Raw genomic sequence first — 55243 nt, 5'->3', positions numbered from 1 at the left:
TGCACGGTGATGTTGGGCAGCATGGACACCTCCAGCAGGTGCTGCAGCTGCTCCCGCATGATCCCGTCACCACCGATGGGACGTTTGAGGGCGGCTTCGTCGATGATCGCCCACAGCTTCGGCCCGTCCTTCTGCCGCAGTCGCTCCTGGCGCTGCATGCGCAGATGCACGCGGTGCTCGATCGACTCCTCCGGATCGTCCGGATAGCCGAGCCGGATCACCGCGCGGGCGTACGCCGCCGTCTGGAGCAGGCCGGGCACGAACTGCACCTCATAGGTGCGGATCACGCTCGCCGCCTCCTCCAGCCCGATGAAGGTGACGAACCAGCCGGGCAGCACGTCGCCGTACTTGTGCCACCAGCCGGGCGTGTTGGCCTCACGGACCATCTCCAGCAGGCCGCGACGTTCGGCGTCGTCGTGCACGCCGTACAACGTGAGCAGGTCTTCGACATCACGTGTCTTGAATCCGACCCTGCCGAGCTCCATCCGGCTGATCTTGGACTCTGAGGCGCGGATATGGAATCCCGCCACCTCCCGGGTCAGCCCCCGGTCCTCGCGCAGCTTGCGAAGGCTCGCACCAAGCATGATTCGCCGAACGGTGGAGCCGGATCCAGGCGGATCTATCGACACGTGCTATTCCTCCGGTATGTGGACTGGTTCACAGTCTGTCAAAGATCGCCCCCTTCGTCCCAGAGGTGTTTTGGGGGTAACCGTAGCGCGTGCATTCTCCAAATGCACGTGCATCCGCTCTTGCACATGCACGGGACCTTCGACCATCATGATCTCGTGCAGTCCGCGAACCTGACTCGTGGCCAAACCCAGTGGTCGGCGCTCGATTGGTGGCCTCCTCTCGGCTGGTGGCCGGAGCCCGCCCGCGATCTCATCGCCCCTGGATCCACCGTCGCCAGCGCCACATTCGTGCTCCTCCCCCGAGCGGAATCCATCCATTCGGCCCGCAGTTTCGCCACGGGCACGCTGACCGGATGGAACATGGGCGACCTGGCCGAGAGCATGGAGCTCATCGTCTCCGAGCTCGCCACAAATGCTCTGAGGCACGGCCTCATGCTCGGCACCGCACCGTGCCGCCGCGAACGCGAGGTCGTCCGGCTGTCGCTGATCCGCCGAGGGGCACTGGTCACCTGCGCGATCACCGACCCCGGCTCCGCCGTACCGATGCTCCGCGACCCGTCGCCCTTCGAGCCCGGCGGGCTGGGGCTGCACATCGTCGAATCCATGAGCGTCTGCTGGGGCTGGTCCCCTCTCGCTCCGACGGGCAAAGCCGTCTGGGCGGTCCTCTCCGCCTGACCCGCAGGACCCGACCTGTCCGGCCGGCCCTCCCAGACTGATCCGGGCCGGCCCGGCCTCCCACCCCGCTTCGGCCGTATGCCTCGAACCTCCGGCGTGTGCGCGGACGTGGGCTGTTCCGCCGGGTGCGGCGGTCGTCTTCTCGCGGTGCCGCCGGATGCGTACCGACCCGGATGCGGATGAACGCCGGCTCATATTTCTGCCGCCCGGCCCCCTACGGCGCGTGATCTGGATTACGGTGGCCTCCCGAGACTCCCGAGAGATCTGTGATGGACGATCACCTGACCGGCTGGCTGGCCACTCTCGACGAAGAACGACTCACGCGCGTACTGAGGAACCGCCCAGACGCCCTCGCCCCGCCATGGCCCCGCAGGCTCGACGCGCTCGCCGAGCGGCTGGCCGGCGACTTCGCCGTCATGGAGGTCATGCGCACGCTGCCCCTCCCGGCCCTGGAGATCGTCCAGGCGTGCCTCGCGCTCGGCGGCCGTGCGGGCGAGGACGAGCTCGCCCGGTTTCTCGGCGTCAGCGTCTCCGAGACGATCCCCTGGCTGGACCGGCTGTACGATCACGCGCTGACCTGGCCGGAACCGGACGGCAGGATCGGCCTGGCCGGGGCGCTCGCGCGATGGTGGACGGCGCCGTGCGGCCTCGGCGAGCCGTTGCCGGCGTACCTCGAATCGTGGACGTTGAACACCGAGGGTCTGCGACGGATGTGCCGCAACCTGGGCATCGCCGCTCAGGGCACGAAGCGCCAGATGATGGCCCGGGTGTCGGCGACGCTCAGTGACACCGAACTGCTCTCCTCCCTGGTCGCCGACGCGCCGGAGGGGACGATCGGCATGCTCGACGACTTCGCCTGGGACGGGCCGATCCGCAGCGTGAACGGGGACCTCTTCATCACGCCGGGCACACCCGAGAAATGGGCGCTCGACCGCGGCCTGCTCTTCCGCACCCAATGGGGCGTCGCGGGAATGCCCCGCGAGGTGGCGCTGGCCCTGCGCGGGCCCGACTACCACGCGCCGTTCACGCCCTACCCGCCCGACCTCGCCACCGTTCCGGTCGATGGAGCCGCCGTCGAGCACGAGATGTGCCTGGCCGCGCCGCACCTGCTCGACCGCGCCACCGCGTTGCTGGAGAACATCGGCAAAGCGCCGCTCCCCCTGCTGAAAGGCGGCGGCGTCGGCGTGCGCGAGGTGAAGCGCGTCGCCAAGGAGACCGGGTGCACCGAGGAGGAGGTCCGCCTCCTGGTCGAGGTGTCCGCGGTGGCCCGGCTGATCATTCTGGATGAGGACGCGGGCGGGCTGGTCCCCACGGACAGGTTCGACGCCTGGCGGCTGTCTGAGGGCCCGGCCCGGCTCCGCGTCCTGCTGGCCGCGTGGTGGCGGATGGAGCGATCGTCACTGCGCCGCCTCCAGGAGCGGTACGCGACCGTGCTCGGCGACGACCCCGAAGGCGAGACCATCGCCCGGATCCGCCGCGCACTGCTCGGCACCCTCGCCGAGATCCCCGAGGGCCGGGGCTTCGCGACGTTCCCCGAGCTCGTGCAGTCCGTCCACTGGCAGGCGCCGCTGCTCGACCGGGAGCTGCTCGCCGAGTGCGCCCCGGCCGTCCTGGAGGAGGCGCGGCTGCTCGGGTTGTTCGCGAGCGGGGCGACGACCTCTCTGGGCCGGGCGCTGGCCGCGCTCGGCTCGGTGGCGGGCGCCGAGAACGACGGCACCGCGCCCGAGGTCGAGCACGACCCCGCGCTGACGGAGCGCTCGGCCAAGGCGCTGGCGAGCGCGCAACGCACCGCGCTCTTCGGGGCGGACCTGACCGCCGTGGTCACCGGCCCGCCGTCGGCCGAGCTGGCGTCTCTGCTCGACCGCGCGGCCGACCGCGAGTCCCGAGGCGCGGCCTCCGTCTGGCGGTTCGGTCCGGCCAGCGTACGGCGTGCCCTGGACGGCGGGGACACCGCCGACACGCTGCTCGACGGGCTCGCCGAAGTGGGCACGCTTCCGCAGCCCCTCGTGTACCTGGTCCGCGACGTGGCGCGCAGGCACGGCGAGGTCACGGTGGCCACCGTCGGTTGCGTCGTCCTGGGCACCGACCCCGCGCTACTGGCCGAGATCCGCGCGCATCGGAAGCTCGGCCGGCTCGGCCTTCGCCTGCTGGCTCCGACCGTTCTGGCGAGCGACGCGCCCGCCGACCGGACGCTCACCACGCTGCGCGAGGCCGGGTACGCCCCCGTTCCCGACGGCTTCGGCGGGATCGCCGTCCGCCGGAGCGGCTCCGCGCGCGGTGCGGAACGGGACGGCGGCGCGGATCGGGAGCAGAGCGCGGATCGGGAGCGGAGCGCGGAGCAGGGCGGCGGCCGATTGATCGTGCTTCCCGGTGGGCGGACGTCCGAACCCGCGCCTTCTTCCCTTGCGCGTCACGCGCCGAACGGATCGCCACCCCCGCCACGCCTCGCGGACGAACCCGCGGACCGGTTCCCCGGTCCCCTGCCGGACCCGGCGCCGGACCCGCGCGAACACGCGCGACGGCTCCTCGCCGCTGGCCGCTCCGGACAGCCCGGACAACCAGGCCAACCCGAACAACCAGGCCAGCCCGGACAGCCCGGACAGCCGGGCGACAGGTCCGGCCCGGGCGACAGGTCCGGCCGGGCGCCGGGCCGTACCTGGGCGGTCATCGGACGCCTGGCGACCCGGCTGCCGATCGCGCAGCAGACGCTGCTCGGCTTCGTCGTCGACCGTGGCGTGCGTGCCCTGATCACGCTGTCGGACGGCGTGACCGCGACGGTCAGCCACGGCGAGCTGCGCGGCGGCGGCATCCTGGACGCCTGGTGTGAGGAGGCGGGGGACTACCTCGACTTCCCGTTGAGCGAGATCACCTCGGTCGTCGCCGCCTATTAGAACCGTCGTCGATCACGCGCTCGCCCGAGCGGCGTCACCGCCGGTTCACGGGGTCAACGTGAGGGTGTCCACCGCCTCCCGGCGTACGCCCTGCTCCGAGAAGGGCCAGACGGTCGTCCGGCCATCGGCCCACAGCTCGGACTGGTCGTTGTAGTTGGCGTGGAAGGCGTGACCCGAAGCCCCGGTCAGGTTGATCCAGCGCGAACGGTCGAAATCGGCGAGATCGACGACCATCCGCATCGAGGGGACCCAGTCGACCTCGTATCCCCTGTCGCTGTCCCATCCGGTGGCGTCGACCGCGTCCTTGCTGCCTCCGAGGTGGAGCGGACCGCGGTTGAAGAGCCACTCGATCGGGGCGATGCCGGAGGTGCCGAACGTCTCGTTGGTCAGCTCCAGGGTGTGCAGGTCGCCCCAGCGCCAGTCCTCGGGCGTGTCGCCGAGCTTCTCCCGGAGGTCGGTGCCGGCGTCCTTGATCGCCGCCGCCAGGATGTCGTCGCGGGTCTCCGCCGTGTCCTCGGTACGGACGTCGTCCCACCACGGGGAGTCGGGCTCGTCGAGCAACGTCCTGACGATCTCGAACCATCGATCGCCGCCGCCCGGCCGTCCGCTTTCCGGCAGTTCGTCATCGAACGTGCGCTTGAGCAGGTGCCGCCAGACCGCGTTGAAGTAGGCGGCGCCGGCCGAGTCCCTGGTCTGGGCGAAGTCCCATCCCTTGAGCAGCGCCGTGTCGCCTCCTCCCACCCGCAGCAAATGCGGGACGAGAACCTCCGCGAGGCCGTTGCGGGAGTCCATCTGGATGTCCCGCATCGTGTCGGTCGTGATCTTGCCCGCGCCGATGGCCTGCGTGATCCGGTCGACGATGCGCTGCGAGCGGTACCCGTACGACCAGTCGGATGTGAGGAGCGGGCCGTAGTCGGGCCGGATCGCGGCGTTGTTGGCGGTGACGATGAACCCCTCGGGCGGGTTGTACAGGTGCGGAAGCTGCTCGAACGGGATGTATCCCGTCCACTCCTGCTCTCCCGACCACCCGGCGGCGGGCCACTGGCCGTCACCGCCGGACCGGATCGGGATCTTGCCCGGCGCCTGGTAGCCGATGTTGCCGTCGAGGTCGGCGTAGATCATGTTCTGGGCGGGGGCCTCGAACTTCGCGGCCGCCTCGCGGAACTGCTCCCAGTTCTCCGCCTGGTTCAGCAGGAAGATCGCGTCACCGGTCCTGCCGGGATCGAGCGCGGTCCAGCGCAACGCCACGGCCATGCCCTTGTCGATCTTTCCGAGCTTCGCCGCGGCGCCCGGCAGCGCCTCCCGGGCGCTGCCGAGGACCTCCGAGATGATCGGCCCGTGGGCGGTCGAGCGCACGGTCAGTTCGACCGGCTTCCCGCCCGCGACCTTGATCTCCTCGACCCTGGTCTGGAGCGGCGCCCATGACCCCTTGACCTCGTAGGTCTCGCCCTGCACCCGCTCGACGTACAGGTCGGTGACATCGGGGCCGAGGTTGGTGAACCCCCATGCGATCTTGTGGTTGTGCCCGATCACCACGCCGGGCACGCCGGAGAAGGTGTATCCGGCGACGTCATAGGGGCAGGCCGGTCCACGTGAACGGCAGTGCAGCCCGGCCTGGTACCAGATCGAGGGCATCCGGGGACCGAGATGGGGGTCGTTGGCGAGCAACGGCTTCCCGCTCTCGGTGTGCTTCCCGCCCACCACCCAGGAGTTCGAGCCGATGCCCGCCTGGTCGCTGCCGGCCGTGCCGAGCAGGCTCGGGACGGCGTCGAGCACCTGCGCGACACGGGCGAGCGCCTCGGCCGAGGGCGCGTCCACGGGCGAGGCGCCGGATCCGGCGGCGGGGCCCCTCTCCCCCTTGGCGCTGAACTTGCCGTCCCGTACGGCTCCACGGGTCACGATCGGCTGGTGGCGGTCGAACGGGTAGTCGGGGAAGAGTTCCTTCACCCGGTCCAGAGGAAGCACCGACGCGTCGACGGCGCGTTCGATCTCCGCGCTCATGTTGGACCGCAGGTCCCACGCGAGGGCCTTGAGCCACGAGAGCGAGTCGGCCGGGGTCCACGGCTCCGGTTCGTACGAGCGGTTGGTCAGCGCGAGCACGCCGTATTCGAGGCTGCGCGCCGCGAAGCCCTGGTGCTGCTCCATCCACGCGTTCACGCCGGACGCGTAGTCCTCGAGCGACTTCCGCGCCTCGGGGGCGAGCAGCTCGAACTCCTTCTCGGCCGTACGTCGCCACCCGAGCGTGCGGACGACCTTGTCGATGTCCAGGGTCGATGTCCCGAAAAGCTCCGACAGGCGGCCCGCCGTGGTCTTGCGGCGGAAGTCCATCTCCCAGAACCGGTCCTGGGCGTGCACGTATCCCTGTGCCTTGAACAGGTCGGCGGAGGTGTCGGCGTAGATCTGCGGCACGCCGTACCGGTCGCGCAGGACGCTGACGTTCGCCGACAGGCCGGGCAGCTTGATCTCGCCGTCGACCTGCGGGAACGACCTCCGGACGGTCCACGTGACCACCCCCGCGAGGACGAGCGCGAGAACCAGCAGAACGGTCAAGAAGCGGAGCAGCCATCGGATCGGCCAAGGGAAACGAGCGTACGGGGCGAGCCTGACCATCAACCGACCTTTCCTCTGGAACGCGCATCACAGTATGAAGGTCAGGCACATCAGATCAATCCCCACCCTTTGCCACCGCTGGTTCAGGCGCCTCAAGTGACAAAGGCGCTCGGGCGCGGCGGTCGCCTCGCGTCATGTGAGACGTACCGCGTGACTCCTCCGCTCCCTGAAGGGAGCGGCTTCTCGCTAAGCCGCTTCCGCAGCGTCGCGAAGGACAAGCCCTGCCCTGAGGATGTTGACAGCCGCGTTCACGTCGGCGTGCGCGGTATGCCCACACGCCATACAGATGAACTCGGCCTGGGTGACGCGGTTCTCCTTCGCGCAGTGCCCGCAGCGGGCGCACGTGCGAGAAGTGTTGGCGGGGTTCACCGCGATCAGCTCTCGACCGGCGCTTTCAGCCTTGTGCGCGAGGACCGTCAGGAACACCCCCCAACCCGCATCCAAGATGCTCCGGTTCAACCCGGACTTTTGTGCGACATTCCGACCAGGGGCTTGGATCGTGCCGGCGGCCGAGCGGGTCATGTTCGCGATCCGCAGATCCTCATGCACGATCACGCCGTAGTCACGGACCAACGCGAGCGCGACCTTGTGCGCGCCATCCAGGCGCTGGCGGCGGACCTTCGCATGCACCACCGCGACACGGGCCACGGCCTTGCGTCGCCGCTTGGAGCCCCGCTTCTTGCGGGCGAGATCCCGCTGTGCCGCCGCAAGACGTCCGGCGGACGCCTGCAGGTGGCGCGGGTTGGCCAGGTGTTCCCCGTCGCTGGTCGTGACCAGCGACGCAACGCCCACGTCCAGCCCGACGACCGCGCCGGTCGCAGGCAGGGCTTGCGCGGGCACGTCATCGCAGGACAGGATCACGTACCAGCGGTTGCCTTCCCGCTTGATACCGATCGTCTTCACCCTGCCGAGCACAGGGCGGTGCTGATGCACACGGACATGCCCGACCCCTTGAAGGCGGACGAACGTCGCGGTGGGGTGCTCCGGTTGGGAGTCCCACCGGCAGCCGTCACCGTCCTTCGGCCACTCCACAGTGTCGAACCAGCCCCGCCCCTTGAAGCGGGGGAACCCCGGCTTCTGCCCGGCCTTGACGCGGCGGAAGAACGCGGCGAACGCCTTCTCCAACCGGCGGAGCGTGGCCTGCTGGGAGGAGAACGACCACCGGCCCTGCCCGGCGGGGTCATCGGAGCGGATGTGCTTCAACTCCCCGGACTGGTCGCCGTAGTGCACGGTCACGCCCGCCTTGTGGTAGGCGGTACGGCGGTGCTCCAACGCCGCGTTGTACAACACCCGGTGATCTTCCAAGCACTGCGCGAGCGTGGCGGCCTGCTTGCCGGTGGGGCGCAGCAGGAACTTGTACGACCTGCGCACCCCCACCTCCCACGTTCAGTAACGAGATCACCACGCTATCGGCAGCCACCGACAAAATCCGAAGGGAGGGAGCGCGGATTCCCCCGCCGGCTGAAGCAGGCAGTCCCCTCCGCGCGAATCTGATGGCGTTGCCGCCGCCGGCATGAACGGGTTCCGGCGTCGGCGGCAAGTACCGATAGAGCAGCAGCAAGTACCAACAGGCCGGCTTATCGCTCCACACCACCGCGGCCCGTGCCGACGGAGCGTTCCCCGCGCTTCGGTGGTCACCGTTCGTCATCCGCTCAGAACAGGTAGAGAGCCCACACCATGGATGAACTCGCACACACCGACGCCGCCCTGCCGAAGGAATCGGCGGCTACGGCAGGTCCTGCGGAAAAGCGAGCACGGCGGGGCTGGGTCAGCGTCCTGGTGTGGGCGTCGATCGTGCCGTTAGCCGCATGGGCCGCACTCCGGCTGGTCCCCGGAGACGTGCACTTCCAGTGGATACGCGCGGTGGCGTTCACGCCCTATGTCGCTCTCGCCTCCGTGGCCGTGCCGCTGCTCGCGTTGTTGTCGCGCCGATGGGCGGCCCTGGTGGTGAGCCTGGTGGTGGCCGGGACGCTCGCCGCCTGCGTGCTGCCCCGGGCCGTGCCGGGCGGCAACCCGACGGCCGCGGGCCCGCCGCTGAGGGTCCTGTCCGCCAACCTCCTGATGGGCGGGGTGCCGCCGGGCACGCTGATCCGGCTCGTACGGGATCTCCGTGCCGACGTGCTGACCCTGCAGGAACTCACCCCGTCGGCCGTCGCGGGCCTGCGCGACGTCGGGCTCGGCGAGCTCCTGCCGTACCACGTGGAGGTGCCTGGGGAGGGCGCGCACGGGTCCGGGATCTACAGCCGTTTCCCGCTCACTCCTGGACAGCTCATCCGGTTCGGTGTATTCCGGCAGGCGACGGCGACGGTGGACGTTCCCGGCGCGCCGCGGGTCTCGATCGTCTCCGTTCACCCGTGCGCGCCGCGGTACGCCGACCGGAGGCGGTGCTGGGCGGAGGGGCTGGCGGCCCTGCCCCTGCCGGACGGGCCGGTGCGGATCCTCGCCGGTGACTTCAACGCGACGCTGGATCACGCCCGGATGCGGCGCCTGTTGGACGCCGGATACCACGACGCCGCGGCGACGACGGGAGAGGGTCTCGCGACCACGTGGCCGTACCGGCCGTGGCACTTCAACGGATGGAGCATCCCTCCGGTCACGCTGGACCACATCCTGGTCGACCCACGCGTGGCGGTCGGGTCCTTCGCCGTCCACCGGCTCGCCCTCACGGATCATCTGGCGGTGTTCGCCGAGCTCACGCTCCCCGCGCGCTGACCCGGCCGGACGCCGTCTCCGAGCGGAAGGTGTGCCCGCTGGATCCGGGCGGCACGCGCTTGACGCTCCCGGGCCGGTCAGGTGAGAGACACGTCGTGGAACCGGGTTTCGAAGCCCTTGCCCACGGGGGCCGCGCACATCACCCCCGCCAGGGCGGGAACGGACGGCGGGAAGTAGGCCAGCCGCAGCATGTGCTCCGGCTCGGCGCCGTCGAGCCCATAGCGGATGGTGGCCGCGTCGCCGGACCGTTCGAGGTCGATGGTGACCGAGCGGAGGTCGCCGGGCGCGGAGATCACCGACCAGTCCGACCAGCCGCGTGTGACGACCGCGCTGATGTACGGCCTGCCGTCCACGAACTCGGCCCCCGCCTTGATCCAGTTCTCCTCGTCGATCCTGAGGACGACCCCGGCCTGGTCGTACTGCTCGGCCCAGTCGATCTCGAAGGTCGCGGTGATCCGCAAGTCACCGGGCATGATCCGCCCGAACATGTGGGCGTTGTCGTGCGTGAACCCGTAGTGGGTCTTCTGCCAGAGATCGGTGGACGGGTCCGCGACGACCCGCAGGCCCTCTCCGGCCGCCCATTCGCGCGGCTCGTTGACCCATTCCCAGTCCGTGTACGGCATCGCGTCTCCTTCGTTCGGCATCCGGCCCGGCTTTCTCGATCATGTTATGAGAGCGCTCTCAGAGGCTGGTCCGACAAAAGAAGATCTACCTCCGATTTGTACGCGTTTGTCCGCTTTACCTCACGATTGCCTATACTCGTGCCACGCAAAGCCCATTTGCGAACTTAATCCCCATATATCGCAATGCCGTCGCAAACCTCCCGAGACGACATGTCCCTCCCTCCCCCGGGAGTCCCCCCAGTTCACACAGTGCCGGGCCTGTGCCTTCACCTGCCCGGAACCAGGTCGCCATCGATCCCCCGCTGGCGGCCGAACGTCCTCTCGCGACGGCGCTCACCCCGGCTCCCCTCCGGGGTGATCTGCGAGCCAGCGAAAGGATGCTCATGCAGAAGCGTGCCCGCCAGGCGATCGTCACCGTGACCGCAGGACTCACCCTCATCGGAGGCGTGACGACCGCGGCCATGGCGATGTCGTCGGGCCAGGGCGGCGACGCCGCGCTCTTCGCGCAGCTGCCGCCCGCCGCCGAGGCCTCCTCGACCCCCCAGTCCGGTTTGTCCCCCGAGAGCCAGAGCACCACCACCCCCGACACTTCCGGCACCTCCGGTGCCGACGACGGCACTGACGACAGCACCGTCTCCGCCGCCCAGGCCGCCCCTCCCGTCAAGGTCACCACCACAGAGACGAGCGAGAAGAGCGCGGCCGCGGAGACCGCCGAGGCGAAGAGCGCCAAGAGCGCGAAGACCGCCAAGGAGAAGGCGAAGCTGCCCACCGGCAGGGCCACCGCGACCTCCTTCTGGGACGCCCAGACCGCGTCGGGCAAGCCGATGCGCTACGCGACCATCGCCAGCCCGTACTGGCCGCTCGGCACCAAGGTCAAGGTCAGCTACAAGGGCAAGAGCGTCATCGGCGTTGTCGAGGACTTCGGTCCCGCGGAGTGGGCCGTCGCCCAGCACGACATCCCCGCGATCGTGGACCTGTCCGAGAAGATGATGGCCGACCTGACCGGCGTCCGTTCCAACACCGTCCACGTGAACTTCGAGGTCCTGAAGTGGGGCAGCGGAGGGGTGTACCGCACCTCCGGCACCGGTTACAACCTGGCGATGGGCCGGTAGGAGCACTTCACCCCAGATGCTCGGTCGCGCGTAAACTGCGAGAGTGGCTGACCCAAAATTCGAGATACAGATGCTCCACGACCGCGTCATGGTCAAGGCTGAGCAGGACGCCGAGGAGCGGCGGAGCAGCGCGGGCATCGTCATCCCGGCCACCGTCAAGATGGCCAACCGGCTCGTCTGGGGCGAGGTCTGCGGTGTCGGAGCCAACGCCCGGGCGGTGAAGGTCGGCGACAAGGTGCTCTTCAACCCCGAGGATCAATACGAGGTCGACGTCCAGGGCCAGGTCTACCTCGTGATGCGCGAGCGGGACTTGCACGCCGTCGCCACTCAGCAGACCGACCACGGCACGGGTCTCTACCTCTGAACACCTCCGGACATCCCTGACGCGTCCGCGCGGATCCGAAGGAACATCCGAAGGCACGTCAGAAGGTGCGCACAACCGAAGGCGGGGCACATCGTGCCCCGCCTTCCATGCTCTTCAGGGGCGTGCCGAGCCCGCCTCCACGCTCGGCTGAGCTGCCCAAGCCGGCCTTACGCCCCGGACCGCCCTTCTCCGCACCCTGGCGGCTGCGGCCCCCTACAGAGTCCCGCCCGCGGCCTCGGCGCGGGCCCTCCGGGCGTCCCTGCGCTCCTCGAACCGGGCGGCGGCCGTCTCGAGCTGGGCGAGGAAGGCGGCCAGTTCCTCGCGCGCCCGCTCGCCCTCGGCATCGAGCCCTTCGATGTCGAAGACCTTCCACTGCCGCAGGACCGGCAGGAGGACCTCGTCGCGGTGCTGCCGGATGTCGTAGATCCCGGCCATGGCGATCGTGATGGACTTGCGGGCGAAACCCTCGATGCCGTGCCCCGGCATCTGGAACGACGTGACGACGTCGGTCACCGCACGCATGGTCTGGGACGGAGCCAGCTCGAAGGCGGCGGCGAGCAGGTTGCGGTAGAAGAGCATGTGCAGGTTCTCGTCGGCCGCGATCCTGCTCAGCAGCCGCTCGCAGAGCGGGTCGTTCGACGCCTTGCCGGTGTTGCGGTGGGCGATGCGGGTCGCGAGCTCCTGGAAGGAGACGTAGGCGAGCTGCCGCAGCATCCCCTCGTGCTCCGTGGCGAAGCCGGCCTCCATGTGGGTCATCCTGGCCCGTTCGAGCGCCACCGGATCGACGGCCCGGCTCACCGTGAGGTAGTCGCGGATCGCGATGCCGTGCCGACCCTCCTCGGCCGTCCAGCGGTGCACCCAGGTGCCCCAGGCGCCGTCCCTGCCGAACGTCGTCGCGATCTCGTGGTGGTAGCTGGGCAGGTTGTCCTCGGTCAGCAGGTTCAGGACCAGCGAGACGCGGGCCACCTCGGGGACCGAGGAGTCCTCCGGCGACCACGCCTCCCCGCCCAGGATCCCGTCGAAGGTCCGGCCGTCGCTCCACGGGACGTACTCGTGGGGGAACCACTCCTTCGCCGTAGCGAGGTGCCGGTCCAGCTCACCCGCCACAACGGGTTCCAGCTCGATGAGCAGCTCTGTCTGGGTGAGCGGACGGGACGTGACAGACAAGATCGACCCCACAACGGTGAGCTTACGATTACGTAACCTACGTTAGCGTAGGTTACTGCTCCGCTCTCCCGCCCCACGCCGCCTCCCCATCATCAGCACCACCAACGCAACCCGACCCCCGACCCCCCGGCCCGCGACCGTGCTCGTCCGGCCACGCCCTTCGCCCGTACGGCGGGGCCGACCTAAGGTAAAGCCGGGGCAAAGAAGGAGGGGGACCGATGCCGGAGCCACTACTCCCGGACGACCCTCGCGAAGTCGGCGGATACACGCTGGAGGCACGGCTGGGCGCGGGAGGCCAGGGGGTCGTCTATCTCGGCCGGGCGTCCGACGGCGCCCGCGTCGCGGTCAAGGTCCTGCACCGGGACTGGGTCGACGGCGAGACCCGCAGGAGGCTCGTCCGCGAGATCACCGCCGCCCGCAAGGTCGCGCCGTTCTGCATCGCGCAGGTCCTCGACGCCGACGTGGACGCCGACCGCCCGTACATCGTGAGCGAGTACGTCGAGGGCCCGTCCCTCCAGCAGGCCGGGCCTCGGTCGGGGTCGGCGCTGCACCGCCTGGCGGTCGCGACGGCCACCGCTCTGGCCGCCGTCCACCAGGCCGGGGTGGTCCATCGCGACTTCAAGCCCGCCAACGTCCTGCTCGGCGCGGACGGCCCGCGGGTCATCGACTTCGGGATCGCCCGCCACCTGGACGCCGTCACGAAGAGCGGCGGCCTCGTGGGCACTCCCGCCTACATGGCTCCCGAGCAGATCTCCGGAGCCCAGGCGGGGCCGGCGAGCGACGTGTTCGCGTGGGGATGCGTGATCGTGTTCGCCGCCGCGGGGAAACCGCCCTTCGGCGACGACACCGTACCCGCGGTGATCAACCGCGTGATGAACCGCGAGCCCGACCTCGGCGACCTGGCGGAGCCGCTCCGGTCGATCGTCGCGGACGCGCTGCGCAAGGTTCCCGCCGAACGTCCGTCGATCCTCGACATCCAGATGCGGCTGCTGGGCCGGTCGGCCGACGAGAAGCCCCCCACCGGGGACGTGCCGCCACCGCCCGTGCGACGATCCGGCGCCGTTCCCGAACCCGGCCGGTACGGCTCCCGCCGCGCCGTCCTCACCGGGACGGGGGCGGCGACGCTCGCCGTGGCCGTGGCGGCGGGCGTGCTGCTGTGGCAGGGCGCCGGTGCCGGTGACTCCGGTGGACCCACCGGCGAAGGGCAGGGGACGAGCACGCACGAGACGACGGGGCAGGCGACCGGCTCCCCCGAGTCCCCCGTGCCCTCCGCGTCTCCGTCGCCCTCCCCCACTCCCGAGCCCACGTCCGGCTCCAGCTCCACGGCCGGGTTCCCGGCCCGCTACGCGGGAGTGTGGCGCGGCAGGGTCGACTACGACCCCGGCGCGTACGACCGGCTGGTCGTGACCATCAAGAAGGACGGCAGGACGGCCACCGAGCAGTTTCTGGACTACCGCTGCACGGGGACGTCGCGGCTCGTCGAGATCGATGACGCCATCGCCCGTCTCAAGCGGGTGAGCATGCTGGGCAACTGCGTACGCAACGGCGAGATCTACCTCACCCTCAACGAGGACGGCACGCTCGGCTTCGAATACGCCGGGCACGGCGAGAACAAGCAGACGAAGGACATTCCGTTCTTCATGCACGCCACCCTCACCCGCGACGGGTAGCCCCGCGTCGGCGCGCGTCAGGCCAGGGCGGCGACGCCGCCCTCGACGACGACCCGGGTCGGGGTCGCCGGCGCTTCGATGGGCCGCCACTTCTGAACCGGCACCAGTCCGGGCTCAACCAGCGTGAACCCGTCGAAGAACCGGATCAGCTCGTCATGCGGCCGGAACGTCGACTGGGCCGGGGTGCCCTCCGTCGCCATCCTGAGCCGGGCCACGGTTTCGGGGTCGCTGTCCGCGGTCTCCGCCACCATCCGGTCCACGGTGTAGTTGTCCTTGCCGCCGAGCAGGTAGTCGTACACCTGTACCGAGCTCGGTACAGAGGTGTCGATCCCATCGGGAACGCGCTCCGAATCGAGCATTACCGCCTCCGCGAATCCCCCTCCATCAGGACATTCCTGATCATAACGATGCGGGACGAAACGGTGACGAAACGGCAGAGGCGTCCTTGCCGACGGCTCCGGGGGCGCGCTTCCTTTGAACACGGGACACCCGGCTTTACCGCTCGATGATTGACTTTCCGTGTTAATACACGTGACAGGCTATTCCACTCGCCATTGGCCGGTCGGCCGGCGGTCGCGCCGACGGCGCACCCATCCAACCGCTCCCCTTTGCCGGACGCCGAGATCGCCAGGCCGGAACGCGTTTTTCACGACACACCTGACCGCGGGGTCGTCTGCCCCTACGAACAGGGGTGATACGCCCGTCAATCCAAACAGAGCCGACACAAGTCTTTGCTGACACTAAATCAGAATAATTCGCACTATGCCGCCAGTTAAAAGGTGCTCAATTCGACCACATTTGAAATGATTTGTGAGCCTAAGGGTGGTAGTGTCGCATTTGAAAGATCACGGAGGACCAGTCTGAGGGAGGCACCAAATGAGCCTTACCAAAGTCTTTCCGACGGGGCAGTTCAGCACCTGGGGTTGGGGCGGAGGCGGAGGCTGTGGCTGCGGCTGGCGCCGCCGCTGCTGGCGCCGCAGGCGCTGCTGGCGTGGCTGCTGGTAAGCCCCGGCTGATCTGACAAAGAGAGCCGGCGGGTTTTTCCCGCCGGCTCTCGGCCATCACAGAACAGGTATCTCACGTGGAACAGAACCGATCTTCCGATGAGGAGTCCACGCGCCCCGTCGGCTCCGAACGCCCGGTCTCCTCCACCCCGGCCTCCCCCACCGGGGAACCGGCGGGAGCGGCCGGGCCGCCGGGCAACGCGCCGATCGTCGCCATCCGCACCACCTTGCGGGAGTTCTGGCCACAGACCCGCGGCGTGCGCTGGCTGTTCGCGGCCGGCGTGCTGGCCGCGGTCGCGGCGTCCGTCGGCGAGGTCGGCGCGATCGGCCTGTTCGGCCTGATCACCGACGAGGTCCTCAGCAGAGGCGACCTGGGCGCCTTCTGGGCTCCGGCGGGCGCCTGGATCGGCGTCGCCGTGCTCGCCGGGCTGCTGTCCTTCGCCAGCGCGTACGCCACGGCCCTCGCGGGGGAACGCTTCCTGCTGCGGCTGCGTGACCGGGTGTTCTCCCACCTCCAGACGCTCACTCCCGACTACTTCGAGAACCGGCGCCTGGGCGACCTGATGGCCCGCCTCACCGACGACATCGAGGCAATCGAGGAACTCGTCGGCTCCGGACTGGTGCGGATCATCACGACGGCCGCGGGCGCGGTGCTCTTCTCGGCTGCGGCGTTCTTCATCCGCTGGGATCTCGCGCTGGTGACCTTCGCGATGGTCCCGCTCTTCCTCTTCATCTCCAGAGGGTTCGCGGCGCGGCTGCGCAACGCGTCCGCGCGCGAGCGGACGAGCAACGGCGCGATGAACAGCGTTATCGAGGAGAGCCTGGCCAACCAGTCCCTCGTCCAGGCGTACAACCGCCAGGACGTCGAGGCGGCGCGGCTCCACGAGGAAGGCCACAAGTGGCTCCTTGCCAACGTGGCGCGGGCCCGGCTGTCCGCCCTGTACGGCCCCGCCGCCCAGATCGTGGAGACCCTCTGCCTGCTCGTCATCATCGGGGTGGGCGCGTGGGAGATCGCCTCCGGCCGGCTCACCATCGGAGGGCTCCTCGCCTTCGCGGCCTACCTCGCCTACCTGTACCCGACGTTCCAGGGTCTCGGAGAGCTGGCGCTCAGCGTGTCCTCCGCCGCGGCGGGATCCGACCGCGTCATCGAGGTGCTGCGAGCGAAGCCCGCGGTCACCGACCCAGAGGACACCGGCGCGAAGGACGCCGGCGCGAAGGACGCCGAGGGCCGGGCCGCGCCCGGAACCGCGGGCGGGGAGAAGCGCGGAATCTCGGACGGCACGGCATCAGGAGACGTCGGCATCGTCGAAACGCCGGGCGGTGGCCGAGTCGAGTTCGACGACGTCGCGTTCACCTATCCAGGCCGGACCAGGCCGACCCTGAGCGGGCTGTCCTTCAGCGCAGAGCCGGGCGAGCTCGTCGTGTGCACCGGCCCGAGCGGCGCGGGAAAGTCGACCGTGGCCAAGCTGCTGCTCCGGTTCTACGACCCCACGGCCGGGCGCGTCCTCCTCGACGGCGTGGACATCCGTGAGATGCCGCGCAGGTCGCTGCGCGAGAGCATCACGATCCTCCAGCAGGAGAACCTGCTGTTCTCGGGGACCGTGCGGGACAACATCGCCTACGGGCGTCCGGAGGCGGGCACCGACGAGATCGTCCGGGCCGCCGTCATGGCCGACGCGGACGATTTCATCCGCACACTCCCGGAGGGGTACGACACTCAGATCGGGCAGCGGGGACGGCTACTCTCGGGCGGGCAGCGCCAGCGGATCGCGATCGCCCGCGCCATCCTGCGCGACGCGCCCGTGCTGATCCTCGACGAGCCGATGACCGGGCTGGACGCCGCGACGGCGGCGCGGATCATGGAACTCCTCGGTCGGCTCATGGCCGGGCGGACGACGATCCTCATCACCCATGATCTCCGGCACGTGCCGAGGCCGAGCCGGAACATCGTGCTGGAGCCGCTCCATCGGCCGTTCACTGTGGAAAGTCCGGTGAAGGGGAATCCGATCGTCCTGTCGTGATCCGGCGGCGGGCCGGCCGTGCACACCGTACGGCTGGTCCTGCCACACCGTACGGCTGGTCCTGCCACACCGTACGACCGGCCGACCGTGCCACACCGTGCGACCCCGGCCGGCCCGGCGTCGCGCCGGCTCCCCTGGCGCGGCGATCAGCGGACGACGAAGTGCCTGGCCTCGTCCAGCAGGTCGATGCCCAGGGTGAGCTTGAGTGAGAGCCAGACGATCGCGCTCGCGAGCGCGGCGGTGAGCACGGCGGCGACGGCGCGCACGAACCAGTTCTGGCGTTTGAGCCAGTCGGTCGCCGCCTTCACCGTGCGCTTGGCGAACCCGAGCAGCCGGTGCGCCCACGCGAACTCCGTGGCCAGTACGGCGAGCCCGGCGAAGACGATGAGCCAGCCCGGCCCCGGGAACGGCACCATGATGAGACCGGAGACCACGAGCGCCGCGCCGAGCACACCGACGACGATCTTCAAGGTCAGCTGGCCGCCGGGACGCGCCCGTATGTGATCGAGCCAGCTCCGCGCTCCGGACGCGCGGTACGCGAGCGGCTGTGAAGCGGACGCGTCCGCTCCTCTGCCGCTCTCCTCGTCACCACTGATCGCGTTCTCGGTCGCCGCCACCCGGTCACCCCCTGAAACCCTGACAACAGGATAGACAGCCGGACGAAAGCCGGTCTCGCCCCTCCGGACGAAACGGTCTCCACCCCCGTCAGGGCGGCCCAGCGGAGCAGGCGGTCCCCGTCCGGCCGGTACATCATCGGCCGAAGAGCGGGACCGCCGACTCTGGACGGCGACCAAAGAGGAGTACCCCTTCTTCACCGAACACGAGCTGAGACCATCACCGACCGCGAGATCCCCATGGTGGCCCTGGAACGGCGCCTGGCGCTCAGACCAGCCCAGCCGCGCGGCACGCCGCACGAACATGAGGCGCGCAGATCTCGGCGACCGTCCAGTAGCCGTCCTTGATCACCGTGTTTTTGATGTTGCCCCTGTCGACCACGATCGGCGCGATCATGGCGGCCGGGATCGAGGCCACGGTCCCGTTGGACAGCGTGGTCGTGCCGGACACCGTCCTGCCCACGCCGAGATCGACCGCGATCTGGGCGACGCTCCGCGCCACCGACCTGATCGGCAGGTAGACGGTCATCGTCTGCGTCCCCAGCAGGATCCGCTGGACGGCGTCGAGCTCCGCGCCCCGGCCGGTGAGCGGGGTGCCGCGCGCGGCTCCCGCGCTCCGCAGGGCCGTGGCGATGCCGCCCGCCATGGCGTCGCTGGCCGCGTATACCCCGATGACCCGATCGGCCCCCAGCGCGGTGAACGCTCCGTTCACCGCGGCGCCGGCCCGATCCGGGCTCGACTCCGGCGTGTCGTACTCCCTGCCGATCGCCACCTGCCCGTCCAGGACCTGGTGCGCCCCCTTCTTGAGGTCGCCCGCGTGCTGGTCCGCCGCCGAGCCGTTGACCATCACGATCTCGCCGCGCCTTGGATCGCCGCCTATCCTGATCGCCTCCAGCAGGGACCAGCCCTGCATCCGGCCGGCCTGGATGTTGTCGAACGAGGTGTAGGCGTCCACCGGACCGCCCGCGAGCCGGTCGTATGCGACGACCCGTGCCCCCTGGTTCTTGGCCAGGGCCACCCAGGGGGCGATCCCCTTGGTGTCCACCGCGTCGAGGATCAGCACCTTTACGCCGTCCGCGAGCATCGAGGCGAGCTGCCGCTGCTGCCGCTTGGGGTCCCCGCCCGCGTTGCTGTAGACCACCTCACAGCGAGGGCACAGGCGCGCGACGTGCTGGACGATGTACGGACGGTCGAACTTCTCGTAGCGTGCGGTCTTGGTGTCCGGCAGCAGCAGGCCGATTGTGAAACCCTCGTCCAGCGAGCCGACGGCGACGCTGGCGGAGTCACCTCCTGGCTGCCAGGACGTACCACACGATTCCAACCCCATAAGGACGACGACCACGACGCCCGGCACGAGCCGGCGAAACAGATTTCTGCCCACGGCGAAACCCCTTCAGCCTGTTCGGCCCTGCCGTACCCGGACATCAAGGACATAACGCCTGATCGCGAGCGTCGCGGAGCCGTTCTTTGCGACCGCCCTACCGGGGCTCGGGCAGGCCATGGCCAGGAGCGAAAGCGATCCGGACCCGTGGACCGATCCCGCGCGGGGCGTCTCCGGCTCCGCTTTCAGCGTGATTTCGATGTGATCGGCTGATCCGCTCAGGCGCTAAGTTGTGAGAGACTCCACCATTGCGGGGCGGTAGCTCAGCCGGTCAGAGCATCGGACTCATAATCCGTGGGTCGTGGGTTCAAGTCCCACCCGCCCTACTCAGCTTGATCAGTGAATATGCCCTGCCACCTGCGGGTTCTCGCCTGATCATGATTCACATGACAGGCAGCCGAGAGCCGCCGAAAGCAGCCGGATGCCAGTGGTCGCGGAACATACGCGGAATGCTCGTGGCCCCGTTTTCCCAGGTGAACCCGGCCGTTTCCGGTGCCCTGTGGAACGATTCCGCGCATACGCCGAAGGACCCCGAGAGATCTCCCGGGGTCCTTCGCATTGATCTCGTCTCATCACGCGAGCGCTTCCAGGATCCGGCGGTTGGCCATCTCGCGTTGCCCGTCGATGCACTTGGCGTAGACCCGCAGCATCACGTCCACACCATGACCTGCCCGTTCCGCGGCTTCCGGGGCGTGGACCCCGGCGTTCAGCCAGAGCGAGACCGCCGCGTGCCGCAGGTCGTACGGCCGGGCCGCCAGCGGCGAGACGACGACATCCGGAGGGAAGGCGTAGCCGCGCGCTTCCTTCCAAATCTTGGACACGGTCGAGCCGGAGAAGGCTTTGCCGAACTCAGTGCGGAACAGCCGCCCATCGGAGGCGACGCCGTGGGCCGCAATGTGGTCGCGCAGGATCGTCACCAGTTCGGGCGGGATCGGAACGGGCCGGGTCTCCTTGGCGCCGCGATGCTTGAGGCCGCGTTCGTCGTGGATCTCCCCCGAGTCGGTGTAGCGCTTGCCGCTCTCGGGCCGGTTCTTGGCGAGAGAAAGCAGGCCCCAGCCGGATTCGGGAAGGTGGCAGTCCTGCTCACGGAGGCCGGCGGCTTCACCGGGGCGTAGCCCGCCGAAGTACATGGCGGCGAACATCGCCCTCATCATCGGCCCGCGCGTCCGCCCGACGTAGGTGACGGCGGTGAGGAGTTGCCGCGCCTGGGCCGGGTTGACGACCGAGCGCCGATCGACCTCCCCGCCCGGCTCGGGACGGCGGAGCTTCACCCGGTGCAGCGGATTCGCCGAAAGTTCTTCCCGCTCTACGGCGTACTCCAGGGCGTGATGGAAGACGGCACGCTTGCGTCGGTAGGTCGAGGTGGCCGCCGCCGTGCCGTCGAGCAACAGCGAGAGAGATTCCAGCGCGGCGCGCGTGTGCTTGGCCTCTTCCAGAGCGGTCAGCGGGAGCGAGGCCGCTTCCAGCCAGCGCAGCGCCCCGGCGATCTCCGGCGTGGCGATCGGGCGACGGTCGATCGGCAGGAACGCGAAGTGCCGCAGCGCACGCCGCAGGATCTCGACATCGGGACGGCCCGGACGATCATGGGTCAGCACAAGAGTGACGCCGGTCAGCGTGTCCGTCATACCGTCGCGGGACTTGGCCGCCGCGTGCGGCCACCAGGTGGACGTAGTCGACCGCGAAGGCGTACCAGGTGCGCACGTTCTTGGCCTGGACGAACCGGCCGTTGGTCGAGGCGTCGAAGTCCTTGACCGGCTCAACCTCGCCCACGACGTAGCAGCCGTGCGGGAACACCATGTCGAACGTGACCGGGATGGGTCCTTGTGAGATCTTCCTCTTTCGACTGACAGGCACTTAACCTATCAACTGCTCCGAGATTAGATCGGCGAACTTGGTAGGTCAAGTGCCTGGGCTAAAAGAGGTGAGGTCCCAGATTCAGTGCTGGTCCCGGCAATCGGCCGGGGACCAGACAGCCTCCAGATCACGGCAGGTCACCGAGATGGTGCCGGGGCGGAACGCGATCTCATGTGTGCAACCGCCGGGATGTGGCAGGACCTCGTCCAGGATCACGACACTGCACCCCGGCGACCCCTGAGCAATGTCCAATTGAACACGAGTGTGACCGCGGAGGCCCCTTGATATCGATGGGGCTAACTCGGCAGAATTGGCCAGTGTCTGCATGATGATACTGAGAATGGACCGATTGGGAAGTGGCATGGTCACAGCGGGGTGGCGGATCTGGCCGGTGCTGGCGGCACTCATGGCCAGTGTCGTCCTGACCGGTTGTTCCACAACTGCAACACCCCTGAGGATCCCGCGATCACAGCCGTCATGGCATTTTCTGGAAGACGATGAACATGTCGCGGCCGACGATATTTGCCCAAGAGGTAAGGGGCCGAGAGGGTTGGATTGCCGATCAAAAGCTTCGGGATATGAAATCTGCGTAAAGCGTCATCCGCTGGGCGAACTCCCGGATCATCGTGCGCAGCAGGTCCGGGCTCGCCGCGGCGAGGGTGTCTTCGAAGTACTCCCCGGCAGCGGGCACAATGTCATTGACGGCCACTTCGTCCCCTTCGTGTTGATATAGGCGAATCGAAGGATTACGGAGTGGCCGTCTCGTGTCACATTGATCTCACCCGTATCAGTCCCGGGGCTTGATCACCCGCACACCATCTCCCTGGACGTGAACGAGACGGAGACGGCATCTTCCGGCAAGCTTCGACATGTGACTCTATCTGGCGTGGCTCCATTAGAGACTGCGGCAAGAGTGGGCTTGACGTGGACGGGCCCACGCCGTGTACGGGTGGCGCCGGTTGGAGTAGGGCGAGCTACTCAATCTGCGAGAAACAGGGCGAACCCGCCGAAACCGTTGGCGTGGCCTACGTGTATCCGTTGGACGGAGCCGTTGACCGAACGTATGTGTGCTGGGCACCTAAGGGTGAGCAGCGCCCTATGGCCGAGATGGCCATGCAGGCGTCCGGCAAACATGGTGTTCGCGCCATATACCGCCACGGCGAAACTCGCTATGAACCCATGTGATCACCATCACGCCACCTTTGGTGACATGTGGGTCATCTATTTCAAGGCCGAAAGGCCAGGAGCTGATCACCATCTACAGCATCGTGTGGGCAGGGTGACGGCAACGCTGACAGCAAACGTTTAGCCATCGCACTTCATGCCGGATCAGCCGATCGGATAGGCGTCTTCCAACTCGTGACGGTCGGCGGGAAGCAGCACGTTCACCACGACAAAGGGGTGCCCGGAAGCGTCCCGCACCGCCGCGTACACGTCCAGGACCGGCGTGTTCTTCGGCATACCCAGCCGCTTGGCTTCATCCGTGGCGGGCATGCGCGCGGTGATCTGCTCGATGATGTGATCAAACCGCATACCCTTACGCGCCCGGAGATGGTCACGGATGCTGTCGGGCAGCGCATCAGCGCTGGTCAGATCCGTCCCCTCCGACAGATCCAGCGGAAGCCAGAACGAGACGATCTCAGACGACTCACCATCGCGGACCACGAGACGGCGGCGCAGGAACGCCCGACTCTTGGCCGGCAGATCAAGCAGCGCGGCAACCCGGTTCGGTACGGCCTGGGCGCCCGCTTCCAGCACCTCCCCAGGGGAAGCGGTCTCGGGGTTGGTCAGGTAGGCGTGGCCGGGGCGCGGCTGTTCGGCCAGGGCGAGCGCGGGACGGCCCCGCACGAAACGGCCCTTGCCCTGCTGCGACTCGCAGCAGCCCTGTTCCCGCAGCACCCGCAACGCGGCAACAACAGTGGGGCGGGACACGCCGAACTCTTGGATCAACTGGTTCTCACTGGGGAGCAGCGTCCCCGGCGGGTAGTCTCCCGCTTCAATACGCCGCTGAAGCGTCTGCACAAGTTGCGCATACTTCGGAGGCACGGACTCTAGCGACATCACGACCGTCCAGCAGCCGACAGGTTGTTTTACCAAGTTGGGCCTAGCCCGGCTCCGGATTTCTGTCACCCCATACCCGGCAACCCACTACCGGCCGGGAGAGGTGAACGGGGTGGAACGGCAGGGCCACGAACGGGGACCGGGGGGCGTGGTTGTCCGTGACCCTGCCGCAGGCGCGACGAGACCCGGGGCGATGGAAACCACCGACGCCCGCCCACCCCCGGCCGGGCACTCCACCATCCCGCCGCGCCAGCTCATGCGCCGGATCTACCGGCTGACGTACTCCGCCAGCACCTTCGCCGCACCCGGGGCATCGTTCACCGGGTGCCGCTTCTCCGCGTACTGCCAGGAGAAGTACGCACCGCCGTACCCGACAAACACCCACACCGGCAGCCCCCGCCCACCGGGAGCATGGATCAGGAGCGCGGTGTTGTTGTCCCGCAGCTCCGTGTGAATGCTGAGCTGTCAACTCGTGGCGGAGCCGGAGGAGGTTGCGCTCCTCGTCTGTGCGGTTCATGTAGGCCACCGCCATGACATCAATGGGGTTCATGTTCCGTTCCCTTCGGCCCGGCCGCTTCCGAGGCAGTCGAGACACACCCGCTCCCCACCCGATTCGTGATCGTCACTGGTTCCGCACACGTTCGGAACGGGACGTCTCCCGTGGCCCCCAGACCCAGACGATCTCCGGCGCGTGCTGCGATACACGCGGGTGAACGCCGAGGCCACCGGCTCCTCGACCTGCGAGGAGTTCCAGAACCACGCCATGATTCCGCCGGTGGCCAGCACCCGTGCGGCCTTCGCGATGCCGGCCTCGGGGTCGATCCAGTGCCACGCGTCACCGCAGGTGATGAGGTCGAAGCGACGCCCCGCGTCATCCCAGGTCTCGAACGGGGCAACCTCTACCTCGACGCCATGGCCCCGTGCGACATCCGCCATGCGCTCGTCCACCTCGATCCCCAGCACCGCCAACCCTCGTCTTGCCAGCGTCCGGGCCACTTTGCCAGTGCCGCATCCCACGTCGAGCCCGCGAGTTGGATTGCCCGCCGTGAGCTCGTCGATCAGCTCGTCCGGGGACTCCGGGCGGTACCGGTCGTACATTCCATGATCCGACGATACGAGAGCCCGCCGCCAGGCGTGCAGCATCGTTCTCGCACGGCGAACCGGGAGGGTGAGGTGTCAGCCCTTCGCGTCCGACAAGATGCCGCCGCCAGGTCTGCCAGGCCCAGCCCGGCCCTGGCGAGGATCGCCGTTGACGAGGCCCGTCCGCCGCATCAATGGCCACGCGCTGGGGGGAGTCGCCAACGACGAGGCATAGAGCAAGAGACGTGGCTCCAGTGCGCATAAGCCCAAACCCGCATTCAGTTGATCTTTGTCTGTGGGTCTGTGTGCCAGGCGAGCATCCGGGCGGTGAACCACGCCTGGGAGGTCAGCGGTTCGTACACGGAGCATTGCCTCATTGGGGGAAGTACAGAGCCCGGTGCCGCGGGTCGGCGGAGCAGACGTAGATCCCCGCTTCCGCGGCGTCGTCCACGATGCAACCGGTTGGCTCCCGGGCGAGCGCGTGCTCCTCCGTCCCCCACGCCAGATGCTGTCCTGTCACGGTGCACAGGTACGTGTCCGGGTTCTCCGACACAAGCGGCAGGTCCTCGCAGGAGTCCGCCTGGAGCAGGAGGACGAGAGGCGCGCTGCACTCGGGGCAGTCCAGGCTCTCGGGCATGTCGCTGGAGGCCCAGGACTTGCTGCCGCCGACCTTCCAGCCAGTCGTGAGGCTCACCTCCCAGTAGTAGAGGTCGAAAAGCTCCTCCCAGTTCTTCAGCTGCATCCGGAGCCCGACGGGTAGTTCTTCCCACCAGGGGTACTCGACGACCAGCTTGGGATGTACGGTGCAGGGCCGGGGGACCTCGTCCCACTTCTCGTTCCAGTGCTCCCAGGGGTCAGGCTGCACCCCTGGCCCGTGCACGACCTCACCGGAGCGCCGCCAGAAGACCCGGCAGTGCTTGCCCTGGAACTGCGGTTCTGGCAGGGCGTGCGGCGTGGGGCACCACAGGATCTGCACCAGATTGGTGTCCTCGGGGAAGGGGATCTGGGGGACGTCGGCGGCGTACAACTGGGCCACGGACACCATTGGCACCGATCGTCCGCTCCCGTGGTCCGCGTCCGCGCAGCGCGGCCAGGGCTCGTCCACCGGCCAGAGCATCGGCCCGCCGACATGGCTGTCCCGGATGCCGGGCTCACCGCGGCGCGGGCGGAGCCCGACGACCGTGCGGGCGAGCAGAGCCAGTCCGGGCATGGCGGTCAGGAGACGGGCCAGGTCGTCCTCGCCCTCTTCGAGGGATCTGCGCGTGCCGGTCACACGTGCATTCTTCTTGACTCGGTGTCCGTCCCGGAAACGATGATCAACCACAGCGATCAAACCGTTACAGGTCCCGACCAGCCCGACGCCCACCCGCATCGGAACGGCCAGTGGCGGCGACCCGAACCCCGGCGGCTTGCTAACGCCACTGGCTGTTTCGGTTGCTGCCCAAGGGCCGTGACGGAGCGGAGAACGCCACAAGCGCGCGAGGTCTACTGGACGTTCGGATGCGGGCTCTCCGCCTCGATATCCACCTGGTGGCTCGCGCGCAGCTCTACTGCCTGGGCGACCTGAGCTCCGGCGAAACTTCGCCGGAACCATCTGGTCTCTGAGCCGGATCGTGATCTTTCCGATCGTCTAGGTACTGTCGGCGCTTGCCGCGCAGTCATTCCACCTGCTGACCCGGCTGTGTGCCTGCCGAAAACTCCATCCATGCAGTTCAAGCGGCATGCGAGTACTCGTGGAGGACTCCGCCGAGCCGGTCTCGACGGCGTATGTTCAAGCCGGCGATGCGCTCTGGATCGCTGATCGGATCCGGGACGGCGCGCAGTGGGGCGGCTTGGGCCAGGGCTTGATGGGCGCGGTGCCGGTTGTAGAACCGTTCGTACTCGCGCAGGGCGTACCGTAAGTGGCGTTCGTTCCAGAGCAGGCAGCGGTCGAGAAGCTCGCGGCGGCACGACTGCACCCACCGCTCCATGATCGCGTTCGTTCGCGGCATCCGGATACCGGTGAGCACGGTCTGGATGCCGGCATCGGCGAGGATCTCCTCCATGCGAGCGGGGAACTTGCCATCCTGGTCGCGGATCAGATAGCGCGCCCGGCAACCCGCGTCGTCCAGATCCATCACGAGATTCTTCATCACCTGGAGCACCCAGCTCGCGGTCGGATAGGCGGTGGTGCCGAGCACACGGGGTGGCGTGCTCGATGACGGCCAGGATGTACTGACGCTGTCCATTGAGCGTGACGGTCTCGATGAAGTCGCAGGCCAAAATGGTGTCGGCTTGCGAGCGCAGGAAGTCGGCCCACGTGCTGGACGCCCCCTCGGGAGCCGGATCAACACCTTCCTGTTTGAGGATCTCCCAGACCGTGGACGGAGCCACCGTGATGCCCAGCATGACCAACTCGCCGTGCACCCGCCTATATCCCCAGGACGGGTTCTCCCGGACCAGACGCAGGATGAGGGCACGGATGGAGCGGACGGTTGGCGGGCGCCCGCGCCGTTTCGGTCGACAGGTACGGGCGTGACGCTGTTTCATCAGATCGCGGTGCCAGCGCAGGACGGTGTCTGGGCGGACGAGGAGCTGCAGCCGGCGTAGGACCTCGCGGGGCAGCGACGTCAGGAGGGCGGCGAGAAAGGCCCGGTCTTCGGGGGCGAACCGCACTCTGGTGCCGGTGCCGAGTTGCCGTTCAAGGACGGTGATCTGGTGACGCAGGGCGAGAATCTCGACATCCTTGTCACGATCTCCCAACGGGAGCAACCGCAGCGCCGCGAAGGTGTTCGTGACGGCGAGATAGGCCAGGCGGAAGAGCACGGCTGAACATCATGCCGCACTCGTGTCCTCTCCCTGACGGCCGGAGATCACGTACGTCAGGCGACGTCATGGCCCCAGGCCATGACCTGGGCGGATGACATTATCGGCAGGCGCAGGGATGTAACGAGCGAAAGAGGTAGAGCTCCAGAAGCCGTTCCAGACTCGGGAGCCAGCAAGGCGCCGTCAGGCGATGAGAGTCACCTCATCGCCGTTCGGCCGGGGAGCGCCTTCACTCTTGAGGGAAGTGGATCTCTTGAGTGAAGTAGGTGTACGGAGCGACGGACACGCCCTCGGACACCTTGCGCTCGTCGTCCTCGTCGGCATCCGGATCAAGGTCGCGAGCCCATCGTGAGCCCATCGACCAGACGGCGAACCCGGCGTGGAAATCGAAACCGATGTCCGAAGGGGTGTTGGTGTAGCCCTTCGCGGTCAGGTCATGCACGACGTCATCGAGGAAGCGGAAGGTTAGCTGGACGCCATCGAGGAAGACTTCCTCCTGCCCGTCGCCGGAGTATCCGATCTCGACGAGTTCCACGAGATCCTCCGGGGTGTAGTGGACGACGAGCATGGGCGTGGTGGCGTAGACGCCCCTCTCGCTGGGCCGCTCATGGACCGGAAGGCCGATTCGACGCTCGACATCCGACCGGGATTCCCCGATCTTGACGAGCGCCACGCCGATGCCCGGAAGGATCTCCATGGGACGAATGGTGCCAGAAGGGATACCTGAAGCACGTTCAGATGCCGACCGTCGTCAATGATCGCCACATTGACGGCGCACTTCATACGGTCAGCTGATCGGGTAGGCGGCCGGATTGATCAGAGCGTTAACGCATCGTGTCCACGGCCAGGTCTTCCCACGCCAGTGCCCGGAATGCCGGTAGGGCGTCGTTCCCGACCGGCATTGAGATATCGGCCTGAAACCACCCAACGATGAGCACGGATTCATACAACACAGAGTCGTTATCCTCATTCACCGGCGATGCGCTGAAGACACCCACACACTGCACGGCCGGCAACACCTCAACCGGCCCGAATGCGCCGGGCTTTGTGTCCGGGTAGGTCCGCGGAGGGTCGATGAGGTGGAAAGGCATCGACGGGTACCGCGTTCGCGCCCAATGTCCCAGGCCCGACATGGCTCTCTCGTTCACCCAGGCGCACGGGTAGCCCTCCAGCAGCCCATCGTAGGTAGAGGAGAGGTGGATGTCCGACAAGCCGAGCTCCCGCCCCGAAGCGAGCTCAACGTACGCAAGGGCCATGGACTTCTGCTTCCTACGAGGGGCCGCAGCACACTCTCAACCGGCGGCACCATACATGGTCATTGGTCTTCGCCATCGAACTACTACGTAAGCCCCGGAGGCGGACGAAATAACGCCAGCCGGCGACGTCATGCGATGGGGTATGCGTCTTCCAGCTCGTGACGGTCGGCGGGCAGCAGCACGTTCACCACCACGAGAGGATGCCCCGAGGCGTCCCGCACCGCTGCGTAGACGTCCAAGACTGGAGTGTTCTTCGGCATGCCGAGCCGCTTCGCCTCGTCGGCCGAGGGCATGCGCGCGGTGATCTGCTCGATGATGTGATCGAACCGCACGCCCTTACGCGCCTGGAGATGATCCCGGAAGCTGTCCGGCAGCGCATCAGCGCTGGTCAGATCCGTCCCCTCCGACAGATCCAGGGGCAGCCAGAACGAGACGATCTCGGACGGCTCACCATCGCGGACCACGAGACGGCGGCGCAGGAACGCCCGGCTCTTGGCCGGCAGATCGAGCAGCGCGGCAACCCGGTTCGGTACGGCCTGGGCGCCCGCTTCCAGCACCTCGCCAGGGGAAGCGGTCTCGGGGTTGGTCAGGTAGGCGTGGCCGGGGCGCGGCTGTTCGGCCAGGGCGAGCGCGGGACGGCCCCGTACGAACCGGCCCTTGCCCTGCTGCGACTCGATCCAGCCCTGTTCCCGCAGCACCCGCAACGCGGCAACAACAGTGGGGCGGGACACGCCGAACTCTTGGATCAACTGGTTCTCACTGGGGAGCAGCGTCCCCGGCGGGTAGTCTCCCGCTTCAATACGCCGCTGAAGCGTCTGCACAAGTTGCGCATACTTCGGAGGCACGGACTCTAGCAACATCACGACCGTCCAGCAGCCGACAGGTTGATTTACCAAGTTTGAGCCTAGCCCGGCTCCGGATTTCTGTCACCCCATACCCGGCAACCCACTACCGGCCGGGAGAGACGCACAGGGGGTGGAACGGCAGGGCCACGAACGGGGACCGGGGGCGTGGTTGTCCGTGACCCTGCCGCAGGCGCGACGAGATCGGGGCGATGGACACCACCGACGCCCGCCCACCCCCGGCCGGGCACTCCCGTCATCTCGCCGCGCCAGCTTCTACCGGCTGACGTACTCCTGTGGGGTGCGAAAACCCGGATGTGGCCTCTGGTCTGCGGTTATCCGCCCCGTCTATGCGGCCCGCCGGTATTGGTTGATCAGGCCGTGGAGTATCTGTCGGCGTTGCAGGCGGATTTGATCGAGATCGCTGGGTGTAGCCGGGGCATGTGGCGGTTGAGGTGGTTGACGGTCTCGTGAGCGGTGGGGACGGTGCCGGTTGTAATGCCGTTCGTATGTCTGCAGGACCCGGCGGAGATGGCGGTCGTTGTAGACCAAGAGCCGGTCGGTGCATTCCCGTCGAACGGTGCCGACCCAACGCTCGGCGATCGCGTTGGCCCGCGGCGCGCGAACCGGCGTTCTGATGACGCGAGCGCCGAGACCGCCGCCCGGACATCCGCAGGGGTAGAGGGACGCCCGGGGCGCTTGGATGGGTAGGTCCACTGGCGTGTCACCAGGGCGCGGTGCCAGCGCAGCAAGGTCGCGGGGGTTACGAAGAAGACGTTCCACGACGAGCGAGGGAGCAGCCGTGACAGGGCCGCGAGCATGACCCGATCCCCCGGCTGGAGATCGAGGCGGTTCACCTGGCGGCGCAGTACGGCGACCTGATGGCGAAGCACCACGATCTCGATCGCGTTGGCCCTATCACCGCGACCCAGCAGGACCAGGAGCTGAAAGACACGCCCGAGGATGAGGTAGAGGAAGGACCACAGCACCGTCAGCAGGATGCCCGAGACCTCATCATGCTTGAGCCACAAACCCCCAGGTCAACCACTGCGACTAAATTCTCGCACCCCACACGCAGGGACCTAGATACGGGTGATGCCGGGAGAGCCGCTACGCTCCCGTGGCCCCATCGATGCGCTCCCGGATCAGGTCGGCGTGCCCGGTGTGCTGCGCGTACTCCTCCAGGAGGTGGATGTAGATCCAGCGGAGGCTGACCTTGCCGGTCGGCGCCCGGGGGTCGTCGGCCAGCTCCTCGAGGTCGATGTCCGCAACCGCGGCGTCGCAGGCAGCCGTCTCCGCGAGGAAGGCGGCGTAGTCCGCCTCGGCGTCGGCGTCGGCCACCAGGTCGAAGTCGCCGTCTTCGTACTCCTCCGTGATGTGCAGCTCGGGCAAGTTTTCGTGCAGGAACTTCTCCCGGAACCACCAGCGCTCGACTTCCGTCATGTGTCGCAGGAGGCCGAGCAGCGTCAGGTTGGACGGCTCCACGGAGGCGGTCTTCAGTTGCTCGGAGGTGAGGCCGGCGCATTTGCGCAGCAGGAACACCCGGCGGAGCTTCAACCAGTTATCCAGCATCTCGCGTTCGCCACAGGCCATGTCCGTCCGAGGTCCCCGCTCTACGTCGGGTGCTGTCCACGTCATGTCACCATCATGACGACCTGCGCAACCGATTTTGCGGGGTACGCGCGTATCTTGCCCACCGCCGGGCGTATCGCTCGAAGATGGGGCTCGACCGGGGCATCCCTGTCCCGGCCTCAGCGACCAAATCCTTTGTCAGCAGGCTCTTACTGGCGGTGGAAGCCCGCGGTCTCCTCTACCAGCCCGACGCCGACTCCAACGCCGACAGCGACTTCGAAGCCGGCGCCGACGAAGAGGTGTTCCCGCGCCTTCTTGCCGTTGCCCGACCCGAAGTGCCAGCCGGGAGCGCGTAACCCAGCCGTCACGCAATCCACGATCGCCACGACGATCTGCGTGGCTGGCTACAGCAAGAAGATCAGGCCGCCGGTGAGCTACACGAACGCGTTGAAGACCAGGCAGGTCGCCGAGTACGGCTACAAGGACACGGACCCGGCGCACTATGAGGAAGACCATCTGATCCCGCTGTCACTGGGCGGGTCGCCGAAGAGTGTGATGAACCTGTGGCCAGAGCCCCGGTACAAGGCAGGTGGCGCGACGGCGATGGATAAGGACGTCGTCGAGTTCAAGCTGTACAAGGCGGTCTGCGCCGGGACGATCGACCTTGCGCCTGCCCAGCAGGCGATCGCGAGAGACTGGCGTACAGCGCTGGCGAAGGTCGGCCTGTAGAGTCACCCGATTCAGCCGGCGCGGGGGCGACCAGGATGACGCCGGGGACACCGACGTCGCGCTCGGAGCATCCCCGCGGGCGCGGGGGCGACGCAAATAGCGAACTGGACCCCTCCCGGGGCCGGGGAGCATCCCCGCGCTCGCCGCGGTGCCGCACGCACTGGCGGTCCGGTTAGCCGCCCATTCTGACCGGGGGAATCCATCTCGGCCCTGGCGCGGTGCCCGATCTGCCGGCTGCCCGGTGAACGGTGGCCAGATGTGAAGGTGCTCGGGAACTACCGGCCGCCCCGGGTCGTCAGCACGCTCGGGCGCATCGGCGCGACGTTAACGCCAGCCCCCGTGTAGAGAGGTCGGCGGCGGCACCGCGCTGGCGCCAGCCGCGACACCATCCCCCGTGGAGTGACCATGATTTTCCGTTCCCCCCGACTCGCTGCGATCTTCGGCGCTCCTGCCGAGTCGGTCACCTACGCCCAGCTCGAAGCGCTGGTCGGCGAGATTGAGGCAGCAGAGGCTGAGGACCTCGACTACAAGCGCGAGTACAAAGCGGGAGTGGACGGCAGTGACGACGCCGCCGACGACATCGCCGTGGACATCGCCACGTTCGCGAACCACCGCGGCGGCGTCATCGTCGTCGGCATGGCCGAGGCCCAGGGCGTCCCGTCGAAGGCGATGCCGATCGACCTGACGGACCAGCTGCTGCGCAGGATCCGGACGGCGTCCGCGCGGGTCATCCCGACTCCCCAGTTCGACCTCATCCGCGTCGCGAACCCGGACGCAGACGCGAAGGTGCCTACGGGGTTCCTCCTCATCGTCGTCCCGCCGAGCGGGTCCGCTCCTCACGCGGTGATCAACCCGAAGGAGGACGGGAAGCTGCGCTACCCGCGCCGCAACGGCAGCGGGAAGATCTGGATGTCCGAGAGCGAGGTCGCGTCGATGTACCGGCGCCGGTTCACCGCCGCGGTGGACCAGGAGGCCCGTCTCAAGGACATCGAGGGTGACGCGGTCTACGGCATCGAGAAGATGCAGTCGTCGGCCGCCCCGTCTCCGCTGCTTGTCGTGTCGCTGGTTCCCGATGTCCCAGGCGAGTTCACAATCGACATAGACGTGTACGACAGGTTCCGTCAGGAGATCTACCAGCAGACCATGTTTGTGGGCTCCACCTCCGTGGGGGACGCTCCCCAGGCGGCTGTCGGCCACCGCAGACTGATCGCCTACAGCAACGGAGGCTGGCGGGACATCAGGGCCGAACTCCACACCGACGGCTCAGGAGCTCTAGCTTTCGCTCTTCCGTGGGAACCAGTGGACGGCAACGAGGTCGCGCAGGTGCTGGACTCCCACGTTGTCTCCTACACCGCATCCGCGCTCCGCTATCTGGCTCGCCATGCCCGCGATCGAACGGGGGCGGCTGGTGTCGCCGCCGTGAGTGTCGCGCTGCTGGGAGACGCTGACGCGAACGAGCTGGTGACGTCACGCAACTCGCCCGGGGTTGCACTGCTCACGCCGCATCCACTCGGTGGCACCTACCGCGTCTACGGTGCGGACGCCCAGAAGTACGGTCGAGGCGAAGCAGAGTTCCTGCTGGATGACCTCGCCGACGACGGTCAGCCGCTCGCGCGCGCGACGGCCCGGCTCGTGGGCGATCTGTTCCAGGCGTACGGAGCGATCGAGACCCTGCAGATCACACGGGACGGAGCGCTCCGACCCCGGCCCTGGGGCACAGACTGGTCCACTGGGCAGCGGTGGGCGCAGCAGACTGGCATCCCGATCGACAACGGGACGCAGGGAGGAAACTGATGGCCACGAGACAGGAACCAAGCCCCGGAGACGTCGGTTCTGATCACCTTCCTGCACGCCCGATGAGACGAGGACGAGGCCGAGCTGGACACGATGCTGAACAGTGCGCTCGTTCAGGGCTACGTCCGCGTCTACGGTGAAAGCTGAAAGCAGACATCGCCGCCAAATGACAGTGGCTCGCCGAGTACGCCGACGCTCTTCTCATCCAGGCAGGGTTCGCTGAGACCGGTGAAGAGACAGGCCGCCGCGAGGCCCTGGAGATGGTGGGCCGTGCCCACGCCACTGCCTATGCCGATCGCCTGGGCTATCGACCGGAGTGGAAGCCGTAACCTTCGACACAGTCGAGGGCGCGCGCCTTCGAGACAGACAGGAGCTGACCATGGGCTCCATCCTGGAGCCGACCCCGGAGACGGGGCCATACCACACCGAAGTGCGCGGGAGTCGTTCCCCCTGGAAGCGCTGTATGCGAATCTCGCCGAAGACCGACGGCGGGCCATGCGATGAGGATGCCTGGCGACCGGCGCCGACACGTTTCCTACAGGGAGACGGGGACAACCGCGAGTTCCGCGATGTCAGCCACGGCACGCCGCGCCAGGACGCGGACCTGCTCCCAGCGCGGATCGCTCATCAGCCCCTCGCAGGTCCACACCTCGGCATGCTCCTCACCACTCATCGCCTGCAGAGCGTGATCGATCCCATCCAGCAACGCCTTCACCTCAGCGGTGAGCAGACCGGGCCGCTGTTCGTCTACCATCCATACGGTCTGGTAGACATCGTCGAAGTTGAGAGCGAGTTCATCCTCGGGGAGCGTGTTCCGCTCACACCAGTCGTGCTGAAGTTCAGCCGGAGCGGCGAGCAGCACCAGAGCTTCGGCCAGCCGTGACAGGCACACCAACACATCAGCGATCACATCACCATCCTCACCCAGCTACAGCCGGGTTACGACTCATATAGGAATAAAGCGACCCACTCGTCCGAGTCCGCACCACGCCGCGCCAAGGGGCATCACGCGCTCCAGTCAAGCACCCGAAGTGGACGAGTGAGCCCGTGGTCATCCACAAGACCCTGGGCGAAGCCCAGCGGGAGGCCACTCATACTGATCATCATCATTTGCGGCCACCAGCCACGAGTGAGGGTGACACCCTCTGCGGCAGGCTGATGCTGCGGAATAACACCGTTCCGGATGGCCTTGTGCAGGCCCTCGGCGACTCCTGCCATCTCGGGGACGAACACAGGAGGTTGGGCATCCGCGACCGCAAATCCTCCTCCTGCTTGGTCGACCCTGTGATGCCGGCCATGAGGGATCCTCCTCACTCGATGTGCGAACAGATCCAGATGCCATGGCTCACGGGTTATTTTGTCTAAGGTTGATATCACCGGAGTGCTATGCATCTGGAGGCGTGATGGAGTTAAACTCGCTCAGGCAGTTCCTGGTGGTGGCGCGGCTGGAACACCTCAGCGGCGCGGCCGAGGAGCTTCGCGTCGCCCAGCCGTCGCTGAGCCGTACCATCGCCCGGCTGGAGAGCGAGCTGCGCACACCGCTGTTCGACCGGAGCGGCCGGCTGCGGCTGAATAGCGCGGGCAAGCTCTTCCGCGATTACGTCGAACGCTCCCTGGGTGAGCTGGATGCGGGGCGGCGCGCCGTCGCCGAGGCCGTCAGCGAGGGTGTGGGCACCGTACGGCTGGCGTCGGAGACCTTCCTCACGCTCACCGGGCCGCTGGCGGCCTTCAAACGAGCTCACCCGACCATTGAGGTCGAACTCCGCTGGATGGCGGCCGAGGACATGGGCCGTCACCTGCGGGCCCAGGACGTCGACCTGTGCGTCGCCTCCCAGCCGATCTCCGCTGAGGGCCTGGAGGCGGTCCAACTGCTCGATGAGGCGGTCGGTGTGGCCACGCCGCTCGACCATCCACTGGCGAGCCGTACGTCGGTGACCATTGACGAGCTCACCGGCCAGCCCTTCGTCAGCGCCCGCAAAGGGCACTGGCAACGCCGCCTCCTGGACCGGCTCTTCGCCGCACGAGACCATACCCCGAAGATCGTCTGCGAGGTCGACGAGCCCAGCGCCATCGCGGCCCTGATCAGCGCGGGGCTCGGCATCGGTCTCGTCCCCTCCTTCGCCCGGACCAGCTCCACGCGGGTCCCCGCCGCCTGGGTCCCCGTCGACAGCCCTGACTGCCGACGCGCGGTCACCCTGTACTGGGGCGCTGGCAGCCACCTATCCACCGCCGCCCGCCTGATGCGCACCACGATCGCCAACTGGAACTGGATCACCGGCGAACCACAGGAGAAGCGCTGAGGACGCTCTTCGTGATCGTCACGTTGTCGGGTGTCCTGTCGGCGACGTCGACGATGTGAGGCGTGATCCGCTCACCACTTCGATCGGGTGGTGCCCGGTGGCGACCAGTCCGCCGCCGTCGGTAGCCGCTCACGGGCTCGCAGCCGAGAGAGCAGCCTCCAACTCCAGCCTGTCACGCAGGTTCACAGCCGACACCAGCGGAGGGCGTGGCCGCGTGCGGCGTCCGCAGCACTCCTCACGGACGTTCCAGCCGTGCTGGGTGAGGTCATGGCATCGTGGCATGCTAGCCGCGGAAGCCGTCACCAGGGCGATGCGCCCATGGCGGTCGGCCTGAGTGCGGGGGCGGAGGAGTACAAGGCCGGCCAGGCCAACACCACCCGATCGATGGATGGGGCCTTGGGGGCTGCCCGTCCGGGTCGGGTCACTTCTGGAGAACGGCCTGGATCTCGAGGCTGATCGACACCTTGTCGCCGACCACGACGCCACCGGCCTCCATCGGGGTACTGATGTCCATGCCGAAGTCGCGCCGGTTGATCTCCGCGGTCGCGGAGAAGCCGGCCCGCTGTGCACCCCACTGGTCCGGGCCGAACCCGTTCACCTCGACGGCCAGCGGTACCTGCCGCGTGACGCCGTGCAACGTCAGCTCACCGTCGATGGCCCAACCGTCGCGGGTCTGGCGGATGCCGGTCGAGCGGTAGCTCATCGTCGGGTACTTGTCGATCTCGAGGTAGTCGGCGGTGCGAAGGTGGTTGTTACGTATTTCGTTGCCGGTGTCGATGGACGCGAGGTCGATTGTCGCGGTCACCGACGAGCCCAGCAGGTCCTCGCTCGTGACGATCGTGACGTCGTAGGTGGTGAACCGGCCACGCGTCTTGCTGATCATGAGATGACGGACAGTGAAGGCGATCTCGGAGTGCACCGGGTCGGCTTTCCAGGTGCCGACCAGATAGCCCGGGATCTCGACGGTCGCGGGGACGAGGGTCATGGTTTCCTCCATGGATGGGGTGCCGCGGCGACGCGGCGCAGGCGGGAGTGGGGTGGCGGGATCAGGGCTCGAGGTCGACAACGCCTTTGCCGCTGGGGATGTCGAGCGGCACCGAGACCTGGTCGTGCATGATCAACCATGTGCCGTCGATCTTCTGGAGGCAGTACGTGACCCTGACCCACATACCGCTCGTCGCCGTCCCGTTCTTCAGCGTGCCGCTGAGACGAGCGAACGCGTGCCCGAACGCCACGTCATCGCCCACGGTGAGCGTCAGGTCGCGAACCTCATATGTCACACGCTCGAAGAACGTGAACACGGGCGCCCAGTTCTTGAGCTTCGCCTCGATCCCCACGTGCTGGAGCGGCGGCTCGACGTCGAAGGACACGATGTCCGTCGCGTAAAGCCGCTTCAGACCCTCGAGATCCTTGCCTTGGAGCCCTTCGACGATCTTGTCGACCAGCTGGCGGATCTTGGCTTCATCTACCTCGCGTTGCGTAGGCATCGCTACCCCAACCCTTCCCTTTGCGGTGGAATCTGGCTTCTACACCTCCGAGGCTATGGCTCAGGAGTTATCTTTTCTAAGATAACTATTGCTATGATGTTATGTCCTGGGCGGCATGATGGAGCTGGACCCGCTCAAGCAGTTCCCGGTGGTGGCGCGGCGGCTGGAGCACCTCAGCCGAGCCGCGAGGCGCCCAGCCGTGTCATCGCCGGACTGGAGGGCGAGCCCGGGCACACTCTGTTCGATCGCAGCGGCCCGGCCCCTGCTGAACGACACGGGCAAGCTCTCCTGCGTCGAAGGCCCCTTGGGTGAGCTCAATGCGGGGCCACTCGAAAGACGTGCGCAGCTCTATGCCGTCAATCGCGCACTAGATGCGGCCATCGGCGAGGGGTTATGCCTTGCGGGGTATCCGTTCATGGCAGAACCGGTCTTTGAAGGCATAAGCGCCTGTCCTCTACGGTGCAATGGCTCCCACACCACACCACTGCACCGGGGAAGGTCGCACCATGAGCGCTGCGGATCTGGCCCGACTCCAGTTTGCGGCCACCACCGGCATCCACTGGCTGTTCGTGATCCTCACGATGGGCCTCGTCCCCATCGTGGCGATCATGCACACCAGGGCCGCGTTCACCCGAGATCCCGCCAAAGCGGCCGTACGGGAGCGCATGACGCGCTTCTGGGGTCAGCTCTACCTCATCAACTACACCGTCGGCATCGCCACCGGCATCGTCATGGAGTTCCAGTTCGGGCTCAGCTGGAGTGGGCTGAGCAAGTTCGCCGGCAACGTGTTCGGCGCCCCGCTAGCACTGGAAACCCTCATCGCTTTCTTCGCCGAATCCACCTTCCTCGGCATGTGGATCTTCGGATGGGGGCGGCTGCGCCGCGGCGTGCACGTCACGTTGATCTGGCTGGTGGCCCTGACCGCCTACGCCTCCGCCTACTGGATCCTCGTCGCCAACGGCTTCATGCAACAACCGGTCGGCTACCAAGTACGCGACGGAGCCGCCTACCTCACCGACTTCGCCGCGCTGGTGACCAACCCGAGCGCGCTGATCGCGCTGGCCCACGTCACCCTGGCCGCGCTGACGACCGGCGGTGTGTTCGTCGCCGGCGTCAGCGCCTACCACTTCGCCCGCGACGCCAAGGAGACCGACCTGTTTCGCGGCTCGCTCCGCCTGGGGGTGTGGGTGGCCATGCTGGCCTCCTTCTTCGTCATCATCGTCGGCGACATGCAGTTCCCCCTGCTGCGCCGTACCCAGCCGATGAAGATCGCCGCTATGGACGACAGCGGCGTCGCCCAGGTGCAGGCCCAACTCCTCCAGCAGTACGGACCGGGCGACTACACGCTGCCGGGCGAATGGCTGCGCGTCTCGATGGACGCCATGACGATCATCGGCAACACTATCTCCACCATCACCCTGATCGCCGTCATCCTGCTGTGGAAGGACTGGCTGGTGCGCTGGCGCCCCCTGGCCTGGCTGATGACCGCGATGATCCCCTTCCCGTTCATCGCCTCGGTGGGCGGCTGGGTCTTCCGCGAGGTGGGCCGCCAGCCGTGGCTGGTCTACGGCGAGCTGACGGTCGCCGACGCCCTGTCCCATGTCAGTACGGCTGCGCTGGCCATCTCGTGCGCGACCTTCATCGCCATCTTCGTGGCGCTGGCGGTGACGAACTGGACGCTCATCACCCGCCTGGCCAGACGCGGCCCGGACGCCACCCAGCTCGGCGCGCTGCAGCCGCTGGCCGAAGACAAGCAAACGGTTCCGGCCTTCTGAGAGCGAGACGACCATGCAGACGTTCTGGCTGGCCCTGCTCGGGCTGCTGCTGTCCGGGTACTTCGTGCTGGGCGGCTACGACCTCGGCGTGCAGCTGCTGCACTCGTTCATGAAAGACCGCGATGCGGCCCTGGGTGCGATGGCACCGTTCTTCCTGGGCAACGAGGTGTGGCTGGTGGCCTTCACCGGCGTGCTGTTCGGCGCCTTCCCGCACCTGGAGGGCAGCCTGCTGTCCGGGCTGTACCCGCTGGTGGTGGCGATCTTGGTCGGGCTGGTGGTAGGCAACACCGCGGTCCAGCTGCGCCGCCGTACCCGCCGCGGCCGCCGGTGGTGGCAGGCGCTCATCGTGGCGGGTGGCACGTTGCCGGCCGTGTGCTGGGGGCTGGTGGTGGGATTGTTGCTGCATGGGGTGCCGCGCCTCGCCGACGGCAGCTTCCACATCGGAGCCGGCCAGGTGCTCACGCCGTTCGTGCTGGCCTGCGGGGTGAGCGTCGCGCTGCTGTTCGCCTCGCACGGGGCGGCCTTCCTGGCGCTGCGCTCGGCCCCTGACCTGGCCGTCAGGGCCCGCCGGGCGGGCACCACCCTGGTGGGCGCGGCAGGCGCCGCCGCCGTCCTGGCGCTGGTGTTGACGCTGCTGGGCGTGGGCGCTTCGATGACCAATCCACTCACCTCGGCGCCCCTGACCGGGCTGCTGGCGACGGCACTGGTGGCCGCCTGGTGGTCGCTGTCGCGCGGGCACCGCATCCGCGCCTTCGCCGCCACCTGCTGTGCAACGGTCGTGCCGGTGCTGCTGGTGGGGGCAGGGCAGCACCCGTACGTACTGGCCACCAAGGCCGGCGCAGGCCTGAGCGTCGCCGAGGCTGCGGCCGACGGCACCACGCTGCAGATCCTGACCGCGTTCGGAGTGGTGCTGATCCCGACGATCCTCGCCTACCAGGCGTGGAGCTGGTGGGCCTTCCGCGCACGCACCGCCAGCAGCTACTTCTGAGCGACGTGCTACGACCCATCGTGGAGGCCGGCAATCAGCCAATGATCGCCATATTGACGGCGTACTTCATAAGGTCAGCTGAGCGGGTAAGCGTCTTCCAGCTCGTGACGGTCGGCGGGAAGCAGCACGTTGACCACGACGAGAGGATGCCCGGAGGCGTCACGCACCGCCGCGTACACGTCGAGGACCGGCGTGTTAGCCCAGGTTCACAACCCGGCCTCGGAGGAGGTCGATACGCAAGCCTAGTCGTCACTGGCGTCCAGTGTGGAGGACAGTCGTTCGAGCAGGCTGGCTAGCTGGGCTTGCTCGTCCCCGCTGAGCCCGGCGAGGAGCCGACGCTGGTTGTCCAGGTGGACGGCGATGAGCTCATCGGTCAGTGCGATGCCCTCGTCGGTGAGGGTGATGAGGCGTCCGCGCGAATCCGCCTCGGCGACGGATCTGGTGACCAGCCCGCGGGCTTCGAGCCGGTCGACCCGCTTGGTGATAGCGCCGGTGGAGACCAGGACGGTCCGACTGAGCTCGCCTGCGGAGAGGGTATAGGGCTCCCCCGAACGTCGAAGGGCCGCAAGCACGTCGAAGTCGCCGTTTCCCAGTTCTGCGGCGCCGAAGGGCGGGCGCAGCCGCTGGTCGAGCGCGTCGGTGAGCCGGAAGAGCCGGCCGATGACGAGCATCGGTGTCGCGTCCAGATCGGGCCGCTCGTGTTTCCACTGTTCGGCGATGGCGGCGATGGCGTCGTCCTGCATGGCTTTCATTATACCTTCCACGGAAGGTAATATATCTTCCATGGAAGATATCTTTACCCCTGCCACGGTTTCCTGTTACTTCGACCCCACCTGCCCCTTTGTCTGGTGCACCTCCAGGTGGCTGCTCGAAGTCGAACGGCTTCAGCCGATCGACCTGCGTTTCCGGATCATGAGCCTGTCCGTGCTCAACGAGCACCGCGAGCTCGAGCCCTGGTACCGCGAGTTCAATGACCGCGCCTGGGGCCCGGCCCGGGTGTGCGCGGCCGCCGAAGTGCTGCACGGCAATGTGATCCTGCGCGACCTCTACACCGCGCTCGGCAGCCGCATCCACGCAGGGCGCAACAAGGACTACGACGGTGTCATCGCCGAGTCACTCGACGAGCTGGGGCTGCCCGCGGAGCTGGCCAAGGCCGCTCACACCGACGAGTTCGACACGGCCCTGCGCGCCAGCCACCAGGCCGCGCAAGAAGCGATCGGCGAAGAGGCCGGGACACCCGTCGTCACCGTGGACGGCGCGGCCTTCTTCGGCCCCGTCCTCACCTCGATCCCCAAGGGCGAGGAGGCGCTTCGGTTGTTCCAGGCAGCTCGGACCCTGGCCGGCATGGGCACGTTCGCCGAGCTCAAGCGAGGACGCGGTGCGCTTGACTTCGGCTGAACCCGGCGTTCGCACGCGCCGCCGCCTCATCGCCGCAAGCCTGGTCAGCTCGATCGGCGACGGCATATACGTGCCACTGACGATGCTGTTCATTCGCTCGCTCACCGGCCTGTCGCTGACGTCGATCGGCGCGGGCCTGACCGTCGCCGGGCTCTGCGCCCTGGCGTTCATGCCGGTCGCGGGCATCCTCATCGACCGCTTCAGCGGCCGACGGGTCGTCATCGGCGCGCTCGCGTTGCGGGCGACCGGTTTCGCCGCCTACCCGTTCGCCGACTCCTACCCCGCCTTCCTGGCGATCGCCCTAGTGGTCGCGGTGGGGATGTGGGCCTCCTCGCCCAGCCAGCAAGCACTCATCGGCGAGATCGCCGCAGGCGCCGAGCGCGACCGGCTGCTGGCGTGGGATCGCAGCCTCCGCAACGGCGGCATGGGATTCGGCAGCCTGGCGGCAGCGGGCATGCTGGCGTTGAACGGCAACGCCGGTTTCATCGGAGCCGCGGTGGTTTTGGCCGCGGTCTTCGCCATCGCCGCCGTACTCGTGGCCCGGATCCCCACCATCCGCGGCGCCATGCGGCAGGAGGGGACAGAGGACGGGTTCCGTCAGGTGCTGGGCGACCGACCCTACCTGCTCATCACCGCCGCCAATTTCCTGATCGCGTTTGGCTACACGACCCAGGCCATCGCCCTCCCGGTCTTTCTAACCCGCGACATCGGCATCCCCGACGCCCTGGCCGGGGCCGTGTTCGGGGTCAACACCGTTCTGGTCGCCGCGCTCGGCGTCCCGGTCGCCCGCCTGACCATGCGTGGCAGGCGTACGCGTGGAGCAGCGCTCGGCGCGGCCGTCTTCGCACTGTCCTTCGCCGCGTTCGCGGCCCTTCCCCAGCTCGTCAGCGGTGCCGAGGCCGTCGTCGCCGTCCTGGCGGTCGCGGTGCTCTACACCGCAGGCGAACTCGTCCACTCAGCGCCGGCGCAGGGCCTGTCGGTGCAGGCCGCCCCCGATCACCTGCGGGGCCGGTACCTGTCGATCTACCAGCTGTCCTGGTCGGTCTGCCGCACCCTCGCACCGCTGCTGCTGGGATTCCTGCTTGAGGCCGGGCAATGGCAGCTGTGGACAGTTCTGGCGGTCATGGTCCTGACCGGCGCGGCGCTCCTGCTGTACGCCGAGCGCGGGCTTCCGGCACACGCGGTCAGCACCCGCGAAGTCGCCACCACTTCTCCTCAGGAGGTCATGACGTGATGGACGAAAGCTTGCGAGACCTGTTCCGGTCGCTTCCGGTCTTCCCTGCCCAGATGCCGGTCTTCGACCCCGCGACGGCTCCGGACGGCCCGGTGGCTCTGTTCGTACGGTGGCTGGAGGAGGCGATCGAGGCACAGGTAGACGCGTGGCGGCGAGGTTGGGGTGACGGTCCGCTCGACCAGGCCGTCGCGTTCCAGGCTGCGCAACGTCAGCGTGAGCATGCGCTGGGAGATGCCCTCGATGGCGCGCTGAAGCTCGGAGTAACGCTTGGGACCGTCGCCCAGCAGGCTCATGACCAGCACGCTCCACTTGTCCCCGACCCGGTCCAGGACATCGCGCTACTGGCACGTCGGATGGTCTTCGGAGACACGCACATCGGTTGCCGGTCCGGCTGATCGGCCGCAGGGTCCGCGTCCTGCTCCACGCCTCGGACCTGGTCATCTACGACGGACGCGCCGAGGTCGCCAGACACGAGCGGCTGCCCGGTAAGTCCGAAGCTCGCCTCGAGCTGGACCATTACCTGGAGACAGCGAGACCGTCGGCCAGCCCGCCCAGGGCGCGGACCCGGCTACCCCGCCCGCAGTCGCATCCCTGACCGCCCGCCGCCTGGAGAAGCTGCCGCCCGACACCCGCCCGTTGCCGTCGGTCGCCGCCTATGCCCAGTCGCTCCGCCGAACCCGAATCCCGCAGGAAGGAAACGCCAGGCCATGACCTTCAAGCCCCCCGCGGGTCCTCGTCGGAGACCGGCGGGATACCCATCAGCTCGGTCGCGACGTCCATCCCGTCCCGGATAAGGAAGCCATCGCTGATCAGTCCTTGCGGGTGACGCTGCTCCCGGCGGGCAATCTCCGCCGTCACCTCCAACGCTCGGGCGACCGTCTCACGCATCCCGCGCAGTTCCTCGTCGGACAACTCTTGCCGGCTACCGAAGTCAGGCATGGGGAACACGCTCACGCTGCACCTCCCACACAAGGTGACGCAAGCGGCATGACATGGGTTGACGTGGGATGTCCACCTATGCGAAACCAGACGGCATTGCCTGCCTCGTCATCGTGATGGACTCCCCAAACGTCGGCCATGACGTCCACCATCCACAGGCCTCGCCCGCTGCCGTCTTCCAGGCACGCCTCGCGGATGACGGGAACGCTGGCGGCCGATCCGTCATCGATGACCTCGCAGTGCGCGACGCCGTCCCCAGCCGCCAGGAAGACCGTGACCAGCCCGCCCGGCTCGCGCCCGGAGTCCGAATGCACGACGGAGTTCGTGACCAGTTCACTTAGCAGGAGAACGGCATCATCGAGCACCTCACCGGTCACCCGTCCAGCCAGCAGCGCTCGCGCCCACACGCGGGCAGCGCCGACCGATGATGCGTTCCCAGGGAAGTCGGCCTCCCCCAGCGCCCCCAAGCCGCCGTGCTGTACGGTCTCGGCATGAAAGCGGCCGGTCCGCGCCCGAACCTTTGCGTGCGGAGTCATACGGTCACCGCATCTCTGATCTTCCTGGCGGCATCCTCATCGAGTGCCCACGTCCACTCGCCTTGCCGCCAAAATCGCGACCACGCCGGCCGCCAGGTGAACACCCAGCCGTGGGGCCGGTGAATGGCCTGGACCCGAAGCGGCCGTCCCCTCGCTCTCATCACATCGAGAACAGGAATTTCGTGCGGGCGCAGCACGATCGAGGTGACCATTCCGAGGCCCTTCAGGTCCCAAGCCAATCGCACTAAATGAATGAACTGCTGCTGGTCTTCACCCCTTCTCATAAAGCAGACCATCCGAACTCCTTCGACTGCCGCTTCTGCTACAGAAGCGATCGACTATCGTCATGATCGCGCATCATCGTCTCGCGCTGGTTTAACTGCGCCTACCGCGTGCATATCCGTCAACCCACCATGCGTTCGGCGCACACCCAGAGTGCCTGCACGTAGGCACAATGCGAAGCCGGAATTCCATGACAGCCCACGCCAAGTTATGACGATTTCTGGTTTAACGTTGGTCTATCACCTGCATGGTCGCTAAGTTTGACGGGCGATTTCCCAACGACTGGAGGATGCGATGACCGACGAGCCAACCCATATGCCCGGTTCGCCTCGCGTTCGCTTCGGTAGCGAGATGCGTCGGCTGCGGGAGGCCGCCCAGCTGTCTCAGGCGGCTGTGGCCTCACGTCTGGGATGCACTCAAACCCAGGTGAGCCGCTTGGAGATTGCGAAACGCGCGCCGTCCAAATCGGACGCAGAGAAACTCGATCAGATATTCGGGTTGACCGATAGGCAGTACTTTGTGGGGCTTTATCAACGCATCATCTCTCGCCCGGGAGGGCCTGGTTGGTTTATGGGATGGGTTGAGGAGATAGAGCCTTCCGCCCTGGTTCTCCGATCCTGGGATCCCCTCCTGATCCCTGGCCTGTTGCAGACAGAGGCCTACGCTCGCGAGATCTTCGCGCAAGAGCCGCGCATCAGCCCGCAGGAGATCGACGAGCGTGTCAGGGCACGAATGCAGCGCCAGCAAATCCTGGATCGAGACGATCCGCCGTCGCTTCTGGTCATGATGGACGCGGGAGTGCTACGCCGCCCTGTGGGAACCTCCCAGGTAATGCGCGAGCAGCTTGACCATCTACTTGTGACCGCGCAGCGACCCGCCATCTCCCTTCAGGTCGTCGATTCCAAATGCCTCCCTGGCCTGCTGGGCGCATTCATGATCGCAGAGATGCCTAATGGTCCAGACACTGTCCACGCTGACTCTCCTGCCGAAGGCCAGGTGTCCGCTGATCACGATCTCGTACTCTCCCTATGGAACCGATACGAGGCGATACGACTGTGGGCCTATCCTGAGCATGTATCGCTTCAGATGATCAAGGAAGTGAAGCAGGAATGGACCTGAGCGCTGCCGTATGGCGGAAGTCGTCACGCTCCGGCGGGAATGGCGGCCAGTGTGTGGAGGTCGCCAGCAACCTTCCAGGTGTCATCGCGGTCCGCGACAGCAAGGACCCCGATGGCCCCCGGCTGCTCTTCACTCCTGCCGAGTGGCGAGCCTTCGTCGATGGCGTCAAGGATGGCGAGTTCGACGCGTAGCACCACCTGCAACCACCCCCGTTTCCCACGCGTGTGCCCTACGTCCCTTCCTCTGGCAGGGCTGCCTCGATAGCGAGAGCGACTTTCTGGGTGACTTCGGAAGGGGTCTTCCCGGTTGCCCTGGCCAGCGAGGTCACCAGCAGCATCATGACCTGCAGGTTCGCGCTCATCCTTCGGCTGTTTAGCACATTAGGTCGACTGTCGCTGCGACACCCGATGCCGGCCGCGAACGCCGCTGGCTATGTCCCTCAACCGCAGTGGTCCCGCTGGGTCAAACCGCTGCCGGCCCGAACAGGCGGTCCAGGTGGTAGTCGATGATCTTGGTGGCGGCCTCGTGGCTGCGCTGTCGGCTGAGGACACTGGAGGTCAGGCCGTTGGCGAGAGCCAGAAGGCTGGCGACTTCGGTACGCGGGTCACGATCGGGGGCGATGTCCCCGGCCTGCTGCGCGGCGGTCAACCTTACGGTGAGGAAGTTCTCCAGCGCGTTGGGCAGAGTGAGCCCGACTGCGGCGAGCGCCGGGTCAGTGAGGGCGGCGGTGTAGTAGGCGGTCCAGGCCATAGAGTCCAGTTTGCTCTGCTCGTCGAAGGGCAGGATCGTGCCGAGGACGGCGGCGAAAACGCCTCGCGGTGTCAGCTCGCCCGCGGCAGCGGCGGCTCGCTGCTTGAGCCGGCGGTCCATGCGGGCACCCAGCTCGGTGAGGCCGGACTCGAGCAGGGCCTGCTTGTTCGTGAAGTAGTACTGGACGACGCGCAGCGAGACCCCGGCCTCGGCGGCGATCTCACGCATCGACACTGCCTGCAGGCCGCGGGTGCTGGCGATGCGCAGCAGCGCCTCGGTCAACTGGCGCCGCCGCTCATCATGATCCACCTGTCGGGGCATGCCCGTTTCCTACCTGTTGTTCGTGCTGTGCTTCGACGTTGCGGTCCCGGGCCGCGCCTGGCTGGGAAAGGTGAGGATCCGCTCGGCGACCAGGTCCGGAGCTTCGACGGGCAGCGAGTGTCCAGTGCCGGGCACGATCTCCACGCGCCAGGCCGGCGCGATGTCGGCTAGCCGTGCGGCCACCGCCTGCGCGTCGAGCAGCGCGCTGCGAGCGCCTAATAGCACCTGCACGGGCACGGACACCTCGCGTATCTGCTCGTCGGTGTAGGCGGGCGGGATGGGTACGCGCCGGCGGAAGGACCATCCGGCCCGCATCAGCCTCACCAGCCCATCCTCGCGCAGTACGCCGTTGTCCACTACCTCGGCCATGCGGTGTCGCAACGTACGAGGAAGCATGGAGGCGATGGCCCCGGCAAGGGCCCACCGGATGAACCGCCTGGGCAACGGCGCGAAGCCGCCCGGGTCCACCAGCGTCAGTGCCGCGACCCGGCCGCCCCCTCCGAGTTGCTGTTCCACCGCGGCCCAGCCTCCGGCTGAGAAACCCGCCAGGTGTGCGCGCTCGGCTCCGACTGCGGCCAGTACGTCGGTGACCCAGCCGCCGACCTCGGCACCGGTCGCGAGCGGCTGCCTCTGAACCGAGCGGCCTGGCTCGCCGAGAGGGTCGACGGCAAGGACCGGGCGCGTGCGTGCCAGCGGCTCGATGTAGCGGTACCAGGCCAGCGCGTTCCCGCCGGCACCGGCCACGAGGACCACGGGATCCCCCTCGGCGGGCCCGGCCCGATGGATCCGCACAATGCCGGCGCGGGTCTCCACGTCGAAGGCGTCCACCGGAACCGGCCACAGCTCGCCGAGCACTCGGTCATAGACGGCGTAGTACTTGTCACGGGCAGAGTCGCTGGCGAAGGCGGACGGCCGGTCAGGCATGCGCATGGTGACCCCATCTCCCGAATGGATACAGTCGTATCCTATCAAGGGACCAGCGAGGCCGCGACCGCGGTGGTTGAGTGGGTGACGGAACGCGTTCCCGATCTGCCCGTCATCGCCCGTGTGCGCCCGGCCAACACCGCCTCTCAATGGGTGGCGGTGCGCGCTGGCCTGGTACGGGCTGAAACACCTCGACATCGCCGGCGAGGACGGCTGCACCACCCTTCCCGGCGAAATCACCCGACTACAGCTCGTCAGGGTCACTTATCGCGCAGGAGACGAATGCCTACCAACGCACATGGTCACGCCAGGGCCGCTCTGCTGTCCGGCAAACGCCAAAACCCCGGCCAGCTCAACCAGCCGACCGAGGGCAAAGGTTAAAGATCAAGCTGAGTCATCGAGTTAGTAGACGACAACGGGGAACGGCCCGTATTGGCCGTCTCCGCAGAAGCCGTGCCGAGCAACGGTTCCGGTCGGCTTGGATCCCCGGTCAAGGCCGGCGAACTCGATAATCGAGATCTCCCAGTAAGGTGGATCGTCCTCATCTATGTATTCTGGAGGACCCCCGATATCTGGTCGATAGAGCGTCAACAGCAGACGCTCGCTGCCATTCCTCATGAACAGGCAGGCGAATGACCGCTCAATGACGTCGCCTGACCGGAACTCCACACGCAGAGGCCGGTGGACGTCCGACCCGAAGCGGTTGATGAGCCAGGCTGCGGCCTTGCTTTGGTCTGGAGTAATCGGGCGGCGTGACGGATCCCCAAGCGCGATGCCATCAATCTGTCGATCGCGTAGGCCCCGGATGAACCGCGAAACCGTCGACCTTTGCTTCTCCGTCCCGCCCGAATAATCGACCCCCGACGGGGTTGCGGGTGTGCCGACTCCGGTTGCAGAGTCGGCACACCCACCCATGGCCGCGAGTAGTATGCTGCAGATGAGCATCCTTGAGGCAGCCGACAATCCCATTGTGCTACCGGTTTAGCCCGGCGAACGACACCTTTTGGGTGCCCATACGCTCAGCGAGATTCTTGTACCCACCTGTACCGCCAGGGGCTGTGCTGCGCTGCGCGAAGAGGATCTTGTCGTACCCGGGGGTTCCCGGGAGGATATTGGTCACGATCGTGCTTCCCCAATCCGTCGAGCCTTGTGCTCCGCAGTCAGTTCATCAGTTCCGGATCGGCGACCTCACACGGACTTGTCATCCCTCCGTGTCTCATGCCTGATCGCCAGCCGAACCGCCCAGTAGATGAGGAAGAACAACACCACTGCCGGAACGACCCAGAGCACCGACAAAATCAGCAATTCTGCTGCCCCAAATACCATTTGATCCTCCACATAGGGGAGGACAAGTGTGCCTGATCTACCATTCAAGGTCTACCAATTCGCCCAAAGCTGAGCTGGCCGCGAGGCGGACGGTTGTGACGCCTCCGGCGGGGGCCTCGGCTCCGGGATGGTCGCCGCAAGCAAGAGCCCGAGTCCGTAGCTGGCTGAGGTTGGAACTGTTGCGCCCCGTGCTACAGGACGCGCTGGGCAACGTCCCGCCCCCGGTCGAAGATGTCGCGCGGACATTCGCCGAGGCGCTTATCCGCGCCGCCGCCCCGTGATCAACAAGTGGCCCCGGACACCGCTGCGCACCGCCTGAGCAAGGAGTTCGCCGGCACGTTCGGAGCCGAGACGATCGCGCGGTTCCTGCAGACCAGTTACGACGAGTTCGCCGAACATGGCCGGGTCACCAACTTCCTCCCCCTGCTGGCTGAACGATTCGCCCGCCAGCGACTACACGCCCTGGCGAGGGTGGAAGACGGGAGCGACGGACGTCCTGTCGTGCTGTTCTTGTGCGCGCACAACGCGGGCCGCAGCCAGATGGCACTCGGGTTCTTCCGGGCGCTGGCTGATCAGAACGCACTGGCCTGGTCCGGCGGTTCTGAATTCGCCGACGAGATCAACCCCACAGTGGTAGCGGCTATGGCCGAGCGAGGTATCGACATCTCCGCGGAGTTTCCCAAGCCATGGACGGACGAGGTTTTCCAGGCGGCCGACGTCGTAATCACGATGGGATGCGGGGACGCCTGCCCGGTCTACCCCGGCAAGCGCTACCTGGACTGGGAGCTTGACGACCCCGCCGGGAAGGGGCTCGCGGAGGTCCGTCCGATCCGGGACGAGATCGAGCGCCATGTGCGCGACCTCCTCGCCCAGCTCAACCTGCCTTCCATCTGACATCACGCGGCCGTGCGCTGATTAGACATCCATCGATATCGACATATATTGATATCGACAGGCATCAACACAGGGAGGGCGGATGGAACCGCTGGAGCTTCTGGAGTGCAGCTCGCCGCTGGCGCGTGAGCCTCTGGACGGCGAGCAGGCCGCAGGAGTAGCACGCGTGTTCAAGGCGCTCGGCGACCCGGTACGGCTGCGCATCCTGTCGATCGTCGCCAGCCACCAGGGCGGCGAGGCCTGCGTGTGCGACCTGTCCGCCGCCTTCGACCTGTCCCAGCCGACGATCAGCCACCACCTCAAGGTCCTGAAGGAGGTCGGCCTGCTCACCTCCGAGCGCCGCGCCTCCTGGGTGTACTACCGCATCGTCCCCGAGACGCTCGCGGAGCTGTCGGCCCTGCTCAGCGTCCCCGCCACGGTCTGATCGGCATCCGCTCCGCCCTCTCCAGCACGTAAGGAAGATCACTCCTCATGTCATCGAGCCCGACCCGCGCCCCAGCGTCCGCCCCGCCCGAAACCGGCGTGATCGGCGGCCTGTCGACGCTGGACCGGTTCCTGCCGGTCTGGATCGGCGTCTCGATGGCCGCAGGCCTGCTCCTCGGACGGCTCGTCCCCGGCCTGAACACTGCCCTGGACGCCGTCAAGGTCGGCGACATCTCCCTGCCGATCGCCCTCGGTCTGCTGCTGATGATGTATCCGGTGCTGGCGAAGGTCCGCTACGACCGCCTCGGCACGGTGACCGGCGACAAGCGGCTGCTGATCTCCTCGCTGGTGCTCAACTGGCTCATCGGCCCGGCCGTCATGTTCGCGCTCGCCTGGATCTTCCTGCCCGACCTGCCCGAGTACCGCACCGGCCTGATCATCGTCGGGCTGGCCCGCTGCATCGCCATGGTCCTCATCTGGAACGACCTGGCCTGCGGCAACCGGGAGGCCGCCGCCGTACTCGTCGCCATCAACTCGATCTTCCAGGTCGTCGCCTTCGGCGCCCTCGGCTGGTTCTACCTGCAGGTGCTGCCTGGATGGCTCGGTCTGTCGCAGTCCGCGCTCGAGGTCTCCGCCTGGGACATCGCCGGGTACGTGCTGATCTTCCTCGGCATCCCGCTCGCCGCCGGATACCTCTCCCGCAAGCTCGGCGAACGCGCCAGGGGCCGCGACTGGTACGAGACCCGTTTCCTGCCGAGAGTCGGCCCGCTGGCCCTGTACGGCCTGCTGTTCACCGTCGTCATCCTCTTCGCTTTGCAGGGCGACACCATCACCTCCCAGCCCGGCGACGTCGCACGGATCGCGCTGCCACTGCTCGCCTACTTCGCCCTCATGTGGGGCGGCTCGTTCCTGGCCGGCCGCGCCATCGGCCTGCCCTACGACCGCACCACCACGCTGGCCTTCACCGCCGCGGGCAACAACTTCGAGCTCGCCATCGCGGTCGCCGTCGGGGTGTTCGGCGTCGCCTCGGGCCAGGCCCTCGCCGGCGTCGTCGGCCCGCTCATCGAAGTGCCCGTCCTGGTCGCCCTGGTCTACGTCAGCCTCTGGGGCCGACGCCTGTTCACGAAGGAGCCCGTCCATGCCTGACCGCAAGCCCAGCGTCCTGTTCGTCTGCGTCCACAACGCCGGACGCTCCCAGATGGCCGCAGGCTGGCTCGCCCATCTGGCCGGGGACCGGATCGAGGTCCGCTCCGCCGGATCCGCTCCGGCCGATCAGATCAACCCTGTCGCGGTCGAGGCCATGCGCGAGGTCGGCATCGACATCACCGGCGGGCAGCCCAAGATCCTCACCCCGGAAGCCGTTGAGGCCTCCGACGTGGTCATCACCATGGGCTGTGGCGACACCTGCCCCTTCTTTCCCGGCAAACGGTACGAGGACTGGAAGCTCGACGACCCCGCCGGCCAGGGCATCGACGCCGTACGCCCGATCCGGGACGAGATCCGCACCCGGATCGAAAAGCTGATCGCGGAACTCGACCCGGCGCCGACCAGGTAACCGTCCCAGGTCGGGTCAAATCCCAGGGGCCTCCTCTCGTTGGGGAGGCTCGTTGCTCGATGACCAGCCCGCAGATGCGGCAGAGCAGGTGGAAGTGGCTTGTGGGGTGCGAAAACCCGGATGTGGCCTCTGGTCTGCGGTTATCCGCCCCGTCTATGCGGCCCGCCGGTATTGGTTGATCAGGCCGTGGAGTATCTGTCGAGGAAGACGGTGTCCACGTGGAACAGATCGCACGCCCAGATGCCCTCGGCCTGCGCTTTCAGGAACTGACTCCAGCTCGGGCCAGTGCGACGTGGTGCCGGACCGAGCCCGGCTCTTTTGAGGATGTCCCGCACTGTGCTGGGCGGCACCCGAAGGCCGACGCCGGCCAATTCGCCGCTGATGCATTGCGTCGACGTCGCCGTTGGACGCCCGCGTCGATGCGCTCCGCGTAGAAGTCGAGAAGGCCCGGCATGCTCGTCATCGTCTCCGTGGCGTGCGGGAGCATGTCCGCAGCCTTGAGGCGCTTGCGTCGGCGAGGGCGATGGCCTGCGAGTAGCAGAAGCATGGACGTCCAGAACATGCTCATGCCCATGGTCGGCGGCAGGAGACTGCGTATCGCCGTCCGGGTCAGGCGGGCAGAGAAGCGAGCCATCCGGTAAGGATCTCGTTGACCTCCTCGCGGCGCTCCTGCTGGATCCAGTGGCCGCAGCCGTCGAGTATGCGCGAGGAGACCAGCCCCGGCAGGGTAGCGGAGTATGCCGCGATGGCGTCGGCCATCCAAGTGGTGGAGGCGTCCAGCGCGCCGCCGATGAACAGCGACGGCTGAGTGATGGGGGCTCCGTCGAAGTCGGCGAGGTCCTCCCAGTCCCGGTCCATGTTCCGGTAGCGGTTGAGCGCCCCGGTCAGGCCGGTCCGCTCGAACTCTGCAGCGTAGGCATCGAGATCGTCCTCGCTGAGCCAGGCGGGCAGCCGACCGGAGGGGAACCGGTCGCGCAGTTTCCCACCCCGGGATACAAAGTGCGGGTCCGGGGAGCCGGTGCGCGGCATGGTGTCGCCGGACAGGGCGGCGTAGATACCGGCGAGCCAGCCGCGGACGTCCGGTTCGATCTCGGCCTCGGCCCGTCCGGGTTCCTGGAAGTAGCTGACGTAGAACTCCTCCTCGCCGCCCATCCGCGCGAAGACCTCGCTGGGCCGCGGCCCTCCGCGCGGGGCATACGGCACGCTCAGCAGCCCGACCGCGCGGAAGACGTCTGGCCGAATGAGGGCGGAGTTCGCGGCGATGGTCGCGCCCCAGTCGTGGCCCACAATCACCGCCGTCTGCTCACCCAGGGTGTGTACGACGGCGACGTTGTCCTCAACCAGTTCCAGCATCCGGTACGAGGCCACGTTCTCTGGCTTGGAGGAGCGGCCATAGCCCCGAACGTCGACGGCGACCGCCCGGAAGCCGGCCGCGGCCAGCGCCGGCAACTGGTGGCGCCAGGAGTACCAGGACTCGGGGAACCCGTGCACCAGCAGCACCAGCGGCCCGGATCCCTGCTCCACCAGGTGGATGCGACCAGTAGAAGACGAGACCAGGCGATGTGTGACCGAGGCGGCAGGAGCGGACCGCGACATCAATCCTCCGAAGCTTGTGATCCTCGTGCGCCCAGTGCGAACCACGGTCGGCGCACCGGACGATGGTTCTTGCAATCATCCGCTGTGCGGTGAAGCCGCCGCGAATCACTTTGCCACTTCGGCAAACCGATTCTGGAGATGGGGCCATCGGAATCATCCGCTCCTACCGGGCCGACCGGATCGTCGACTACACCACCATTCCTGCCAGGCGGTGGCCGGGATGGTTGCTCGGCGGTTGCTCGTGTGTACGCGGCACGGGGAGAAATGGGCCGTCACAGCCGGGCACGTCGGCAGGGACAACGACGGACTAAAAGGCAGAAACCGGCACGGCGAGACACAGGGACACCGCGGCCGAACTACTCGACGAGGCCGAGCAGGCAGGCCGGCGACTCGGTCATGACGGCAACCACATGTGGACCGCGTTCGGCCCGAACAACGTCCTGTGCCACCGGGTCAACAGCGCGCTCCGTCTCGGCGACGCCGGTACCGCCATCGAGAACGCCCGCAAGATCGACCTGAACGCCCTGCCATCAACGAGCGCAAGGCCACTGTTCTGCTCGACACCTCCCGTGCGTTCCTCGCCTGGGGCAAGCACGACCGCGCCCTGTACGTCCTGCGTGCGGCCGGAGACATCGCCCCCGAAGAGATCACCGGCCGCCCCGCCACGCTTAGGCTTGTCCGCGACATCCTCGCCACCGCGCCCATCACCGTCCGGCGCGAAGCCCGAGAGTCCGCCGAAGCCCTGGGAGTCAGCGCGTGACCGAACCCGGCAAGGTCCTCTACGTCATCGTGTGCGCCGCAGGACCGGCCAGCGACGTCGACCGCCTGGTGGTGATGGCCCAGGAGCAGGGGTGGACGGTCCAGATCATCGCCACCCCGTCCGCGCTCGACTTCATTGACGTGCCCGAGTTGGAGAAGCAAACCGGCCGCCCTGTCCGCAGCCAGTACCGCAAGCCCGGAGAACCGAAGTCCCCGAGGGCAGACGCGATCATCGTTGCCCCGGCCACCTACAACACCATCAACAAGTTCGCTCAAGGCATCTCCGATACCTACGCCCTGGGACTCTTGGCCGAGGCACCCGGCCTTGGCATCCCCGTCGTTGTCCTGCCCTTCGTGAACAGCGCCCTTGCCTCACGCGACCCACTCCGCCGCAGCGTCGAGACGCTTCGTTCTGAAGGAATCCACGTCCTCTTAGGCCCCGGCCAGTTCGAGCCCCACACCCCGAGCACCGGAGCCGACGTGATCGACACCTATCCCTGGCATCTCACCTTGGCTGAATTGGACCGGTAGCCGGTCAATCGACCGACACCTTCTTCGATGCGAGGACCATCGAGCCCAGAAGGGGAGCGAACGAGAACAGCATCGATGTAAACAGCACCGGGGCAGGCCAGCCCAACAGTGGGGGCAATCCAAGCATGAAGAAGAAGAGAGCGCCCAGCAGCAATTGCCCCGCGAACCAATGTGCAGGAATCTGGCCGCGTTTACGCGCTATCCGGCGCGGAACTTGCTTGGCCCTCAAGACGTAGATCCCCTGCGCGCCCAGCAGGAGACCAGCCCCCACGAAGAACCACCAGACCCACGCAATCGAATCCGTCACTCAGTAGCTCTCTGGTCGAGGGGGCACTGCTCAGCACGAGAATTCTGCCGAATTGAGCTTTTAGAGATCAAGGGTGGCGCTCCGCGCCGCCTCGCGGCCCTGCGCCCGCTCGGCGGCCGGGCATGCGGCCTGGGGGCCGGTCCCGGCCGCCAGCAACTCGGGCCGCTGTCATTCCGCGGCACCACCCCTCCCGGCGAGATCACCCGACTAGGAGCCGTTTTGTAGATCTTCGTTGTGGTGCGGTACAAGGTCATGGTGCAAGATCGCCATGACCTGACCGACGAGGAGTGGCTCCTCCTCGAACCGCTCATGCCGGCTCATCCGCCTCGGGGG

The 55243-nt window shown here is 67.5% G+C and carries 59 protein-coding genes and 1 tRNA gene (1 of these 60 cut by a window edge); 26 read left to right on the top strand and 34 right to left on the bottom strand.

The window, feature by feature from the left end; translation table 11 throughout:
• A protein-coding gene (locus tag QSK17_RS05565) for a Sco1979 family transcriptional regulator (RefSeq protein WP_502889138.1) crosses the window boundary here: on the bottom strand, positions 1-629 show its 5' portion. 238 nt of this gene lie to the left of the window's left edge; 629 of the gene's 867 nt are visible here — the first part of the coding sequence; its start codon is at positions 627-629; its stop codon lies beyond the left edge, outside the window.
• A 156-nt stretch (positions 630-785) separates the two neighbouring features.
• Between QSK17_RS05565 and QSK17_RS05560 the strand changes: the two genes are divergently transcribed.
• The gene (locus QSK17_RS05560; protein WP_285703326.1) at positions 786-1304 is read left to right on the top strand and encodes an ATP-binding protein; all 519 of its coding nucleotides are present in this window, start codon (positions 786-788) and stop codon (positions 1302-1304) included.
• Positions 1305-1573: 269 nt separating this feature from the next.
• Positions 1574-4195: a helicase-associated domain-containing protein gene (locus QSK17_RS05555; RefSeq protein ID WP_285703325.1), complete on the top strand. Its 2622-nt coding sequence runs from the start codon at positions 1574-1576 to the stop codon at positions 4193-4195.
• Positions 4196-4240: 45 nt separating this feature from the next.
• Here the strand turns inward: QSK17_RS05555 and QSK17_RS05550 are convergent, their stop codons facing one another.
• Together QSK17_RS05550 and QSK17_RS05545 are read right to left on the bottom strand one after the other, a co-directional pair.
• On the bottom strand, positions 4241-6805 hold the full coding sequence (locus QSK17_RS05550; protein ID WP_285703324.1) for a penicillin acylase family protein: 2565 nt from the start codon (positions 6803-6805) through the stop codon (positions 4241-4243).
• 186 nt (positions 6806-6991) lie between these two features.
• Complete coding sequence (locus tag QSK17_RS05545; RefSeq protein WP_285703323.1) at positions 6992-8176, bottom strand: RNA-guided endonuclease InsQ/TnpB family protein; 1185 nt, start codon at positions 8174-8176, stop codon at positions 6992-6994.
• A gap of 306 nt (positions 8177-8482) precedes the next feature.
• On the opposite strand from QSK17_RS05545, the gene QSK17_RS05540 reads away from it, so the two are divergent.
• Positions 8483-9517, top strand: coding sequence for an endonuclease/exonuclease/phosphatase family protein (locus QSK17_RS05540; protein ID WP_285703322.1), 1035 nt, complete (start codon positions 8483-8485; stop codon positions 9515-9517).
• A 77-nt stretch (positions 9518-9594) separates the two neighbouring features.
• On the opposite strand, the gene QSK17_RS05535 is transcribed toward QSK17_RS05540, so the two are convergent.
• Positions 9595-10140, bottom strand: coding sequence for a DUF1349 domain-containing protein (locus QSK17_RS05535; protein ID WP_285703321.1), 546 nt, complete (start codon positions 10138-10140; stop codon positions 9595-9597).
• A 383-nt stretch (positions 10141-10523) separates the two neighbouring features.
• On the opposite strand from QSK17_RS05535, the gene QSK17_RS05530 reads away from it, so the two are divergent.
• Both QSK17_RS05530 and QSK17_RS05525 read left to right on the top strand, forming a co-directional pair.
• Complete coding sequence (locus QSK17_RS05530; protein ID WP_285703320.1) at positions 10524-11252, top strand: RlpA-like double-psi beta-barrel domain-containing protein; 729 nt, start codon at positions 10524-10526, stop codon at positions 11250-11252.
• A gap of 43 nt (positions 11253-11295) precedes the next feature.
• Positions 11296-11616, top strand: a complete 321-nt coding sequence (locus QSK17_RS05525; protein ID WP_285703319.1) for a GroES family chaperonin — start codon at positions 11296-11298, stop codon at positions 11614-11616.
• A 213-nt stretch (positions 11617-11829) separates the two neighbouring features.
• Here QSK17_RS05525 and QSK17_RS05520 read toward each other — a convergent pair whose 3' ends face one another.
• Entirely contained in the window at positions 11830-12783 is a 954-nt protein-coding gene (locus QSK17_RS05520) for an acyl-ACP desaturase (protein WP_285703318.1), read from the bottom strand.
• 218 nt (positions 12784-13001) lie between these two features.
• Here QSK17_RS05520 and QSK17_RS05515 point away from each other — a divergent pair, with 218 nt between their 5' ends.
• The gene (locus tag QSK17_RS05515) at positions 13002-14453 is read left to right on the top strand and encodes a serine/threonine-protein kinase (protein WP_285703317.1); all 1452 of its coding nucleotides are present in this window, start codon (positions 13002-13004) and stop codon (positions 14451-14453) included.
• A 17-nt stretch (positions 14454-14470) separates the two neighbouring features.
• Here the strand turns inward: QSK17_RS05515 and QSK17_RS05510 are convergent, their stop codons facing one another.
• A complete protein-coding gene (locus QSK17_RS05510) occupies positions 14471-14812 on the bottom strand; it encodes an SAM-dependent methyltransferase (protein ID WP_285703316.1) in 342 nt (113 codons plus the stop codon).
• 722 nt (positions 14813-15534) lie between these two features.
• Here QSK17_RS05510 and QSK17_RS05505 point away from each other — a divergent pair.
• A complete protein-coding gene (locus QSK17_RS05505; RefSeq protein WP_285703315.1) occupies positions 15535-17478 on the top strand; it encodes an ABC transporter ATP-binding protein in 1944 nt (647 codons plus the stop codon).
• 146 nt (positions 17479-17624) lie between these two features.
• Here the strand turns inward: QSK17_RS05505 and QSK17_RS05500 are convergent, their stop codons facing one another.
• Both QSK17_RS05500 and QSK17_RS05495 read right to left on the bottom strand, forming a co-directional pair.
• Positions 17625-18095 carry a TIGR02611 family protein gene (locus QSK17_RS05500; protein WP_285703314.1) on the bottom strand — a complete coding sequence of 157 codons (471 nt, stop codon included), beginning with the start codon at positions 18093-18095 and terminating at the stop codon, positions 17625-17627.
• A 265-nt stretch (positions 18096-18360) separates the two neighbouring features.
• Positions 18361-19473: a sugar ABC transporter substrate-binding protein gene (locus QSK17_RS05495; protein ID WP_285703313.1), complete on the bottom strand. Its 1113-nt coding sequence runs from the start codon at positions 19471-19473 to the stop codon at positions 18361-18363.
• A 252-nt stretch (positions 19474-19725) separates the two neighbouring features.
• On the opposite strand from QSK17_RS05495, the gene QSK17_RS05490 reads away from it, so the two are divergent.
• A tRNA-Ile gene (locus QSK17_RS05490) sits at positions 19726-19799 on the top strand.
• A gap of 246 nt (positions 19800-20045) precedes the next feature.
• Here QSK17_RS05490 and QSK17_RS05485 read toward each other — a convergent pair.
• The 4 genes from QSK17_RS05485 to QSK17_RS05470 form a co-directional block, all read right to left on the bottom strand.
• The gene (locus QSK17_RS05485) at positions 20046-21098 is read right to left on the bottom strand and encodes a tyrosine-type recombinase/integrase (protein ID WP_285703311.1); all 1053 of its coding nucleotides are present in this window, start codon (positions 21096-21098) and stop codon (positions 20046-20048) included.
• Positions 21055-21327 carry a hypothetical protein gene (locus tag QSK17_RS05480; protein WP_285703310.1) on the bottom strand — a complete coding sequence of 91 codons (273 nt, stop codon included), beginning with the start codon at positions 21325-21327 and terminating at the stop codon, positions 21055-21057. Before QSK17_RS05480 ends, QSK17_RS05485 begins: the two co-directional genes overlap by 44 nt.
• Positions 21328-21889: 562 nt before the next feature.
• Positions 21890-22036 (bottom strand): hypothetical protein, encoded by a 147-nt coding sequence (locus tag QSK17_RS05475; RefSeq protein WP_285703309.1) that lies wholly within the window; start codon positions 22034-22036, stop codon positions 21890-21892.
• Between the two features lie 620 nt (positions 22037-22656).
• Entirely contained in the window at positions 22657-23349 is a 693-nt protein-coding gene (locus tag QSK17_RS05470) for a GntR family transcriptional regulator (RefSeq protein WP_285703308.1), read from the bottom strand.
• Positions 23350-23581: 232 nt separating this feature from the next.
• Between QSK17_RS05470 and QSK17_RS05465 the strand changes: the two genes are divergently transcribed.
• Positions 23582-23842 (top strand): hypothetical protein, encoded by a 261-nt coding sequence (locus tag QSK17_RS05465; RefSeq protein WP_285703307.1) that lies wholly within the window; start codon positions 23582-23584, stop codon positions 23840-23842.
• Between the two features lie 92 nt (positions 23843-23934).
• Here QSK17_RS05465 and QSK17_RS05460 read toward each other — a convergent pair whose 3' ends face one another.
• From QSK17_RS05460 to QSK17_RS05450, 3 genes are all read right to left on the bottom strand, one after another.
• A complete protein-coding gene (locus tag QSK17_RS05460; RefSeq protein ID WP_285703306.1) occupies positions 23935-24486 on the bottom strand; it encodes a class I SAM-dependent methyltransferase in 552 nt (183 codons plus the stop codon).
• Positions 24487-24841: 355 nt separating this feature from the next.
• On the bottom strand, positions 24842-25741 hold the full coding sequence (locus QSK17_RS05455; protein ID WP_285703305.1) for a YwqG family protein: 900 nt from the start codon (positions 25739-25741) through the stop codon (positions 24842-24844).
• A 439-nt stretch (positions 25742-26180) separates the two neighbouring features.
• Positions 26181-26648 (bottom strand): integrase core domain-containing protein, encoded by a 468-nt coding sequence (locus QSK17_RS05450; protein ID WP_285703304.1) that lies wholly within the window; start codon positions 26646-26648, stop codon positions 26181-26183.
• A gap of 493 nt (positions 26649-27141) precedes the next feature.
• Between QSK17_RS05450 and QSK17_RS05445 the strand changes: the two genes are divergently transcribed.
• Positions 27142-27279 carry a hypothetical protein gene (locus QSK17_RS05445; protein ID WP_285703303.1) on the top strand — a complete coding sequence of 46 codons (138 nt, stop codon included), beginning with the start codon at positions 27142-27144 and terminating at the stop codon, positions 27277-27279.
• A gap of 223 nt (positions 27280-27502) precedes the next feature.
• On the opposite strand, the gene QSK17_RS05440 is transcribed toward QSK17_RS05445, so the two are convergent.
• The 6 genes from QSK17_RS05440 to QSK17_RS05415 all read right to left on the bottom strand — a co-directional run bounded on the left by QSK17_RS05440 (position 27503) and on the right by QSK17_RS05415 (position 31311).
• Positions 27503-27970 carry a hypothetical protein gene (locus QSK17_RS05440; RefSeq protein WP_285703302.1) on the bottom strand — a complete coding sequence of 156 codons (468 nt, stop codon included), beginning with the start codon at positions 27968-27970 and terminating at the stop codon, positions 27503-27505.
• 127 nt (positions 27971-28097) lie between these two features.
• On the bottom strand, positions 28098-28529 hold the full coding sequence (locus QSK17_RS05435) for a hypothetical protein (protein ID WP_285703301.1): 432 nt from the start codon (positions 28527-28529) through the stop codon (positions 28098-28100).
• A 128-nt stretch (positions 28530-28657) separates the two neighbouring features.
• Positions 28658-29350, bottom strand: coding sequence for a GntR family transcriptional regulator (locus QSK17_RS05430; protein WP_285703299.1), 693 nt, complete (start codon positions 29348-29350; stop codon positions 28658-28660).
• A 369-nt stretch (positions 29351-29719) separates the two neighbouring features.
• Positions 29720-30088, bottom strand: coding sequence for an integrase core domain-containing protein (locus QSK17_RS36070; RefSeq protein WP_352231768.1), 369 nt, complete (start codon positions 30086-30088; stop codon positions 29720-29722).
• A 393-nt stretch (positions 30089-30481) separates the two neighbouring features.
• Positions 30482-31009, bottom strand: a complete 528-nt coding sequence (locus QSK17_RS05420) for a DinB family protein (RefSeq protein ID WP_285703297.1) — start codon at positions 31007-31009, stop codon at positions 30482-30484.
• Positions 31010-31152: 143 nt separating this feature from the next.
• Entirely contained in the window at positions 31153-31311 is a 159-nt protein-coding gene (locus QSK17_RS05415; RefSeq protein ID WP_285703296.1) for a hypothetical protein, read from the bottom strand.
• Positions 31312-31339: 28 nt separating this feature from the next.
• Here QSK17_RS05415 and QSK17_RS05410 point away from each other — a divergent pair, with 28 nt between their 5' ends.
• Entirely contained in the window at positions 31340-31672 is a 333-nt protein-coding gene (locus QSK17_RS05410; RefSeq protein WP_285703295.1) for a hypothetical protein, read from the top strand.
• A 405-nt stretch (positions 31673-32077) separates the two neighbouring features.
• A complete protein-coding gene (locus QSK17_RS05405) occupies positions 32078-33466 on the top strand; it encodes an AlbA family DNA-binding domain-containing protein (RefSeq protein ID WP_285703294.1) in 1389 nt (462 codons plus the stop codon).
• A 535-nt stretch (positions 33467-34001) separates the two neighbouring features.
• Here QSK17_RS05405 and QSK17_RS05400 read toward each other — a convergent pair.
• Positions 34002-34376 carry a hypothetical protein gene (locus tag QSK17_RS05400; RefSeq protein WP_285703293.1) on the bottom strand — a complete coding sequence of 125 codons (375 nt, stop codon included), beginning with the start codon at positions 34374-34376 and terminating at the stop codon, positions 34002-34004.
• A gap of 493 nt (positions 34377-34869) precedes the next feature.
• Here QSK17_RS05400 and QSK17_RS05395 point away from each other — a divergent pair, with 493 nt between their 5' ends.
• On the top strand, positions 34870-35766 hold the full coding sequence (locus QSK17_RS05395) for a LysR family transcriptional regulator (protein ID WP_285703292.1): 897 nt from the start codon (positions 34870-34872) through the stop codon (positions 35764-35766).
• Positions 35767-36187: 421 nt separating this feature from the next.
• On the opposite strand, the gene QSK17_RS05390 is transcribed toward QSK17_RS05395, so the two are convergent.
• Both QSK17_RS05390 and QSK17_RS05385 read right to left on the bottom strand, forming a co-directional pair.
• The gene (locus QSK17_RS05390) at positions 36188-36751 is read right to left on the bottom strand and encodes a YceI family protein (RefSeq protein WP_285703291.1); all 564 of its coding nucleotides are present in this window, start codon (positions 36749-36751) and stop codon (positions 36188-36190) included.
• Positions 36752-36812: 61 nt separating this feature from the next.
• Positions 36813-37253: a YybH family protein gene (locus QSK17_RS05385; protein WP_285703290.1), complete on the bottom strand. Its 441-nt coding sequence runs from the start codon at positions 37251-37253 to the stop codon at positions 36813-36815.
• A 506-nt stretch (positions 37254-37759) separates the two neighbouring features.
• Here QSK17_RS05385 and QSK17_RS05380 point away from each other — a divergent pair.
• Both QSK17_RS05380 and QSK17_RS05375 read left to right on the top strand, forming a co-directional pair.
• Entirely contained in the window at positions 37760-39028 is a 1269-nt protein-coding gene (locus QSK17_RS05380; RefSeq protein WP_285703289.1) for a cytochrome ubiquinol oxidase subunit I, read from the top strand.
• A gap of 13 nt (positions 39029-39041) precedes the next feature.
• Entirely contained in the window at positions 39042-40016 is a 975-nt protein-coding gene (locus QSK17_RS05375) for a cytochrome d ubiquinol oxidase subunit II (protein ID WP_285703288.1), read from the top strand.
• 242 nt (positions 40017-40258) lie between these two features.
• On the opposite strand, the gene QSK17_RS05370 is transcribed toward QSK17_RS05375, so the two are convergent.
• Positions 40259-40759, bottom strand: a complete 501-nt coding sequence (locus tag QSK17_RS05370; protein WP_285703287.1) for a MarR family winged helix-turn-helix transcriptional regulator — start codon at positions 40757-40759, stop codon at positions 40259-40261.
• 40 nt (positions 40760-40799) lie between these two features.
• Between QSK17_RS05370 and QSK17_RS05365 the strand changes: the two genes are divergently transcribed.
• Entirely contained in the window at positions 40800-41414 is a 615-nt protein-coding gene (locus tag QSK17_RS05365) for a mycothiol-dependent nitroreductase Rv2466c family protein (RefSeq protein WP_285703286.1), read from the top strand.
• Positions 41401-42648, top strand: a complete 1248-nt coding sequence (locus QSK17_RS05360; protein WP_285703285.1) for an MFS transporter — start codon at positions 41401-41403, stop codon at positions 42646-42648. The genes QSK17_RS05365 and QSK17_RS05360 overlap by 14 nt, the downstream gene beginning before the upstream one ends.
• On the opposite strand, the gene QSK17_RS36380 is transcribed toward QSK17_RS05360, so the two are convergent.
• Positions 42630-42941, bottom strand: coding sequence for a winged helix-turn-helix transcriptional regulator (locus QSK17_RS36380; protein WP_502889137.1), 312 nt, complete (start codon positions 42939-42941; stop codon positions 42630-42632). The genes QSK17_RS05360 and QSK17_RS36380 overlap by 19 nt on opposite strands.
• An 86-nt stretch (positions 42942-43027) precedes the next feature.
• Between QSK17_RS36380 and QSK17_RS05350 the strand changes: the two genes are divergently transcribed.
• Entirely contained in the window at positions 43028-43243 is a 216-nt protein-coding gene (locus QSK17_RS05350; RefSeq protein ID WP_285703284.1) for a Mu transposase domain-containing protein, read from the top strand.
• Positions 43244-43362: 119 nt separating this feature from the next.
• Here the strand turns inward: QSK17_RS05350 and QSK17_RS05345 are convergent, their stop codons facing one another.
• Together QSK17_RS05345 and QSK17_RS05340 are read right to left on the bottom strand one after the other, a co-directional pair.
• Positions 43363-43602 (bottom strand): hypothetical protein, encoded by a 240-nt coding sequence (locus tag QSK17_RS05345; RefSeq protein WP_285703282.1) that lies wholly within the window; start codon positions 43600-43602, stop codon positions 43363-43365.
• Positions 43599-44123: an ATP-binding protein gene (locus QSK17_RS05340; RefSeq protein ID WP_285703281.1), complete on the bottom strand. Its 525-nt coding sequence runs from the start codon at positions 44121-44123 to the stop codon at positions 43599-43601. The genes QSK17_RS05345 and QSK17_RS05340 overlap by 4 nt, the downstream gene beginning before the upstream one ends.
• 576 nt (positions 44124-44699) lie before the next feature.
• Here QSK17_RS05340 and QSK17_RS05335 point away from each other — a divergent pair.
• The gene (locus QSK17_RS05335) at positions 44700-45524 is read left to right on the top strand and encodes a helix-turn-helix domain-containing protein (RefSeq protein WP_285703280.1); all 825 of its coding nucleotides are present in this window, start codon (positions 44700-44702) and stop codon (positions 45522-45524) included.
• Positions 45515-45715 (top strand): DUF397 domain-containing protein, encoded by a 201-nt coding sequence (locus tag QSK17_RS05330; RefSeq protein ID WP_285703279.1) that lies wholly within the window; start codon positions 45515-45517, stop codon positions 45713-45715. Before QSK17_RS05335 ends, QSK17_RS05330 begins: the two co-directional genes overlap by 10 nt.
• Positions 45716-45753: 38 nt before the next feature.
• On the opposite strand, the gene QSK17_RS05325 is transcribed toward QSK17_RS05330, so the two are convergent.
• The 3 genes from QSK17_RS05325 to QSK17_RS05315 form a co-directional block, all read right to left on the bottom strand.
• Positions 45754-45885 (bottom strand): hypothetical protein, encoded by a 132-nt coding sequence (locus QSK17_RS05325; RefSeq protein WP_285703278.1) that lies wholly within the window; start codon positions 45883-45885, stop codon positions 45754-45756.
• A 101-nt stretch (positions 45886-45986) separates the two neighbouring features.
• Complete coding sequence (locus QSK17_RS05320) at positions 45987-46595, bottom strand: TetR/AcrR family transcriptional regulator (protein WP_285703277.1); 609 nt, start codon at positions 46593-46595, stop codon at positions 45987-45989.
• A gap of 9 nt (positions 46596-46604) precedes the next feature.
• Positions 46605-47525: an alpha/beta fold hydrolase gene (locus QSK17_RS05315; protein ID WP_285703276.1), complete on the bottom strand. Its 921-nt coding sequence runs from the start codon at positions 47523-47525 to the stop codon at positions 46605-46607.
• A 1608-nt stretch (positions 47526-49133) separates the two neighbouring features.
• Here QSK17_RS05315 and QSK17_RS05310 point away from each other — a divergent pair.
• From QSK17_RS05310 to QSK17_RS05295, 4 genes are all read left to right on the top strand, one after another.
• Positions 49134-49739, top strand: coding sequence for an arsenate reductase ArsC (locus tag QSK17_RS05310; RefSeq protein WP_352231767.1), 606 nt, complete (start codon positions 49134-49136; stop codon positions 49737-49739).
• A gap of 82 nt (positions 49740-49821) precedes the next feature.
• Positions 49822-50163: an ArsR/SmtB family transcription factor gene (locus tag QSK17_RS05305; protein WP_285703275.1), complete on the top strand. Its 342-nt coding sequence runs from the start codon at positions 49822-49824 to the stop codon at positions 50161-50163.
• A gap of 47 nt (positions 50164-50210) precedes the next feature.
• Positions 50211-51308, top strand: a complete 1098-nt coding sequence (arsB, locus tag QSK17_RS05300) for an ACR3 family arsenite efflux transporter (protein WP_285703274.1) — start codon at positions 50211-50213, stop codon at positions 51306-51308.
• Complete coding sequence (locus QSK17_RS05295; protein ID WP_285703273.1) at positions 51301-51717, top strand: arsenate reductase ArsC; 417 nt, start codon at positions 51301-51303, stop codon at positions 51715-51717. The genes arsB and QSK17_RS05295 overlap by 8 nt, the downstream gene beginning before the upstream one ends.
• A gap of 259 nt (positions 51718-51976) precedes the next feature.
• Here the strand turns inward: QSK17_RS05295 and QSK17_RS36065 are convergent, their stop codons facing one another.
• Both QSK17_RS36065 and QSK17_RS05290 read right to left on the bottom strand, forming a co-directional pair.
• Positions 51977-52279: an imine reductase family protein gene (locus QSK17_RS36065; protein WP_352231776.1), complete on the bottom strand. Its 303-nt coding sequence runs from the start codon at positions 52277-52279 to the stop codon at positions 51977-51979.
• 47 nt (positions 52280-52326) lie between these two features.
• Positions 52327-53241 carry an alpha/beta fold hydrolase gene (locus QSK17_RS05290; protein ID WP_285703272.1) on the bottom strand — a complete coding sequence of 305 codons (915 nt, stop codon included), beginning with the start codon at positions 53239-53241 and terminating at the stop codon, positions 52327-52329.
• A 514-nt stretch (positions 53242-53755) separates the two neighbouring features.
• Here QSK17_RS05290 and QSK17_RS05285 point away from each other — a divergent pair.
• The gene (locus QSK17_RS05285; RefSeq protein ID WP_285703271.1) at positions 53756-54073 is read left to right on the top strand and encodes a hypothetical protein; all 318 of its coding nucleotides are present in this window, start codon (positions 53756-53758) and stop codon (positions 54071-54073) included.
• A complete protein-coding gene (locus QSK17_RS05280) occupies positions 54070-54603 on the top strand; it encodes a flavoprotein (protein ID WP_285703269.1) in 534 nt (177 codons plus the stop codon). The genes QSK17_RS05285 and QSK17_RS05280 overlap by 4 nt, the downstream gene beginning before the upstream one ends.
• 4 nt (positions 54604-54607) lie before the next feature.
• Here the strand turns inward: QSK17_RS05280 and QSK17_RS05275 are convergent, their stop codons facing one another.
• The gene (locus QSK17_RS05275) at positions 54608-54910 is read right to left on the bottom strand and encodes a hypothetical protein (protein ID WP_285703268.1); all 303 of its coding nucleotides are present in this window, start codon (positions 54908-54910) and stop codon (positions 54608-54610) included.
• Between the last annotated feature and the right edge of the window lie 333 nt (positions 54911-55243).

The sequence above is a fragment of the Microtetraspora sp. NBRC 16547 genome (assembly GCF_030268965.1).
Classification (GTDB): Bacteria; Actinomycetota; Actinomycetes; order Streptosporangiales; family Streptosporangiaceae; genus Microtetraspora.
This window is presented reverse-complemented; position numbering and strand designations above follow the sequence as displayed.

Bases quoted from the DNA above. Each gene is read 5' to 3' on its own strand.
- QSK17_RS05555 (WP_285703325.1), top strand. From the start codon at position 1,574: ATGGACGATCACCTGACCGGCTGGCTGGCCACTCTCGACGAAGAACGA.
- QSK17_RS05550 (WP_285703324.1), bottom strand. From the start codon at position 6,805: ATGGTCAGGCTCGCCCCGTACGCTCGTTTCCCTTGGCCGATCCGATGG.
- QSK17_RS05540 (WP_285703322.1), top strand. From the start codon at position 8,483: ATGGATGAACTCGCACACACCGACGCCGCCCTGCCGAAGGAATCGGCG.
- QSK17_RS05535 (WP_285703321.1), bottom strand. From the start codon at position 10,140: ATGCCGTACACGGACTGGGAATGGGTCAACGAGCCGCGCGAATGGGCG.
- QSK17_RS05530 (WP_285703320.1), top strand. From the start codon at position 10,524: ATGCAGAAGCGTGCCCGCCAGGCGATCGTCACCGTGACCGCAGGACTC.
- QSK17_RS05515 (WP_285703317.1), top strand. From the start codon at position 13,002: ATGCCGGAGCCACTACTCCCGGACGACCCTCGCGAAGTCGGCGGATAC.
- QSK17_RS05510 (WP_285703316.1), bottom strand. From the start codon at position 14,812: ATGCTCGATTCGGAGCGCGTTCCCGATGGGATCGACACCTCTGTACCG.
- QSK17_RS05485 (WP_285703311.1), bottom strand. From the start codon at position 21,098: ATGACGGACACGCTGACCGGCGTCACTCTTGTGCTGACCCATGATCGT.
- QSK17_RS05465 (WP_285703307.1), top strand. From the start codon at position 23,582: ATGGAAACCACCGACGCCCGCCCACCCCCGGCCGGGCACTCCACCATC.
- QSK17_RS05460 (WP_285703306.1), bottom strand. From the start codon at position 24,486: ATGTACGACCGGTACCGCCCGGAGTCCCCGGACGAGCTGATCGACGAG.
- QSK17_RS05440 (WP_285703302.1), bottom strand. From the start codon at position 27,970: ATGGAGATCCTTCCGGGCATCGGCGTGGCGCTCGTCAAGATCGGGGAA.
- QSK17_RS05435 (WP_285703301.1), bottom strand. From the start codon at position 28,529: ATGGCCCTTGCGTACGTTGAGCTCGCTTCGGGGCGGGAGCTCGGCTTG.
- QSK17_RS05420 (WP_285703297.1), bottom strand. From the start codon at position 31,009: ATGACGTGGACAGCACCCGACGTAGAGCGGGGACCTCGGACGGACATG.
- QSK17_RS05405 (WP_285703294.1), top strand. From the start codon at position 32,078: ATGATTTTCCGTTCCCCCCGACTCGCTGCGATCTTCGGCGCTCCTGCC.
- QSK17_RS05395 (WP_285703292.1), top strand. From the start codon at position 34,870: ATGGAGTTAAACTCGCTCAGGCAGTTCCTGGTGGTGGCGCGGCTGGAA.
- QSK17_RS05390 (WP_285703291.1), bottom strand. From the start codon at position 36,751: ATGACCCTCGTCCCCGCGACCGTCGAGATCCCGGGCTATCTGGTCGGC.
- QSK17_RS05385 (WP_285703290.1), bottom strand. From the start codon at position 37,253: ATGCCTACGCAACGCGAGGTAGATGAAGCCAAGATCCGCCAGCTGGTC.
- QSK17_RS05380 (WP_285703289.1), top strand. From the start codon at position 37,760: ATGAGCGCTGCGGATCTGGCCCGACTCCAGTTTGCGGCCACCACCGGC.
- QSK17_RS05375 (WP_285703288.1), top strand. From the start codon at position 39,042: ATGCAGACGTTCTGGCTGGCCCTGCTCGGGCTGCTGCTGTCCGGGTAC.
- QSK17_RS05370 (WP_285703287.1), bottom strand. From the start codon at position 40,759: ATGCAGGACGACGCCATCGCCGCCATCGCCGAACAGTGGAAACACGAG.
- QSK17_RS05365 (WP_285703286.1), top strand. From the start codon at position 40,800: ATGGAAGATATCTTTACCCCTGCCACGGTTTCCTGTTACTTCGACCCC.
- QSK17_RS36380 (WP_502889137.1), bottom strand. From the start codon at position 42,941: ATGAGCCTGCTGGGCGACGGTCCCAAGCGTTACTCCGAGCTTCAGCGC.
- QSK17_RS05340 (WP_285703281.1), bottom strand. From the start codon at position 44,123: ATGACTCCGCACGCAAAGGTTCGGGCGCGGACCGGCCGCTTTCATGCC.
- QSK17_RS05335 (WP_285703280.1), top strand. From the start codon at position 44,700: ATGACCGACGAGCCAACCCATATGCCCGGTTCGCCTCGCGTTCGCTTC.
- QSK17_RS05330 (WP_285703279.1), top strand. From the start codon at position 45,515: ATGGACCTGAGCGCTGCCGTATGGCGGAAGTCGTCACGCTCCGGCGGG.
- QSK17_RS05325 (WP_285703278.1), bottom strand. From the start codon at position 45,885: ATGAGCGCGAACCTGCAGGTCATGATGCTGCTGGTGACCTCGCTGGCC.
- QSK17_RS05320 (WP_285703277.1), bottom strand. From the start codon at position 46,595: ATGCCCCGACAGGTGGATCATGATGAGCGGCGGCGCCAGTTGACCGAG.
- QSK17_RS05315 (WP_285703276.1), bottom strand. From the start codon at position 47,525: ATGCGCATGCCTGACCGGCCGTCCGCCTTCGCCAGCGACTCTGCCCGT.
- QSK17_RS05305 (WP_285703275.1), top strand. From the start codon at position 49,822: ATGGAACCGCTGGAGCTTCTGGAGTGCAGCTCGCCGCTGGCGCGTGAG.
- arsB (WP_285703274.1), top strand. From the start codon at position 50,211: ATGTCATCGAGCCCGACCCGCGCCCCAGCGTCCGCCCCGCCCGAAACC.
- QSK17_RS05295 (WP_285703273.1), top strand. From the start codon at position 51,301: ATGCCTGACCGCAAGCCCAGCGTCCTGTTCGTCTGCGTCCACAACGCC.
- QSK17_RS36065 (WP_352231776.1), bottom strand. From the start codon at position 52,279: ATGTTCTGGACGTCCATGCTTCTGCTACTCGCAGGCCATCGCCCTCGC.